44 protein-coding genes, 1 tRNA gene and 3 other RNA genes (2 of these 48 running past the window's edge) are annotated in these 57,671 nt (G+C 52.3%); 34 read left to right on the top strand and 14 right to left on the bottom strand.

The window, feature by feature from the left end; translation table 11 throughout:
* The 5 genes from GC087_RS22390 to GC087_RS22370 all read right to left on the bottom strand — a co-directional run.
* On the bottom strand, positions 1-198 hold the 5' portion of the coding sequence (locus tag GC087_RS22390; RefSeq protein ID WP_006121395.1) for a YibL family ribosome-associated protein. Its footprint begins 165 nt before the window's first position; 198 of the gene's 363 nt are visible here — the first part of the coding sequence; its start codon is at positions 196-198; its stop codon lies off the left edge, out of view.
* A 102-nt stretch (positions 199-300) separates the two neighbouring features.
* On the bottom strand, positions 301-903 hold the full coding sequence (locus GC087_RS22385; RefSeq protein ID WP_172677666.1) for an MltR family transcriptional regulator: 603 nt from the start codon (positions 901-903) through the stop codon (positions 301-303).
* A gap of 7 nt (positions 904-910) precedes the next feature.
* Positions 911-2,059 carry a mannitol-1-phosphate 5-dehydrogenase gene (gene mtlD / locus GC087_RS22380; protein ID WP_033737311.1) on the bottom strand — a complete coding sequence of 383 codons (1,149 nt, stop codon included), beginning with the start codon at positions 2,057-2,059 and terminating at the stop codon, positions 911-913.
* Positions 2,060-2,153: 94 nt separating this feature from the next.
* Positions 2,154-4,088, bottom strand: a complete 1,935-nt coding sequence (locus GC087_RS22375; RefSeq protein WP_324029383.1) for a PTS mannitol transporter subunit IICBA — start codon at positions 4,086-4,088, stop codon at positions 2,154-2,156.
* 437 nt (positions 4,089-4,525) lie between these two features.
* Entirely contained in the window at positions 4,526-5,242 is a 717-nt protein-coding gene (locus tag GC087_RS22370; RefSeq protein ID WP_324029381.1) for a DUF3053 domain-containing protein, read from the bottom strand.
* 985 nt (positions 5,243-6,227) lie between these two features.
* On the opposite strand from GC087_RS22370, the gene GC087_RS22365 reads away from it, so the two are divergent.
* On the top strand, positions 6,228-6,521 hold the full coding sequence (locus GC087_RS22365; protein WP_006121400.1) for an HTH-type transcriptional regulator: 294 nt from the start codon (positions 6,228-6,230) through the stop codon (positions 6,519-6,521).
* A gap of 97 nt (positions 6,522-6,618) precedes the next feature.
* Here the strand turns inward: GC087_RS22365 and tnaB are convergent, their stop codons facing one another.
* The 4 genes from tnaB to GC087_RS22350 form a co-directional block, all read right to left on the bottom strand.
* A complete protein-coding gene (gene tnaB / locus GC087_RS22360; RefSeq protein ID WP_006121401.1) occupies positions 6,619-7,866 on the bottom strand; it encodes a low affinity tryptophan permease TnaB in 1,248 nt (415 codons plus the stop codon).
* A gap of 113 nt (positions 7,867-7,979) precedes the next feature.
* Complete coding sequence (gene tnaA / locus GC087_RS22355; protein WP_058701526.1) at positions 7,980-9,395, bottom strand: tryptophanase; 1,416 nt, start codon at positions 9,393-9,395, stop codon at positions 7,980-7,982.
* Between the two features lie 293 nt (positions 9,396-9,688).
* On the bottom strand, positions 9,689-9,766 hold the full coding sequence (gene tnaC, locus GC087_RS25875; protein ID WP_071988795.1) for a tryptophanase leader peptide: 78 nt from the start codon (positions 9,764-9,766) through the stop codon (positions 9,689-9,691).
* 365 nt (positions 9,767-10,131) lie between these two features.
* On the bottom strand, positions 10,132-10,725 hold the full coding sequence (locus GC087_RS22350; protein WP_006121403.1) for an HD domain-containing protein: 594 nt from the start codon (positions 10,723-10,725) through the stop codon (positions 10,132-10,134).
* Positions 10,726-10,787: 62 nt separating this feature from the next.
* On the opposite strand from GC087_RS22350, the gene GC087_RS22345 reads away from it, so the two are divergent.
* The 22 genes from GC087_RS22345 to GC087_RS22240 all read left to right on the top strand — a co-directional run bounded on the left by GC087_RS22345 (position 10,788) and on the right by GC087_RS22240 (position 38,895).
* Entirely contained in the window at positions 10,788-11,252 is a 465-nt protein-coding gene (locus GC087_RS22345; protein WP_033737315.1) for a MarR family winged helix-turn-helix transcriptional regulator, read from the top strand.
* 94 nt (positions 11,253-11,346) lie between these two features.
* Positions 11,347-11,775: an organic hydroperoxide resistance protein gene (locus GC087_RS22340; protein WP_006121405.1), complete on the top strand. Its 429-nt coding sequence runs from the start codon at positions 11,347-11,349 to the stop codon at positions 11,773-11,775.
* Positions 11,776-12,029: 254 nt separating this feature from the next.
* Positions 12,030-13,721, top strand: a complete 1,692-nt coding sequence (eptB, locus tag GC087_RS22335; protein WP_324029379.1) for a kdo(2)-lipid A phosphoethanolamine 7''-transferase — start codon at positions 12,030-12,032, stop codon at positions 13,719-13,721.
* Between the two features lie 125 nt (positions 13,722-13,846).
* A tRNA-Pro gene (locus tag GC087_RS22330) sits at positions 13,847-13,923 on the top strand.
* Positions 13,924-13,956: 33 nt separating this feature from the next.
* A non-coding RNA gene (locus GC087_RS22325) (RtT sRNA) lies at positions 13,957-14,084 on the top strand.
* A 33-nt stretch (positions 14,085-14,117) separates the two neighbouring features.
* Positions 14,118-14,245: non-coding RNA, RtT sRNA (locus GC087_RS22320), on the top strand.
* 32 nt (positions 14,246-14,277) lie between these two features.
* Positions 14,278-14,405: non-coding RNA, RtT sRNA (locus tag GC087_RS22315), on the top strand.
* Positions 14,406-15,302: 897 nt separating this feature from the next.
* Positions 15,303-16,913 carry a dipeptide ABC transporter periplasmic-binding protein DppA gene (gene dppA / locus GC087_RS22310; protein WP_006121407.1) on the top strand — a complete coding sequence of 537 codons (1,611 nt, stop codon included), beginning with the start codon at positions 15,303-15,305 and terminating at the stop codon, positions 16,911-16,913.
* 205 nt (positions 16,914-17,118) lie between these two features.
* A complete protein-coding gene (gene dppB, locus GC087_RS22305) occupies positions 17,119-18,138 on the top strand; it encodes a dipeptide ABC transporter permease DppB (RefSeq protein ID WP_033737316.1) in 1,020 nt (339 codons plus the stop codon).
* A gap of 9 nt (positions 18,139-18,147) precedes the next feature.
* A complete protein-coding gene (dppC, locus tag GC087_RS22300; RefSeq protein ID WP_006121409.1) occupies positions 18,148-19,050 on the top strand; it encodes a dipeptide ABC transporter permease DppC in 903 nt (300 codons plus the stop codon).
* Positions 19,051-19,062: 12 nt separating this feature from the next.
* Positions 19,063-20,049: a dipeptide ABC transporter ATP-binding protein gene (gene dppD, locus GC087_RS22295; protein ID WP_006121410.1), complete on the top strand. Its 987-nt coding sequence runs from the start codon at positions 19,063-19,065 to the stop codon at positions 20,047-20,049.
* Entirely contained in the window at positions 20,039-21,061 is a 1,023-nt protein-coding gene (gene dppF / locus GC087_RS22290; protein ID WP_033737317.1) for a dipeptide ABC transporter ATP-binding subunit DppF, read from the top strand. The genes dppD and dppF overlap by 11 nt, the downstream gene beginning before the upstream one ends.
* 593 nt (positions 21,062-21,654) lie before the next feature.
* Entirely contained in the window at positions 21,655-22,233 is a 579-nt protein-coding gene (gene bcsO / locus GC087_RS22285; RefSeq protein WP_324029377.1) for a cellulose biosynthesis protein BcsO, read from the top strand.
* Entirely contained in the window at positions 22,224-23,027 is an 804-nt protein-coding gene (bcsQ, locus tag GC087_RS22280) for a cellulose biosynthesis protein BcsQ (protein WP_054634734.1), read from the top strand. Before bcsO ends, bcsQ begins: the two co-directional genes overlap by 10 nt.
* Positions 23,028-23,080: 53 nt before the next feature.
* Positions 23,081-25,189 (top strand): UDP-forming cellulose synthase catalytic subunit, encoded by a 2,109-nt coding sequence (bcsA, locus tag GC087_RS22275; protein WP_006121414.1) that lies wholly within the window; start codon positions 23,081-23,083, stop codon positions 25,187-25,189.
* Positions 25,186-28,158 (top strand): cellulose biosynthesis cyclic di-GMP-binding regulatory protein BcsB, encoded by a 2,973-nt coding sequence (gene bcsB, locus GC087_RS22270; RefSeq protein WP_324029374.1) that lies wholly within the window; start codon positions 25,186-25,188, stop codon positions 28,156-28,158. Before bcsA ends, bcsB begins: the two co-directional genes overlap by 4 nt.
* Before the next feature lie 11 nt (positions 28,159-28,169).
* Positions 28,170-31,976, top strand: coding sequence for a cellulose biosynthesis protein BcsC (locus tag GC087_RS22265; RefSeq protein WP_039339203.1), 3,807 nt, complete (start codon positions 28,170-28,172; stop codon positions 31,974-31,976).
* Entirely contained in the window at positions 31,976-32,422 is a 447-nt protein-coding gene (gene bcsD / locus GC087_RS22260) for a cellulose biosynthesis protein BcsD (protein ID WP_162286643.1), read from the top strand. Before GC087_RS22265 ends, bcsD begins: the two co-directional genes overlap by 1 nt.
* 9 nt (positions 32,423-32,431) lie before the next feature.
* The gene (locus GC087_RS22255) at positions 32,432-33,439 is read left to right on the top strand and encodes a family 8 glycosyl hydrolase (protein WP_033737323.1); all 1,008 of its coding nucleotides are present in this window, start codon (positions 32,432-32,434) and stop codon (positions 33,437-33,439) included.
* A gap of 186 nt (positions 33,440-33,625) precedes the next feature.
* The gene (gene hmsP / locus GC087_RS22250) at positions 33,626-35,635 is read left to right on the top strand and encodes a biofilm formation regulator HmsP (protein WP_263757234.1); all 2,010 of its coding nucleotides are present in this window, start codon (positions 33,626-33,628) and stop codon (positions 35,633-35,635) included.
* A gap of 215 nt (positions 35,636-35,850) precedes the next feature.
* On the top strand, positions 35,851-37,140 hold the full coding sequence (locus tag GC087_RS22245; protein WP_324030672.1) for a dicarboxylate/amino acid:cation symporter: 1,290 nt from the start codon (positions 35,851-35,853) through the stop codon (positions 37,138-37,140).
* Between the two features lie 246 nt (positions 37,141-37,386).
* Positions 37,387-38,895: a M16 family metallopeptidase gene (locus GC087_RS22240; protein ID WP_033737328.1), complete on the top strand. Its 1,509-nt coding sequence runs from the start codon at positions 37,387-37,389 to the stop codon at positions 38,893-38,895.
* Positions 38,896-38,899: 4 nt separating this feature from the next.
* On the opposite strand, the gene GC087_RS22235 is transcribed toward GC087_RS22240, so the two are convergent.
* Together GC087_RS22235 and GC087_RS22230 are read right to left on the bottom strand one after the other, a co-directional pair.
* On the bottom strand, positions 38,900-39,772 hold the full coding sequence (locus GC087_RS22235) for an alpha/beta hydrolase (RefSeq protein WP_006121422.1): 873 nt from the start codon (positions 39,770-39,772) through the stop codon (positions 38,900-38,902).
* A gap of 899 nt (positions 39,773-40,671) precedes the next feature.
* Positions 40,672-41,604, bottom strand: a complete 933-nt coding sequence (locus GC087_RS22230) for a 2-dehydro-3-deoxygluconokinase (protein ID WP_324029372.1) — start codon at positions 41,602-41,604, stop codon at positions 40,672-40,674.
* A gap of 268 nt (positions 41,605-41,872) precedes the next feature.
* Here GC087_RS22230 and pdeH point away from each other — a divergent pair, with 268 nt between their 5' ends.
* Together pdeH and GC087_RS22220 are read left to right on the top strand one after the other, a co-directional pair.
* Positions 41,873-42,646: a cyclic-guanylate-specific phosphodiesterase gene (pdeH, locus tag GC087_RS22225; protein ID WP_033737337.1), complete on the top strand. Its 774-nt coding sequence runs from the start codon at positions 41,873-41,875 to the stop codon at positions 42,644-42,646.
* Positions 42,647-42,709: 63 nt separating this feature from the next.
* Positions 42,710-44,770 (top strand): AsmA family protein, encoded by a 2,061-nt coding sequence (locus GC087_RS22220; protein WP_324029371.1) that lies wholly within the window; start codon positions 42,710-42,712, stop codon positions 44,768-44,770.
* On the opposite strand, the gene ppiC is transcribed toward GC087_RS22220, so the two are convergent.
* A complete protein-coding gene (gene ppiC / locus GC087_RS22215) occupies positions 44,771-45,052 on the bottom strand; it encodes a peptidylprolyl isomerase PpiC (protein WP_324029369.1) in 282 nt (93 codons plus the stop codon).
* Positions 45,053-45,193: 141 nt separating this feature from the next.
* On the opposite strand from ppiC, the gene rep reads away from it, so the two are divergent.
* Positions 45,194-47,215, top strand: coding sequence for a DNA helicase Rep (gene rep / locus GC087_RS22210; protein ID WP_033737343.1), 2,022 nt, complete (start codon positions 45,194-45,196; stop codon positions 47,213-47,215).
* 28 nt (positions 47,216-47,243) lie between these two features.
* Here the strand turns inward: rep and gppA are convergent, their stop codons facing one another.
* Entirely contained in the window at positions 47,244-48,728 is a 1,485-nt protein-coding gene (gppA, locus tag GC087_RS22205) for a guanosine-5'-triphosphate,3'-diphosphate diphosphatase (protein WP_006121428.1), read from the bottom strand.
* Between the two features lie 7 nt (positions 48,729-48,735).
* The gene (rhlB, locus tag GC087_RS22200) at positions 48,736-50,028 is read right to left on the bottom strand and encodes an ATP-dependent RNA helicase RhlB (protein WP_033737345.1); all 1,293 of its coding nucleotides are present in this window, start codon (positions 50,026-50,028) and stop codon (positions 48,736-48,738) included.
* Between the two features lie 117 nt (positions 50,029-50,145).
* Between rhlB and trxA the strand changes: the two genes are divergently transcribed.
* The 8 genes from trxA to rffA all read left to right on the top strand — a co-directional run.
* Positions 50,146-50,478 carry a thioredoxin TrxA gene (gene trxA, locus GC087_RS22195; RefSeq protein WP_006121430.1) on the top strand — a complete coding sequence of 111 codons (333 nt, stop codon included), beginning with the start codon at positions 50,146-50,148 and terminating at the stop codon, positions 50,476-50,478.
* 341 nt (positions 50,479-50,819) lie between these two features.
* Positions 50,820-52,079: a transcription termination factor Rho gene (gene rho, locus GC087_RS22190; RefSeq protein WP_006121431.1), complete on the top strand. Its 1,260-nt coding sequence runs from the start codon at positions 50,820-50,822 to the stop codon at positions 52,077-52,079.
* 278 nt (positions 52,080-52,357) lie between these two features.
* The gene (gene wecA / locus GC087_RS22185; RefSeq protein WP_033737346.1) at positions 52,358-53,443 is read left to right on the top strand and encodes a UDP-N-acetylglucosamine--undecaprenyl-phosphate N-acetylglucosaminephosphotransferase; all 1,086 of its coding nucleotides are present in this window, start codon (positions 52,358-52,360) and stop codon (positions 53,441-53,443) included.
* A gap of 26 nt (positions 53,444-53,469) precedes the next feature.
* A complete protein-coding gene (wzzE, locus tag GC087_RS22180; RefSeq protein WP_033737408.1) occupies positions 53,470-54,519 on the top strand; it encodes an ECA polysaccharide chain length modulation protein in 1,050 nt (349 codons plus the stop codon).
* 10 nt (positions 54,520-54,529) lie between these two features.
* A complete protein-coding gene (wecB, locus tag GC087_RS22175) occupies positions 54,530-55,660 on the top strand; it encodes a non-hydrolyzing UDP-N-acetylglucosamine 2-epimerase (protein ID WP_033737347.1) in 1,131 nt (376 codons plus the stop codon).
* Positions 55,657-56,916, top strand: a complete 1,260-nt coding sequence (wecC, locus tag GC087_RS22170) for a UDP-N-acetyl-D-mannosamine dehydrogenase (RefSeq protein WP_205957092.1) — start codon at positions 55,657-55,659, stop codon at positions 56,914-56,916. The genes wecB and wecC overlap by 4 nt, the downstream gene beginning before the upstream one ends.
* 35 nt (positions 56,917-56,951) lie before the next feature.
* Entirely contained in the window at positions 56,952-57,659 is a 708-nt protein-coding gene (gene rffC, locus GC087_RS22165; RefSeq protein ID WP_006121436.1) for a dTDP-4-amino-4,6-dideoxy-D-galactose acyltransferase, read from the top strand.
* A protein-coding gene (gene rffA / locus GC087_RS22160; RefSeq protein WP_205958934.1) for a dTDP-4-amino-4,6-dideoxygalactose transaminase crosses the window boundary here: on the top strand, positions 57,646-57,671 show its 5' portion. The gene runs 1,105 nt beyond the window's last position; the window shows 26 of its 1,131 coding nt (coding positions 1-26); its start codon is at positions 57,646-57,648; its stop codon lies beyond the right edge, outside the window. The genes rffC and rffA overlap by 14 nt, the downstream gene beginning before the upstream one ends.

Raw genomic sequence — 57,671 nt, 5'->3', positions numbered from 1 at the left:
TTTTTGCGCTTCCTGGCTCAATTTGGCGTCGCGCTGATTGCGCAGACGTTCAATTTCCGTCACCAGCGTTTCTTTCTCTTTTAAAAGCGCGCCCAGCTTTTCAGCATCACCCGCTTCCAGTAGCTGAGGCTCTTTACGGTTCAGCGCGTCCAGTTGATCGCTGAGGCGTTTAATTTCGTTCTTTTCTTGCTCTTTCATGACAACAACTCGTTGAGGAAAACAGGCTAAGGATACACCAAATTCACGACAGATTCTCGGGAGAAGGGTGAAAGAGGGAGCGGTTCAGGCTCCCCGCAGGATTTAGCTGGATGCCTTCTTAAACGCCTGTTTCAGGCTGATACGGGAAATGAGTTCTGTCAGAGACAGGACCATCGTGGAGCGCACCATTTGCAGGTAGCGTTGCTGCTGCATCGCCTGTAAGGCGGGATCGTCTGCCTGTAAGGTGGGAACCGGCGGCCAGGCTGAGACGCAATGCAATTCACCGAAAGGACCCAGAATTTCATCATCGGTAAAACGATAATCGCCCGCGTCGTGATTCAGCTCTTCGCGCAGGGCCAGCAGCAGTTCACAATCTTCATATTCATGACGACTAATCACCCCAAGGCCATAAATCAGCTTAAGCCTGACCGACAGCTCGCCGAGCGGGCCGTCGCCCAGCAACAGGGGCTCCACGGCGTATTTCACGGCGTAGTCATCTTTACGGAATACTTGTAACACCAGCACATTAACGGCTTCGGCCAGCAGTTCAACTGCGGCGAACAGAAAGCTCCGCACCGATCGCCCCGCGTTCAGACGTTCAAGCACACGATTTTCAAAAGCCTGCTTTTCTTCCATTATGGCCTGCGTCAATGTCGTACTGCTGTCGGAGGCGACGTCATCGCCCCCGATCTGGATTGCTAACATGGCGTTATTATGCCATGGCGTGCCAGGCGCTAACGGCTTCTTTTACAATCTCACTGTCAGCCTCCAGGCCAGATACCTGAGCCAGGGTTGCCTGTGGCCCTTTTTCCGCCAGCAGTGCAGCCAGCTCTTGCGCCTGCGGATCCTGGTCGCTGTGGTAGTGCATGGCGGCCGCAATCCCTTTCACCAAATTGGCATGCGGCAACCCGTATTCCAGTGTGCCCAGCGTTGGTTTAATCAGGCGATCGCCCGCACTTAACTTACGAAGTGGCTGCCGACCCACGCGTTCAACATCATCTTTTAAGTAAGGATTTTCAAAGCGGCCCAGGATTTTCTGGATATAGGCAGCATGTTTATCGGCGTCGAACCCATAACGTTTGATGAGCACCGCGCCACTCTCTTCCATGGCACCCTGAACGACGGCGCGAATACCCTCATCAAGAATGGCATCGCGGATGGTCTGGTGGCCAGCCCGTTGTCCCAGGTAGGCCGTAATCGCGTGGCCGGTGTTGAGTGTAAAAAGCTTACGCTCAACAAAGGCCATCAGGTTGTCAGTCAGTTCCATGCCCGGAATGGTGGGCAGATCGCCCTTAAACTGGGTCTTATCCACAATCCATTCGCTGAAGGTTTCCACGGTGACTTCCAGCGGATCCTCACTGCCGGCCTCAGAAGGCGGTACAATACGATCAACCGCAGAATCGACAAAGCCAACATGTGCCTCAAGCCAGGCGTGATACTGGGACGGTAGTGCCTGGAGCACATGCTGTTTGAGCTGACTGGTACCGCGAACCATATTTTCACAGGCGATAATATTTAGCGGCTGAACATTGCCGTTATCACTGCGTTTGGCCAGACCTTTGGCGACGCTGGTGGCGATGCGTTCCAGGATTTGCGGGCCAACCGCAGTGGTAACGAGATCAACTTCAGCGATCAGAGGGATAATATCGTCGCTGGTACTGTTAACGGCGCTGACGCCTGTAACGATGTCGACGTTGGCCTGTTCACCGACGACATGCACAGGATATTCATGACGGGCATTCAGGGCATCCAGTACCGTCTGATTCACATCTGCAAAAACCAGCTCAATACCTGCGTCTGCCAGCAGTTTACCAATAAAACCGCGACCAATATTACCCGCTCCAAAATGTAACGCTTTCATAATTTTGACCCATATCAAATGACAACGGGGCGGGCATGTCCGCCCCAACAAAGTGGGACGGGCATAACCGCCCCAGGGAAAATGTCGGACCGAATCAGGCTAACGCTGGCTTGCCTGATAACAGATCCAGCACATCTTGAACGCTGTTGGTATGAGCCAGTTTTTCAATGACCTGCTCATCGTCAAGTGCGTTGGTCAGGCTGGTGATCACCTGAATATGCTCGTTATTGCGGGCGGCGATACCAATGACCAGGCGCGCCACCTCATCGGGTTCATCACCAAACTGCACGCCAGCAGGGTACTGGCAGAAAACCACACCGGTTTTCAGCACCCGGTCTTTAGCCTCAACCGTGCCGTGCGGGACCGCGATCGATTCGCCAAGGTATGTCGGCGTCAGCTTTTCCCGCTCCAGCATCGCATCAACGTACTCGGGCTGAACATAACCCCCTTTCACCAACTGCTCACCCGCAAAGCGGATGGCCTGCTCTTTATTACTGGCATTCAGTCCCAGGAACACATTGCTCGCCCCCAGTTTAAACAGGTTGGCACTGCCGTCATCATAGCTGTCACCCAATGTTTTCTGTACGACTTCCCGGTTCGCTTCACTCCGGTTTGCCGCCGCCAGGCGCTGGGTCAGCGTGCTGTACAGAGCACTGTCCAGAAAGTTATTCAGTGAAATGTGTTGGGCATGAGGAGCCTGACGAATGGCGCGTTCGGTCAAATCGCGATGCGTAATGACTAAGTCAACATCACCCGGCAGCGCGTTAATGGCGCTGTTGGTTACCGACACATGCGTTAAGCCTGCATCCTGAACTTTCTTACGCAGTACGCCTGCCCCCATAGCGCTTGACCCCATGCCGGCATCACAAGCCACGATGATTTTACGCACATGATTCAGGTCAACGCTCATCGCATCGCTGGCAATCGCGGCACCTGACACCGCCTGCCCTTTTGACTCAGCTTTCATGTCATGCATGCGCTGCGTAGCCGCTTCGATATCATCGTCTTCTTTCACTTTGCTGGTTTTGAGCAAAATAGCAGAGACCACGAAGGAAACAGCAAAAGCAGCGAAGACTGCGGCAATATTCGCAAAATAAGCGCCTTTTGGCGTCATGGCTAATACTGCCAGAATAGAACCCGGTGAGGCAGGAGAAACCAGGCCGCCATGCAGAACCGTCAGAGTAAACACGCCGGTCATACCGCCGAGGATCACGGCCAGCAGCAGCCGTGGTGCCATCAGGACATAAGGGAAGTAGATTTCGTGAATACCGCCCAGGAAGTGGATGATAGCCGCACCGCCGGCAGACTGCTTCGCACTACCACGACCAAAGAACATATAGGCCATCAGTACGCCCATACCCGGGCCTGGGTTGGCTTCAATCAGGAAGAAGATTGACTTACCGGCTTCGCTTGCCTGTTGAATCCCCAACGGTGAGAAGATGCCGTGGTTAATAGCATTATTAAGAAACAGGATTTTCGCCGGTTCGACAAAGACAGACGTCAATGGCAGCAGGTTATTTTGCACCATCAAATTGACGCCACCGGACAGGATATGTGACAAACCTTCGACAAGGGGACCAATCGCCAGGAAGGCCAGCAACGCCAACAACATGCCGATGATCCCGGCAGAGAAGTTGTTAACCAGCATTTCGAAGCCGCTTTTGATTTTGCCGTCAACCATGCGGTCAAATGACTTGATTGCCCAGCCACCAAGCGGGCCTGCGATCATCGAGCCGAGGAACATCGGCATATCAGCACCGACAATCACGCCCATTGTCGTGATGGCACCCACTACACCGCCGCGATCGCCTCCCACCAGACGTCCACCTGTAAAGCCAATTAGCAATGGCAGCAGGTAAGTGATCATCGGGGCGACAAGTTTCGCCAGTGTTGCGTTTGGAATCCAGCCCGTTGGAATAAACAGCGCGGTGATAATACCCCAGGCGATAAACGCGCCGATGTTAGGCATCACCATATTACTCAAAAAGCGACCAAAGCTTTGAACTTTGACCTTTACTGATGAGGACATAAGCCCACCCCTTGTTGAGACGCGCTGCAACAGGAGCGCGCGTTTGTTTTTGTTTAGCCACTACGGCGATGCGCCGTCAGTATTACTGTATGCAGGCGGACTTTATCACGCGAATATTGGCCTGCGTAGTGGGTGACCTCATGAGTGATGCAGGTCACATTTATGACGGGGTTACAGGGGCGTTTTAAGTGATTTGTATCACAAAATAAGGGTCATACAGGAAAGTTATGACCAATTTTTGACCGTTTCTTTTTACTTTAAGTGATATTTATCACACTTTTATCATGCTGCTTTGTTTATAAAATGTGATTAAAGTCACAACTTAATTTAATAAAAAACGGGCCAGATCACATTTTGATCTGGCCCGTTTTTATGAAGCGCAAGCGCGTGGTGAAGTGATTATGAGATGAACAGTCGCTAATCTGTCCGTGTGAAATTTATTGTCCCGTGCCCTGAACGGCATTCTTGGCCTGAGTCAGTGCCTGGACATTCGCTGATAAACTGGTCATCAGGCTGTTGTACTGGGTAGCCTGTTCCTGAGTAGGGAACTGGACTCCGCCATTATTAAAACTGACGCGTGTCCCCTGTACCTGAAGAAATTCACCAGTTTTAACCGCATCCTGACTAAGCGTCTGGAGTTTAGGTAACAATGGGATCAACTGAGCGGCAGGCTGAGTGACGACCTTGTCATAGGCGGTATCGAAAACCTTTTTCAGATCGTCAGACTGTTTCAGACCGGCTTTGCTCTTATCCGCCTGCATTTTGGCGCTTTCGAGTTGTTGGGTGGCGACGGTCAGGGCGCTTGTGGCCTGAGCCAGAGAATCCCGGCGACTCAGGTAGTCTTGCGGCACGCGAATAGCAGAAAGCTCATCCACGACCGGGCGCATGCCCTGATCGACCGTCTTATTCACCTGTTGTGAGAAACCATACAAAATCGCGTAATCCCCAGCAAAGGGACCAAAACTCTGTTTCTGGTTTTCACTCAGACTCGGCAGATGTTCACCGCTACGCATAACGGTATTTTGCATGAAATCGATAAACGCTTTGCGTTGTTCGCCTTCTTTATCACCACACGCGGTGAGTTGCAGAACGATAAGCACGCCAGCCAGCATAATGCCGCTGCGTGCCAGGACGCGGGAAATTCCTGAAGCCATGGGTTCAACTCCTGTCAGTAAAACTGGCTGATGTCCGGGTAAGCAGTGGCCTAAAGAATAGAACAAACGTTAATGGCCACACAATGTGAAAGCGCGCTGTCAGGCCATTATGGGTAAGAAAAAAGAGGTTAAACGTAAAATCAGGGCCTCATCCGTTTACAAAGCCTTTTAAAGAGCAGTGAAAAGGCTTTTTTCCATACCCGATAAGGGGCGGCTCGTGCTGTAAAGGCAGTAAGAATAAACCCTGAGCGGGGCCTGTTCAGACGCCCTTTGTTAAGCCTGCCCGGAACCGCGCTCACTGCCTGAGCATCCCGTACCGGGTGCAGGCTGTATTAACAACTATCCTGTAAATGCCCTCTCATTGTTCAGTTGCCTTAAAGTAGTGCAACCCGTTGCTCTGGCTCGCTATGGGAAGGGCCTGTCCAGATGACAGAGCAGGATTAATCGTACTGGTGATTGCCTGATAACCGTTATGTCTTTGGGCGCTGGCGGCACGACAGCCACGGCATCGCCAGTGCGTAGCTTGATAAATTGCTGGTACTGACCGTTTTGTTGTAGAAAATCGAAAGATCTGGCGCATATTTTGCAAATTCTTTTGTTGTAAGCGTGTGCGGGGTTCTGATGATTTATTCACCGAAGAGGGTGAAGAAAAAAAGATCGGAACGCGAAGTAGATGCCGTATCAACAAAATCAATTGCATCAAACGGTTAGGGTTTTTAGCCTTTTTTCAGAATTGTAAAGTTAAAAAAAATGTTTAATTTGCACTGCAAATTGTCAGGTCTCTATCCATACTTAGTCTCCCGGCATATGTTGCATTGCGTTGTCATGTTTAAGCAGCGGTGCAGTACAGGCTGTGTCCCATAAGATTTTCATCATAAATACAAACTCTTATGGGATGCAGCTTGCTTAGTCCGGTTTCTGAACCTGATTTCAGGTTCGTGTACCTTCTTTCACGTGATTCATAGTGAGTTTTAAGGAGTTCTCTATGGAGTTAAAAGATCCTATGTTTGAATTGCTCAGCAGCCTTGAGCAGATTGTTTTGACACGTGATAACAGCCCTGTTGCGCTGCAAACTCAGCGTCAACCTGCAATGCCAGAGCCGCAACGTCTGCGCGAAATGGCGGGAATGCAGGTCGATGAGTTTGCAAAAATCATGGGTGTTAGCGTTTCTTCGGTTAAAAGTTGGGAAGCACAGCGTACGCGCCCTTCAGCAACGGCACAGAAATTGATGAAATTACTTCACGCCAATCCGTATCTTGGACGTCAGCTGCTTGATTAAGTTTTACCACCCGTTTACAGGTGAGGCCGGTCACAAGGGTGGCCGGCTGTTTAGCCTCCAGCACACAACGCCATCCGTATTTCCTGCCAGTGTCTTATCAGGCAAGCTTCGGTAACACGTCCAGTACGTTACCTACCCAGCAGACAATCACAACGACACCAAAAATGATGACCATGGCGGGAATGATTCTGCCACCCCACACGGTAAAAATTTGGTCGGGAAAGCGTCTCCGGGACTGCATTGCCAGTAGGGCAGGCACGATGACGGCCCACACTGTTGCGCATAAGCCTGCGCCGCCAATGCCATAGAGAAAGCCATTTGGAAAGATCAGGTACAAAAGGCTGGGGGGAAGAAAGGTGAGCAGCACCGTTTTGCCTCGCCCAACGGCGGTATTTTCTATGTTAAACAAGTCCGCCAGATAATCGAATAACCCCAACGTGACGCCAAAAAAAGAGCTGGCAACGGCAAGATTAGAAAAAACCAGCAGGAAAAAGGCAATAACTCTGTCGGGATGGGTGCCCATAAACGACTTCACCAGGGCGTCAACATTGCCCCCCGACGCAATAATGCCTTTAAAACTTTCGCGCGGGATATTGCCCATAGTGCAATACAACCAGAAAAGATAGACAAACAGCGCCAGTAAGGAGCCCAGAACCAGGCTTTTCACCAGCTTGTCTTTCTGCTTGCCATAACAAATTATCAGGCTGGGAATATTGCCATGAAAACCAAATGAAGCAAGGCAGACAGGGATAGCCATAAAGATACAGGCGAAGTAAGAATGCGTGTCACTGAGGCTGCTGGCATCGCTGAGAATGGCATAGTCAACGTCAAAAAATAATGAACCGAAAACAATGATAAAGGCGAGGATTTTAACGCCGAGAAAGAGGGATGTAATCCGGCTTGTTGCCAGTGAGCTTATCCACAGCACGCCAGCAACACCTGCCGCGGTGCCGATGCCAACGACGCGGGCAGGCAAAGTCAGGCCCGTGTGAGCGGACAGCGTTTCGCTGATAATCGCACCATTGGCTGAGATATAGGCGTACGTCAGAATATACAGCACAAACGCAACGGTAATGCCGCTAACTACATTCCATTTTTGACCCAGCAGATCTTTGGTTAATGTATTAAAGCTTGAGCCTGGTGGGTAATTTAAATTGGCCTCCAGCAATAACAGACCGGAATGCAGCATGGAAAACCAGGCAATCACCAGGATAAAAGTGCCCCAGAAGAACCAGGCGCCGGCCAGATCGACGGGCAGTGCAAACATGCCGCCACCGATGACCGTGCCGGCAATAACCATCACGCCCCAAAAGGCGGAATGTTTTTGATGTGGATGATCGTCCATGGTGTCCTCTCAATACGGTATCTCATGTTTATCATTTTTATTGTTGTGAGGTTAACAGAGCGATGCGGCAGAGCGGCTGTCGCTGACAGCCGCTCACTTTACAGGTATGACAGTTAAATCTCTTTAAGTTTTGCAGTGAAGTGGCGCAATACCTCAGGCTCATAGGTGAAGGTTAAGCCTTTTATGTTGGCCGCATTCCCTTTCACATGCCCGAATGCTTCAATGATGAAATCCATGTGCGTTTGCGTGTAGGTGGCCCTGGGAAGGGTCAGACGCAGCAATTCAGCCGGGCAGGGCAACTGTTTACCCGTTTTCGGATCGCGACCTAACAAAAATGATCCAATCTCTACAGCCCGAATGCCTGCCACCTTATACAGCTCACAGGCCAAGGCCTGAGCCGGAAACTGATCGGCGGGAATATGAGGTAATAATTTACCGGCGTCGACAAAAGCAGCATGCCCTCCAGCCTGCTGACAGGTCACGCCTATGGATTCCAGCCCGTCTACCAGGTACTGAATCTGGCTGATGCGATAGGCCAGCCAGTCCTGACGCATCCCGTCGTAAAGCCCTACTGACAGCCGTTCCATCGCACCGCCTTCTAAGCCGCCATAGGTGGGAAAACCTTCCTGCACGACGCACAGTGTTCGGCAATCTGTATAGACGTCAAAGACGCGGTCGTCCTTGAAGGAGAGCAAACCGCCCATTGGCACCATGGCATCTTTTTTGGCCGACATCGCCAGCATGTCGGCATATTGATAGCTTTCCCGGGTAATCGCGTCGATTGTCCAGCCCTGGTACTCTTTTTCACGTTGCTGGATAAAGTAGGCATTTTCAGCGAAACGGGCTGAATCCATGACCACAGGAATGTCATATTGCTTTGCGATTTGGTACATGGCTTTTAAGTTGGCCAGGGAGACAGGTTGTCCTCCAGCCGAGTTGCAGGTGATCGTCGCCACAATGTAAGGCACGTGACGGGCACCCACTTCCTTTATACCGTCTTCCAGACGTTGCAGGTCGAAATTGCCTTTAAAATCATGACGTACTGCGGTATCGAAAGCCTCTTTGATATAAACGTTTCGGACAGTGCAGCCGTTAATCTGGCTATGTCCTTGCGTGGTGTCGAAGAAGTAGTTAGAAAAAGCCACCATTTTGGTTCTGTCGAGGCCTTTTTCCTTTTCACGTTTTTTAATTAATACCGGGATATAAATTTGCTCTGCACCCCGGCCCTGATGAGTCGGAATGGTATATTCATACCCAAAGATGGCTTTCACGGCATCGGCTAATGCATAGTAACTGCGGCTTCCACTGTATGATTCGTCGCCCCGCATCATGGCTGCCTGCATGTTTTGTGTCACTGCGCCGGTGCCGCTGTCCGTGAGGAGATCAATAAAAACGTCTTCACTGTCCAGTAAAAAAGGATTCATACCCGCTTTTATTATCGCCGCCTCGCGATATTCGCGGGTCGTCCGTTTAACGGGTTCAATAACACGAATGCGAAAAGGTTCCGGTAAATGTTTAAAGTTATTCATTGCTCTTCCTTTTATAATGTTTAAAGTTATTCATTGCTCTTCCTTTTATTCAGGCATGCCGGTGCCGTGACTTTTGCAAATAAATAAAAATCAGGCGTGGCCATTCTTTTAAATTTAAATGTCCATGAATTTCGCTGAGACGGCAGGGTACGTAGCCTGTAAAAAGAGCGAGAAAAGCGATGCAACAGGACGACACTATTTATGCAGTCTTAATGAAATCAGGATGCGCGTGCGTGCACCCGCGACACCGGAGGTATAAGCCAGCGAGTGCTCAGAACGGTAAAAGGAAAGGATTAAGGGCGATGATTGACGATAATATTGTCAAGGTTAAACCATTTAGATAACAGGGCAGGATTGTTTAAGATAATCATAATGTTTCAACTCTCATTAAACATCATATTACCCTATTCTATTATCTTTATAAGTCCATCGTTTTTGTAGGCTATCGTGATTATTATCACAGTAATAAAAGTGTGCTCGTTAAAGGTAAATTATTACTGATTTAACCTGGATTTGGATCTCTTTCAAAAGCCTATTGCTGGCCCTGTCGTCGTTATTATTACACCGTTACGTTTCCACGGCGTCTGCCATCAGGAAAAAACAGCGGCGTACTCGCAGCACAGGGATTCGGATGACAGGCCCGGTGACGCATTTCGGGAACCGGAACAGCCAGCGCTGCGTTCAGATTCGACTATGGCTGGCGTTTACCTGCTGTGAGAAAGATACTCAGTCAGCGTCAACGTAACCCGCCGTACCGCGCTGCCTGCTTTATAAACCAGTTCTCGGGCACGCTGTACGGTGCCTGACTTAGCTGTGCAATGCCCTTTTCAATATTTGTCGAGGCCTGATGCCAGAGTACTTCACTGCCTTCTTTGAGCAGGCCAATCTGAATTTTCTTTTCAATCAGGTAAACGCGGGCGAAGTGCGGATCGAAGCGGACGATGGCCCGTGTGTTATCAATAATATCGGCCAGCTTAATAGTTTGCGCTTCAGGACTGGCCTGGGCAGTATGACGGAAATGCGCCATTTTTCTGGCAGCCCGATTTTTTGCCTGCGTGGGCGCGGTATCGGTCAGCATTTCAACCAGTCGGGCCACTTCCGGGCCGAAATGATTTTCAATATCGTTGAGTGTCGTCGCCGTATCTTCTACAGTATCGTGCAGCCAGGCAGCGGCCAGCATAACCGGGTCATCGGTTACGCTTCTGACCAACTCCACCACGGCTGTCGGATGAACAATATAGGGCTCATCGGTATATTTACGCCGCTGTCCTGATTCAGCATGGACCTGCGTGGCATAGCGTCGTGCCTGTTCTTCCAAAGAATCCTGCATGCACTACCCCCGGCTGTCATAAATTGCTTGCAATTAACTAGTGTGCTATCTATATTACTTCCATGAACAGTTATCAAGATGACAAAAAAGTGAAAGCAGCGCCACTGTTGCTCGATCAGCAACTTTGCTTCGCACTTTATTCCGCCAATCTGGCGATGCATAAAGTCTATCGCAAGTTACTTAGCCAGATGGATATTACCTATCCGCAATATCTGGTCATGCTGGTGCTGTGGCAACAGGATTCACTCACGGTGTCAGAAATAGGCGAACGGCTTTTTCTGGATTCAGCGACGCTGACGCCGCTGTTGAAACGTCTGGAAAATGCGGGCTTAATCAACCGTCAGCGTTCCCGTCAGGATGAACGTCAGGTGGTGGTCAGCTTAACGGATGCCGGGTGGGCTTTACGTCAGCAGGCTGAAAGTATTCCTGATGACATTCAGTGTGCGTCAGACTGTAGCGAGGACGAGATGTATGCGCTTAAGCTACAGCTCAACCAGTTACGTGACAAACTGATGGCTCCGCGCTAAATTTTCTAATGAGTACAGGCAGTAAATTAACCTTCACTGTTCGACTACGTTGTGATGAGTAGCGAGCGATTAAATAGTGCAATGGAGAAAAGCGATGTCTTTAGAACAAGTGGTTTACCGTGCAAAAGCTAAAGCTACCGGTGGTCGTGATGGCCGCGCAACGTCTTCTGACGGCGTGCTGGATGTCAAACTGGGTGTGCCAAAAGAGATGGGCGGCGCAGGTGGCGAAGTCACTAACCCAGAGCAGCTTTTTGCAGCGGGATACTCAGCTTGCTTCCTGGGTGCGATGAAATTTGTTGCTGGCCGCGACAAGATTGCGATGCCAAAAGATGCATGGATTGAAGGTGAAGTCGGAATTGGTCCAATCCCAAATGGTTTTGGTATCGAAGCGACGCTGAATATCCACTTGCCTGACATGGATGAAGCAGAAGCACAGAAGCTGGTTGACGCCGCGCACATCGTGTGTCCTTACTCAAATGCCACACGTAACAATATTGACGTAACACTGAACATTATTCGCTAAGCGATCAAGGGCCTGGTTCCGGGCCCTTCCTTACTTTCTCTTCTGGCCCACTTCCCGGATCGTGCTGAACAGGATTATTTTCTGGTTTATAGCGTGGCCGCGTGCTTAACTGTGCCGCTTTATATCAGGGCATGTCAAAACGCTCAGAATTCTCTTCTTATTTAACCGGCTTGCTTAATTCGCGAACTCTGCAGAAATATGGCAGTCAGATTAACGTTTGGTTAAGCGCTTAGTCCGGGGAAACTCCATTTTTCATGAATTATATAAAATCATTAACACAGCAAAAGCTGTCGCTCTTGCTGGCTTTGTATCTCGGTATACTGCTGAATTTGCCGATTTTTTATCGCCGCTTTGCGGGACTGTTGACAACTTCAACCGTGACAGCCTGGCTCACCGCGCTTACAGAGGTTGTGGCTATCGTACTGTTAACGTTTTTCCTGATGCGGCTGTTATCGCTGGGTGGAAGAGTGTTTTACCGTATTCTGGCCACGTTGATCGTGCTGATTTCTGTCGCCGCCGCCTATTACATGGCCTTTTTTAATGTGGTTATCGGCTATGGCATTGTTGCATCCGTGATGACAACCGATACCGATTTGTCTAAAGAGGTCGTGGGCTATCACTTCATTTTGTGGATGGTCCTGGCCAGTGCGCTGCCGTTGTTCTTCATCTGGCGTAACAGTCTTAGCATGACGCTCAATGAGCAGCTGCGCACACCAGGACAGCGTCTTAAGCCGACGCTTATCCTGCTGGCTTGCGTCGCCCTCGTCTGGCTGCCCATCCGCTACCTTGATAAGTTGCAAAAAAACAATGAGGAAGTGACCAATATCGATCTGCCCAGTTATGGCGGCGTAGTTGCGCACTCCTATTTACCCTCTAACTGGCTGGCCGCGCTGGGCCTGTTTACCTGGACGAAAGTCGACGAAACGCTGGAAAACCATGAACTGCTGGATCCTGCCCAAAAGTTTACCTATGTTGCGCCGCCGGGCTTAGATGATACTTACGTTGTATTTGTTATCGGCGAAACCACGCGCTGGGACCATATGGGATTGCTGGGCTACGAGCGTAATACCACGCCGAAGCTTTCTCAGGAGAAAAATCTGGTCGCATTCCGCGGTGAATCCTGTGATACCGCGACCAAGCTGTCTTTACGTTGTATGTTTGTACGTGAAGGCGGCACCATGGATAATCCTGGCCGGACGTTAAAAGAGCAAAATGTTTTCGCGGTAATGAAAGAGCTAGGCTTCACCTCAGAGCTGTTTGCGATGCAGAGTGAAGTCTGGTTCTACGATAACATCAACGCTAATAACTTCTCTTTCCGTGAGCAGATCGGTTCAGAACCACGCAATCAGGGCAAGTCAGTGGATGATATGCTGCTTGTACCTGAGCTGCAGGCATCATTGCAGCGTTATCCAAAAGGTAAGCATCTGGTTGTGTTGCATACCAAAGGTTCCCATTACCTCTATTCGCAACGGTATCCGCGCAGTTTTGCGCGTTACCAGCCTGAATGCATGGGCGTGGATGAAACCTGTAGCAAAGCGCAGTTGATTAATGCCTATGATAATTCGGTACTCTACGTCGACAGCATGCTGGACAGCGTATTGGATCAGCTGCGTGATAAGAAAGCGATTGTTTTCTATGCCTCTGATCATGGTGAATCGATTAGCGACAATATGCATTTGCACGGCACGCCGCGTGAGATGGCACCCCCAGAGCAGTTCCGCGTGCCGATGATGGTCTGGGCATCGGACAAATACCTGGCGTACTCTACGAATCGCGAAAACTTTGAACGACTGCAGGCGCAACAGCGTACGGGCAAAACCCATCGTCATGTTGAGCTGTTTGATACGATTCTGGGCTGCCTGGGTTATACCTCGCCCGATGGTGGAATTAAGCAGGCGAACAACTGGTGTCAGGCGCCAGCCAGAACGGCGACTAAAGCGCTGTAATCACACAGGGATTTTGGATTGATAACGCCGAGAAGCCGCTGACCGCCTGCTTTCCAGGCGATTGGCCTTAAAAGCGCAAAAAGCGGTTGACGCTTATCAGGGGGAGCAGTAACATGCGCCCCCATCGGCGAGTAGCGCAGCTTGGTAGCGCAACTGGTTTGGGACCAGTGGGTCGGAGGTTCGAATCCTCTCTCGCCGACCATACTTAAGAAACCTGTCTGTAAAGACAGGTTTTTTTTCGCCTGAATAAAAGAGGATGAGAACCTCCGGAGGCGGTTTGCGCCGAGCGAAGCGAGACAACGTTGCGAACGCAACGGCCCGAAGGGGGCTTACGCAGTAAGCCTAATCCTCTCTCGCCGACCCTGTTTAAGAAACCTGTCTGTAAAGACAGGTTTTTTTTCGCCTGAATAAAAGAGGATGAGAACCTCCGGAAGAGGTTTGCGCCGGGCGAAGCGAGACAACGTTGCGAACGCAACGGCCCGAAGGGGGCTTACGCAGTAAGCCTAATCCTCTCTCGCCGACCCTGTTTAAGAAACCTGTCTGCAAAGACAGGTTTTTTTTGCCTGAATAAAAGAGGATGAGAACCTCCGGAGGCGGTTTGCGCCGGGCGAAGCGAGACAACGTTGCGAACGCAACGGCCTGAAGGGGGCTTACGCAGTAAGCCTAATCCTCTCTCGCCGACCCTGTTTAAGCAAACTGTCTGCAAAGACAGGTTTTTTTGCCTGAATAAAAGCGAATGAGAACTGCCGAAGGCAGCTTGCGCCGTGCATGCGCAGGGTTTCGTTAATAAAGGGGGCCATCTTTACTCTTTCTGTTTAGTTTTTAACCCAATGATAAAACAGCTTTTTTGCTGCGGCCTGACATAGTCATCGTCACCTGTGTTTGTGACGGGGCTTATGACGTGTTGTGAAAATTACGTCATCACAGCAAGCCTTTATGGGTTTGTTATTAGAAAATCTCATGTCAGTAATTTTGTGAAAAACTAATAACACATCCTTGCAGCGCAATTTCATGACAGACCGCTATTTTGCCGTCTCAATGCGATGCAGGCCTTGTTGTCTGAGGGATGCTGGCAGGCGAAATATAAGTTTTGGTTATGCTGTAAAAAAGCAAAATGTTAAATTTTTGCGAGAAAATATCAGCATTTTCCGCTGTATGAACGTCATAACGCACAGGGAATCGTTCAGATATCCAACATTTGGCGCTAAATGATGTACGATTTTATTTAGTGGTAATGACTGCTTAACGATGACTGTCGTAGCAGAATGCGCGGAAATAAAGCCACGCCACTGTGCAATATAGGGCGTTAGCGCGCGCAGGGTTTTTTTTATCGTTGCTTGCTATTCCTCACACTCTGTGTAAATAACTAACCGTTGTATTGACGTTCTTTGCAACTGTTGACAAATTGATGCGTCAATAACGGTGCAGATACAGATTTTTCTGATGGGTACTTATCAATCAGCATTATCAAAACAAAAATATCTCACTCTTATTACCCGATCAGGGTGGACCGCCTGAACCGCATAAAAAAACCAGAGGTCGGGCAATGCACACAACAACACATCACAATGGAGCAAAAGCATGATCAACTCCCTGGCCAAATCCAGGATGCTGAAGGTCGGTCTGAGCCTCGTCGCCATGACCGTAGCCGCAGGTGTTCAGGCGAAAACCCTGGTTTATTGTTCTGAAGGTTCTCCGGAAGGGTTTAACCCGCAACTCTTTACGTCGGGTACGACGTACGATGCCAGTTCAGTTCCAATCTATAACCGTCTGGTTGAATTCAAAACCGGTACGACCGAACTGGTACCCGGACTGGCTGAAAAGTGGGACGTCAGTGCTGACGGTAAAACGTATACCTTCCATTTACGCAACGGCGTGAAATGGCAAACGACTAAAGATTTCAAACCTACGCGTGAATTTAACGCGGATGACGTCGTGTTTTCTTTTGAGCGTCAGTTAGACAAAAACAACAAATACCACAACGTCTCTGGCGGCAGCTACGAGTACTTTGAAGGTATGGATATGCCAAAGCTGATCAGCAAAATCGAAAAAGTAGACGATCATACCGTTCGCTTTGTGCTGACGCGTCCTGAAGCGCCTTTCCTGGCTGATCTGGGCATGGATTTCGCCTCCATCATGTCCAAAGAATACGCTGACAACATGCTGAAAGCCGGCACGCCTGAAAAAATTGACCTGAATCCAGTGGGCACCGGGCCGTTTGTGCTTCAGCAGTACCAGAAAGACTCACGTATCCTGTACAAAGCCAACCCGGATTACTGGGGAACCAAGCCAAAAATCGATCGTCTGGTTTTCTCGATTACCCCCGATGCGTCAGTACGTTACGCCAAGCTGCAGAAAGGCGAATGTCAGATCATGCCGTATCCGAATCCGGCTGATATCGCCAGCATGAAGAAAGACAGCAAAATTAACCTGATGGAGCAGCCAGGTCTGAACGTCGGTTACCTGTCATTCAACACCGAGAAAAAACCGCTGGATAACGTGAAAGTGCGTCAGGCACTGACCATGGCGGTAAACAAGAAAGCCATCATTGATGCGGTTTATCAGGGCGCCGGCCAGCCAGCGAAAAACCTGATTCCACCGACAATGTGGAGCTATAACAACGATGTTAAAGACTATGCCTACGATCCAGAGAAAGCCAAAGCGTTGCTGAAAGAAGCCGGTATGCCGGATGGTTTCTCTATCGATCTGTGGGCAATGCCGGTTCAGCGTCCTTATAACCCGAACGCGCGCCGTATGGCAGAGATGATTCAGGCTGACTGGGCGAAAATTGGCGTGAAAGCCAAGATTGTCACCTATGAATGGGGCGAGTACCTGAAACGTGCCAAAGCGGGTGAGCACCAGACGGTCATGATGGGCTGGACTGGCGATAATGGGGATCCCGATAACTTCTTCGCAACGCTGTTCAGCTGTGCGGCGGCGAAAGACGGCTCTAACTATTCGCGCTGGTGCTACAAGCCGTTTGAAGATTTGATTCAGCCAGCACGTGCGGAATCCGATCACAACAAACGTATTGAGTACTACAAGCAGGCTCAGGTTGTCATGCATGACCAGGCGCCTGCGCTGATCATCGCTCACTCAACCGTTTATGAGCCTGTAAGCAAGAAAGTTACTGGTTATGTCGTTGATCCATTAGGTAAACATCACTTCGATACCGTCGATATTCAGGAATAACCTTTCGGATTACTGCAGTCAGGGCCGGTTTTACCGGCCCTCAGGCGACCGTGTCAGGTCGCCTGTTATCTGCTCTTTTTTTTCCGGCTAATTACTTTTACAAAAAGAAGCGCTTCCTGCGTTGCGTTCTGCTGTCGCGGGATGCGGTTAATGAGCAATGTTATCTCTGGCCAGGGCCAGAGGAAAACGACTGAGAATTACGCCTATGCTGCAGTTCATACTCCGGCGTCTGGGGCTTGTCATCCCAACGTTCATCGGTATTACATTATTGACCTTCGCGTTTGTGCATATGATCCCGGGCGATCCGGTGCTGATCATGGCAGGTGAACGCGGTATCTCCCCCGAGCGCCATGCTGAGTTAATGGCGATGATGGGGCTCGATCAGCCGCTGTGGAAACAGTATCTGCACTATATCAACGGTGTGCTGCACGGTGATTTAGGTATTTCACTGAAGAGCCGCATTCCTGTATGGACTGAATTCGTCCCGCGCTTTAAAGCCACCCTGGAACTGGGGATCTGCGCCATGATGTTTGCCGTCGCCGTGGGGATTCCGGTTGGCGTTCTGGCCGCAGTAAAACGTGGTTCTGTATTCGATCACACCGCGGTCGGGATTTCCCTGACCGGCTACTCGATGCCGATTTTCTGGTGGGGCATCATGTTGATTATGCTGGTGTCGGTCCAGCTCAATCTCACACCGGTTTCAGGTCGCGTGGCAGATACGGTGTTTCTGGACGACAGCCATCCGTTGACCGGTTTTATGCTGATTGACACGTTCATCTGGGGAGAGCCTGGCGACTTCAAAGATGCCGTCATGCATATGATTCTGCCCGCGATTGTGCTGGGCACCATTCCGCTGGCCGTCATCGTGCGCATGACGCGCTCTTCTATGCTGGAAGTGCTGGGTGAAGACTATATCCGCACCGCCCGGGCGAAAGGCCTGACGCGTATGCGCGTTATCGTCGTTCACGCTCTGCGTAATGCGATGTTGCCGGTTGTGACGGTCATCGGTTTGCAGGTGGGTACCTTGCTGGCAGGGGCCATCCTGACCGAAACCATCTTCTCCTGGCCGGGTTTGGGGCGCTGGCTGATCGAAGCGCTGCAACGCCGTGATTATCCGGTCGTGCAGGGCGGTGTGCTGCTGACGGCTATCCTGATTATCCTGGTCAACCTGTTAGTTGATCTGCTGTATGGCGTGGTGAACCCGCGCATACGTCATAAGAAATAAGGGGGCATCATGTCTGTCGTTGATCCCGCGAGTGTGAATGTCGCACCTAAGCCGATGACCCCGATTCAGGAGTTCTGGCACTACTTTAAACGTAACAAAGGCGCGGTTATAGGGCTGGTTTACATCATTCTGATGCTGTTGATTGCCATTTTTGCCGAGGTGCTGGCACCGCACGGCCCGGCGGAGCAGTTCCGTGATGCCCTGCTGCATCCACCTGTGTGGCAGGAGGGAGGAAGCTGGAGCTATATCCTGGGCACCGACGATGTGGGGCGCGATATCCTCTCGCGTTTGATGTACGGCGCGCGCCTTTCCTTGCTGGTGGGCTGCATGGTCGTTGTGTTGTCGCTGATTTTTGGCGTGATTTTCGGCCTGCTGGCGGGCTATATCGGTGGAGCGGTTGATGCCACGATTATGCGTCTGGTCGACATTATGCTGGCGCTGCCTAGCCTGCTGTTAGCCCTTGTTCTGGTCGCCATTTTTGGTCCGTCGATCGTCAATGCTTCTATTGCTCTGACCTTTGTCGCGCTGCCGCACTATATCCGTCTGACACGCGCGGCGGTACTGGTTGAGGTCAATCGTGACTATGTGACGGCCTCAGGTGTCGCCGGTGCCGGTATGCTGCGTCAGATGTTTGTGAACATTCTGCCTAACTGCCTGGCCCCGTTAATTGTTCAGGCCTCGTTAGGGTTTTCCAACGCCATTCTTGATATGGCGGCGTTGGGCTTTCTCGGTATGGGTGCGCAACCGCCAACGCCGGAGTGGGGCACTATGCTCTCCGACGTATTGCAGTACGCGCAAAGTGCCTGGTGGGTGGTGACGTTCCCCGGATTAGTCATTCTGCTGACCGTGCTGGCATTTAACCTGATGGGCGATGGTTTGCGTGATGCACTCGACCCGAAACTCAAGCAGTAAAGAGGCACCGAGATGGCGTTATTAAATGTAGATAAGTTATCGGTGCATTTCGGCGACGATAAGGCACCGTTCCGCGCAGTAGACCGCATCAGTTATCAGGTTGAACAGGGCCAGGTGGTGGGCATTGTCGGTGAGTCGGGTTCGGGTAAATCCGTCAGTTCTCTGGCTATCATGGGGTTGATCGATTTCCCCGGTAAGGTGATGGCGGAAAAACTCGAATTCAACCAACGCGATCTAAAGCGTATCTCTGAAAAAGAGCGCCGTCAGCTGGTGGGCGCCGAAGTGGCCATGATTTTTCAGGATCCGATGACCAGCCTGAACCCCTGCTATACCGTGGGTTACCAAATCATGGAAGCCATTAAGGTCCATCAGGGCGGTAATAAAAGTACCCGCCGCCAGCGGGCGATTGATCTACTGAATCAGGTGGGGATTCCCGATCCGGCCTCGCGGCTGGATGTGTATCCGCATCAACTGTCTGGTGGGATGAGCCAGCGCGTGATGATCGCGATGGCGATTGCCTGTCGTCCAAAGCTGCTGATTGCCGATGAACCGACGACCGCGCTGGACGTGACGATTCAGGCGCAGATCATTGAACTGCTGCTGGACCTGCAAAAGCAGGAAAACATGGCGCTGATCCTGATCACGCACGACCTGGCACTGGTGGCAGAAGCGGCCCACCATATCATTGTGATGTATGCCGGCCAGGTAGTAGAGAGCGGCAAGGCGTCCGATATCTTTAAAGCCCCCCGTCATCCTTACACGCAGGCGTTATTGCGTGCGCTGCCAGAATTCGCGGCCGATAAAGCACGCCTGGCCTCATTGCCGGGGGTGGTGCCAGGCAAATACGATCGTCCAATGGGCTGTCTGCTGAATCCACGCTGCCCTTATGCTAACGATCGCTGCCGTAAAGAAGAACCTGAACTGCGGACGATTCCGGGACGTCAGTCCAAATGTCACTATCCGCTGGACGATGCCGGGAGACCAACCTATGAGTCCTGAGAAAACGAAGCACGACTATCTGCTGCAGGCTATTGACCTGAAAAAACACTATCCGGTGAAAAAAGGCTTATTTGGTCAGGAGCGGCTGGTCAAAGCGCTGGATGGTGTCTCTTTTAACCTGGAGCGCGGAAAAACACTGGCCGTGGTGGGGGAGTCAGGCTGCGGCAAATCCACGTTAGGCCGTTTACTGACTATGATTGAAACGCCGACGGAAGGGCAGCTTTACTGGCATGGTCAGGATTTATTAAAACACGATCCGCAGGCGCAAAAGCTGCGTCGACAGAAAATTCAGATCGTGTTTCAAAATCCCTATGGTTCGCTAAACCCGCGTAAAAAAGTCAGCCAGATTCTGGAAGAGCCGCTGATCATTAACACTTCGCTCACTAAAGCCGAGCGGCGTGAAAAAACGCTGGAAATGATGGCCAAAGTCGGTCTTAAAACCGAGCACTATGACCGTTATCCCCATATGTTTTCCGGAGGACAACGTCAGCGTATTGCGATTGCGCGTGGCCTGATGCTCGATCCGGATGTCTTAATCGCAGATGAACCGGTTTCGGCGTTGGACGTGTCAGTGCGTGCGCAGGTGCTTAACCTGATGATGGATCTGCAGCAAGACATGGGGCTGTCTTATGTCTTCATCTCTCACGATCTGTCGGTGGTTGAACACATTGCAGATGACGTGATGGTGATGTACCTGGGACGCTGCGTTGAAAAGGGCAGTAAAGAGGCGATTTTTGCTCATCCCCGCCATCCTTACACCCAGGCGCTTCTGTCGGCCACGCCACGTCTGAATCCTGACGATCGTCGTGAACGTATCAAGCTGACCGGTGAACTCCCCAGCCCGCTCAATCCGCCTCCGGGTTGCGCGTTCAATGCGCGCTGCCGTCGCCGTTTTGGCACCTGTGTTCAGTTGCAGCCGAAACTGAAACAGTACGGTGAGCAGCAAATAGCCTGCTTTGCGGTTGATCAGGATGAAAACCAACTGATTGCGTCAGGTGATGTGACGCGCTAGAGATGTCCTGTCATGCGGAATCCTTGTAGGTAAACGACAGGTGATTCCGCTTGACTCTAGAAGCCCGCAACGCTGTCGTTACCTTCCTGGCGTCACTCATCGCCAAAATGCACCGCTGGTTAGTGGCACGTTCTTCCTCTGCCCGTTCGCGGCATTCATAAATCCTGGGATGTGACGTGCCGCCGGATTTGAAGAATACAGGTTTTGTTGGCCACGCATTCGCGTAGTAATACTTTACCAACCATAATTCAATATTCTCACAACCCTTAAGCACCAATGTCAGAATGCTGTAAAAACGACAGTACACGAGACAGCTTTTTTTTGCTTTCCAATACAAGGAGTTGTGTTAGCCATGCTCCCCGGGTTAGTAGATACTTAGATCTTAATCATTGAGGCTGATATTTTACTTAAGGCTGTCTCAATAATTTTACGAAATATATGTGAGTTAGTGCTCATTTTTTGCTAAACACAACTAATTAGCATTAAGCTTTCTTATTGAATCTGTTGGTTTTGTAATCAGAATTATCTCACTGTGTTCAAATTATTATGATATATTCCTGGAAAAATCCTCCCTATGTTTTAGGTTGTGGTGTATGAAGAATTACGACGACTTACAGCGTTTTAAGGAAAAGACAAAAACGCTCGATATCGCCTTTCAGGATATGTCAGGCCAATCGCAGGAAGCGGCGGAGAAAAGTAAATGGTCTCTCATTCGTCAACTGGCGAGTGACGATCAGCAAATGCCGTTTAGTGGTGGCCAGCGTATTGATTTACCCCAGCCACAACCGATTCAAGGTGATGAGTTTAGTCTGGACATGGGTTCAGCGTTAACTCAGAGCGCGCAGGTGTCGACGCCTGCATCTGCCTCTTCCCGTTCCCTCATAAACAGCCTGTCAGCCAGCGAGCCGCTTCCTGACGTGACTGAGCCTGCTTCACACGCTTCCTCTTCCCTGTTCCCGACATCCTCAGCAACGCCTCAGGCCGAGGTCGCCGTACAGAAGACGCATGCGCCGGTAAAGGCACCTGACACTGCCCCCTCAATCCCGGCGCGTCCTGAAGCAGAGAACGGTCGCTTCAGCGATCTGTTCCGTGCGCGTAACAGCGCGTCAGAGAATTTACCTAAAGAAACGTTATTAAAACCGTTACTGGAGAAGATTGCCTTATGCCGTTAGTTTGTGTGTGCTCGCCCAAAGGTGGGGTGGGGAAAACTACGTTGGCAGCCAATCTGGCCTGGAGTCTGGCCCGATCGGGTAGCAAGGTATTGGCAATTGATTTTGATGTACAGAATGCATTGCGTCTTCATTTCGGCGTTCCCCTGAATGACGGACGGGGTTTCGTTGCTCGCTCAGAAGAGCAGGCTGACTGGAGCCAGTCTATTTTGACGACCGGAGGGAACATTTTTGTTCTGCCTTACGGCAATGTTACCGAAGCCCAGCGTGAGCGGTTCGAAGAGAATCTGACTAAAGACCCGCATTTTCTCAAGCGAGGCCTTGATACGTTACTGAACTATCCCGGCCTGGTGATGGTAGCGGACTTTCCTCCCGGACCCGGACCTGCGCTTAAAGCCATCAGGGCGTTAGCCGATATGCATTTGGTCGTTATGTTGGCGGATACCGCCTCCGTGTCACTGTTACCCCATATTGAAGAAAACCGCCTGATTGGGCAGCCGCTGAACAGCCGGCACGGTCACTATTTTGTCCTCAACCAGTGCGACAATCGCCGGAATATCAATCGCGATGTGACCGCTTTTCTTCAGCAACGGCTGGGCGATACGCTACTGGGGCAGATTCATCGTGATGAAAGTGTGGGTGAGGCCAACGCCTCGCAGCAATCCGTTTATGATTTCAGCCCTGCCTCTGCTGCTGCCTTTGATATCGAACTGATCACCAGGCGTGTCGCCAGTATTCTGAATATCACGGTGGGGAATGGCGAAGTTCAGGCGCAAATTAACACCGGTAACTACTAAATGTAATGACCTGCTCCGGCAGGTTAAAAAAAACAGCTCTTTCAGGGTGGGTCATGGGTAAACTTGGGTTTTACCTGCTGCTGCTGGTGCTTGCACCTGTTGCTGCGGTGATTATTATCACGCCGATGGATAGTCAAAAACAGTATATTTTTGGCTTGATTAGCATTGGTATGGTGTTTTTATTGGGGTTCAGTAAAAGCCGTAAAATAACGGTAGTGATGGTTATTCTTTCCGCCCTGATGTCATCCCGCTATATATGGTGGCGGACGACGGAAACACTGTATTTTAATTCTGAAATCGAAGCGATTCTTGGCATTGGCTTATATATTGCGGAACTGTATGTCTGGCTGATCCTTATACTCGGCTTCCTGCAAACCACATGGCCATTAAAGCGAACGATTGAACCCCTGCCGGAGGACACCAGCCTGTGGCCAACGGTTGATGTCTATATCCCCACGTATAATGAAAGTCTTGATGTCGTACGTGACACTGTTCTGGCCGCACAGTGCATTGACTATCCGCGTGACAAGATAAAGGTTTACCTGCTTGACGATGGAAAACGCCGGGAGTTTGCTGTATTCGCGGCCGACGTGGGTGTGGGCTACATCACGCGCGACGATAACAGCCATGCCAAAGCCGGTAATCTTAATCACGCAATGAAGATCACAAAAGGTGAACTGATTTGCGTGTTTGACTGCGACCACGTAGCGACCCGCACATTTTTACAGGCAACGGTGGGCCCGTTCCTGAAAGATCCTAAGCTGGCGCTGTTACAGACGCCGCACTATTTTTATTCGCCCGATCCTTTTGAACGCAATCTGCGCGCAGCGCGCAGTATTCCTAATGAGGGTGCGCTGTTCTATGGTCCGGTGCAGCAGGGTAATGACAACTGGAACGCGACTTTCTTCTGCGGTTCCTGTGCCGTCATTCGTCGTTCTGCGCTGGAAGAGATTGGCGGTTTCGCCGTCGAAACGGTGACCGAAGATGCCCATACGGCGTTGAAAATGCAGCGTCGTGGGTGGGGATCGGCCTTTCTGGCCATTCCTCTGGCTGCAGGTCTGGCGACTGAACGTCTGGGCCTGCACGTAATACAACGTACCCGCTGGGCCCGCGGAATGACGCAGATTTTCCGCGTCGATAACCCACTTTTGGGTCGTGGCTTAAAGTGGCAACAGCGGCTTTGCTATCTCAATGCCATGCTGCATTTCCAGTTTGGTCTGCCGCGCGTCATCTTCCTGACCGCGCCGCTGGCTTATCTGTTGTTCAATCTGAATATTATCCATTCGTCAGCATCGCTTATTTTTGCTTATGTCCTGCCTCATCTGGTGCTGTCGTTGTCGGTAAACTCGCGTATGAATGGCCGTTTCCGCTACACCTTCTGGGGGGAAATTTATGAAACCGTCATGTGTTTCCACCTGGTGATTCCGACGATTTTGACATTGCTGTCACCTAAGCATGGCAAATTTAACGTAACGGACAAAGGCGGTGTACTGGATCAGGGCTTCTTCGATTTCCATATTGTTCGCCCGCACGTCATCGTTGCGCTATTGCTCAGCATTGGCATCGTAGCGGGTATCGTGCGTGCGACGATGCATGACTATTTTGGTGTCGATCCTTACGTGATTGCCCTTAACGTAGGCTGGGCGATCTTCAGCTTAATTATTTTAATGGCCGCGATTGCGGTCGCGCGTGAAACCAAGCAGGTACGAAAAACGATTCGTATCGAGGTGCAGATTCCGGCCATTATTCATTACGCCAGCGGTATTTCCTCGCGCACTATGACCAGCGATCTCTCAATGGGAGGCGCGCATCTGGACGCACCGGATAACCGTCATGAGCATGACACGATTGAAGAGATCGATCTGTTGCTGAAATCCGGCACGATTACTATCCCGGCAAGCAAAATTTCCGGCGATGAAGAGAGCATTCGTCTCAGCTTTGGCGCAATGCCGCTGTCGCGTCGTCGCGAACTGGTGCGTGTGGTACTGGCGCGAGCGGATGCATGGATTCAGCCTGAATATAAGCAAGATAACCCCCTTACTTCTTTGGGTACCATTATTCGTACTGTTTTCGAACTGTTCTGGCTGACCTGGTTAGATCGCCGTGAGAAACGTAAAGGCGGAGCGCAAAACGTGGCGGTGAAAGAGGACAGTGCAGTATGAGAATGTTGATACAGTCGATGCTTGCAGGGTCGCTTTCGGCTGCATTGTGGGCTCTGCCGGCGTCGGCAGAGGCGCCCGTTGCCGGTAATAACGCCAGCCTTACTGCGGTAAATAACGGCCAGACCACGGACAGCAATGCGGTGTTAAACAACAGCGCGGCACCGGAAAGTGGCGCGGTGCCGAATAACAGCGCAGTAATCAACAACAGCCCTGCGACAGGTAGCAGTGCTGCCCCGATCATGAGGACTGCAGCGGATGGTAATACCACCCTCAACAACAGCGCCGCACCTGGCAGCAACGCAGTAATCAACAACAGCCCTGCGACAGGTAGCAGTGCTGCCCCGATCATGAGGACTGCAGCGGATGGTAATACCATCCTCAACAACAGCGCCGCACCTGGCAGCAACGCAGTGATCAACAACAGCCCTGTGCCAGATAGCAGTGCTGCCCCGATCATGAGGACTGCACCGGATAGCAATACCACACCAAACAACAGCCCAGTGCCAGACAGCAATGCCGGGCTGAATAACAGCGCAGCCCCAGCAGCCAGCACCGGGGCAGAGAACCCTGCGGTATCAACCTCAACTCATGAGGCGGCTTCCGGATCGGCGATGCCGAATGGCGGGACAGCCGCTGCGCCGTCTGCCAGCAGCCCTGCTACCGTCACCCATGACAGCAGCGCGCTGTCGAGCGTACCGCCACCGGCGGGGCTTGATAACGCAGAACCGGCCCTGGAAGCGGCGGCGGGTGCAACCCCTTATGCACCGGGTCAGGCTACGGCGACCGCGATGGCCAGCAGCATGCTCAATCAGCCCGTCAGCAGCACGCTGAGCGTGGCGCAAATGGGGCAGCGGCAGGGGATTACGCTGACCGGTGGTCAACTGCAATCGGGTATCCTGTTTACGTTGCCAGGCGATGAGGTAGTGACCAACGCACGCCTTAACCTGTCGCTGCGCGTTTCCCAGGCGCTGGCGGCACGTAATACTTCTCTGCAGTTAATGTTAAACGGCCAACCGCTCGGTACGCTGCCGTTAGGTTCGGGCGACAGTGATGAAAGCGATTACCAGCTGGACATTCCGGCGGCCATGATCGTGTCCAACAACAACCTGAGTTTTAAAATTAACGACGCCGATAAGCTGTTGTGCGAAAAAGACAGTGCGGAACAGTATCAGGTGACTATTCTGCCCAAAACGATGTTGAGCCTTGAAGGCCAGCAGTTAAATATTGGTACCAGCCTGCGTAACTTCCCGCGGCCATTTATTGACCCGCAACGTATGACCGCAGCGGATGTCACGTTTGCCTTTACCAACAGCGTTTCACCCGACACGGTCACTGCGGCAGTGCTGGTGGCATCCTGGTTGGGCATTCAAAGTGATTACCGCGGCATCAGCTTCCCGGTCGTCCGCGGTACGCTGCCGGAAAAAAACGGCATCTTGTTTGGTCATCCCGGTGACAAGATTGGCACACTGACCTTTCCTGCCGGTTCAGGGCCCACCCTGCAAATGGTCGATAATCCAGGCAATCCGGTGTATAAGCTGTTGCTGGTGAGTGGCGCAGACGAAAATCAGTTGCGCCAGGCCGCGAATCGTCTGACAACCCAGCCCCTGACTACCGATGGCAGCATGTTACAGGTTAAGCCGCAATCCATTGCCAGTCGCAGTCCTTACGATGCGCCTCGCTGGATCAATACGCTCCATCCTGTCCGTCTGGGTCAGCTGTTGCGCAAAGATCAAAGCCTTACCGCAACCGGTATCTGGCACGATGCGATGCGGGTTAATTTCCGCGCAGCGCCCGATCTGTTTTTGTGGGATGGGGATACGGTTCCGCTCCATTTGCATTACCGCTTTCCGTCAGAGACCTGGATTGATGAGAAAAACTCACTGCTTAATGTCACCCTGAACGGAACCTTCCTGCGTAATCTGACCGTCAATAAAGAGGGGCTTCTGGAAAGCGTCTGGCACCGCCTGGGTGGCGATGCGCGTCAGGAGCATTACCAGATTAACCTCGATCCCTATCTGATTTATGGCGATAACCAGCTGGCGCTCTATTTTAATATTAAGCCCAAGGCGGATGCGCCCTGCGGCGTGTTACTCAACAACAATATTAAGAGCCGAATTGAAGAGGACTCCTGGATCGATCTGAGTCACACGCGGCACTTTAGCATGTTGCCTAACCTGTCCTATTTTGTGGGCGCTTCGTTTCCGTTTTCCCGTCTGGCGGACTTTTCACAAACCACACTACTGCTGCCCGGGCAGCCCAGCGATGCGGAAATTTCCACGCTGTTAAATCTGTCCGCTCGCGCGGGAAATGCGACGGGTGTTGTCCTGGCACAGAATCAGGTGTTGTTTGGTCTGCCAAACGGCGGCAATAACCTGGCACGGGTTCAGCAAACGGATTTACTGGCCGTGAGCACGACCGGAAACAGCGCATTCAATCAGGCAATGCTCGAAAACTCGCCTTATGACGCTAACGGCAGCGCGCTGGGTGTGAAAGAACCGACCACGCTTGAAAAACTGCGCAGCTGGCTGATGGGTGACTGGTATCGTCAACCACTGGATGCCGATCGCTATTTCTCTTCGAATGAGTCCTGGCGTGGTTTTCTGAGTTACCGCTCGACATGGAACCCGGATCGTCTGGTCGTGATGGCGGTTGCTACCAGTGACGACCAGTTGCTGAGATTACATGGTGACCTCAGCTCTGCCCGCATTAATGCGGCGGTAAGAGGCGATACTGCCATTATTACCGATGAGAATGGCATCCGAAGCTTCCGGGTTGGGCCGCAGTTTCCCAGTGGGGAAATGCCGTGGTACATGATGGTGGTATGGTATGCCAACCAGCACTCGGTATTAATGGCGCTGGCTGCGCTGCTGTTTTCCGCCGTGGTGGGCAGTGCCGCGTGGGCCATGTTGAAACGACATGCCTCGCGTCGACTGCAGGCAAATGATAATCGCGATGCCGGTAAGAAGTAAGGGCCATAATAATGAATAAAAACCAAATCAGTGCCGGGATCTGTCGCGCGTTAGTGCTGGGCGGGACAATCGCCTTATCTCTGCCGCTTCAGGCAGCGGAGAGCAGCAATCCTGCGCTGCAGGCGTTATTTGATCAGGCAACCTACTGGCATCAAAAAGCGCACGATGATCTGGCGAAGGCGTCCCTGCAGAAAGTGTTAATGGTGGAGCCTGATAACACCCAGGCACTTTACCTGCTGGCGCTCTATTCTCAGCAAAGTGGCGATAATGCGGGCGCGATGCAGTACCGTGCGCGCCTCAGCCAGGTTTCGCCCAACGATCCGCACCTGGCTGAACTGGATAACGCTCGCCAGCTGCAAAGCATTCCTCAGGCACAGCTCTCCCTGGCTCGCCAGCAGGCGCGGAGTGGCAATATCGCGGCGGCCTTGCAAACCTGGCGCAATACCTTTAGCGGCAATGAGCCGCCCCCCAGCGTTGCTGCGGAATATTACCTGACCATGGCGGGTGACCGTGCCCTGCTGCCGCAGGCGATTGAAGCATTGCGCCAGTTTTCGGCTCAGCATCCGCAGGATATGGGGGCCAGACTGGCGCTGGGAAAAGCACTGACATATCAGGATTCAACCCGACGTGAAGGGATTGAGCTGCTCAGTACACTGGCCAGCGGCAATCAGGATGCCGATCGCTCTCTTCGCCAGGCACTTTTATGGCTGGGGCCCCAGGCTTCAGATGCGCCGCTTTACCAAACCTGGCAGCAGCGTCATCCCCAGGATACTGCGGTGATGGACTATTACCGTAAAAATGTCGGCGGCGCGGAGAAGGGGGCAGGTTTTAGCGCGCTGAACAGCGGTGATGTGAACAGCGCAGAAACCAGTTTTGGCAAAGTGCTGCAGGCGAACCCCCAGGATGCGGATGCGCTGGCTGGCATGGGTTATGTGGCTCAACGAGAAGGCCGTTATCAGGAGGCGGCGGACTACTTGCAGCGCGCGGCACAACTGGGCGGCGATCAGAGCGCCGATCGGCAGAAGCAGGCTGCTGATGCGCGTTTTTATGCCCAGTTAGCCAACGCCCAACAGGCATTTAAAAACGGTGACAGTGCGCAGGCACTGGCACTCAGCGCCCCCCTTACTCAGGCGGAAGGCGAAAAAGGCGTGGCAGCAGGCTTATTCCGCGCTGATGTGTTACGTCGAAGCAATCAACCTGAGCAGGCTGAGCAGGCTTATCGCACGATCTTAAAAAACGATCCGGATAACCGCAATGCGCGCGAAGGGCTGTTCTATGTGTTACGCCAGCAGAATCGCACTGCGGAGGCCAATACATTACTGGCTTCGCTGCCAGAAAGCGTCAGACAAAGTGTGGCGCCGCGTGGCAGCAGCGTCGATCCTGTTCGCCAGTTGGCGAAGCGGCAGGTGGCAGCGGGCAACATCAGTGCGGCTATCGCCACCTTGCAGCAGGGCATTCAGCGCTATCCGCAGGATGGCTGGTTACGCCTTGATCTGGCGCGACTTTATCGGCAGCAAGGTGATTCAATCCAGGCGGCGAGCGTGATGCAGCCAGTGATGCGCGACGGCGCCAGCACGGCTGAGCTTTATGCTGGTGCGTTAAACGCCAGCGAAAGTGGTGCCTGGCAGCAGGCAAGCGCATTGCTGGCCCGTATTCCCGCCAGTGCACAAACGCGTGATATGCGAGAACTGGCACAGCGGGTAAATTTTAATCTGCAAATGGCCACGGCCGATCAGTATCTGGCTCAAGGATCTGATGCGGCAGCGGCGAATACGTTAAAAGCCCTTGCCGTCAACCCGCCGGATAATCCGGTTGATGCGGGAAATCTGGCACAGAAACTGGCAAAAGCCGGCGATCTTGCCGGTGCCGTAGCGGTCGTGCGTGGCAATATGCAACGGGGTGTTCAGGGCAATGCCGGTGACTATGCTGCACAGGTGGCCGTGCTGAACCAGGCCGGACTTGAGAGTGAAGCACAACGTTTTCTGAGCACGCCTGCGCTGCAGGCACGCAGTACGCCTAAGCAACTGGCCGACTTGCGTGAAGGCTATTTGATTAACGAGGTGGATCGTCTGCGTCAGCAGAAACAGTACGCCGCCGCGTACGATAAGTTAATTGGCGCGCTGCAGCGCGATCCACAAAACCGCGATTTAATGTTTGCCATGGCCCGTCTCTATCAGGACGGCAAAATGAATAAAGACGCGGGCGTCGTCTATGACTACTTAATGACGCAGGATACGCCGTCGCAGGACGCGCGCGTTGGCGCGATCAATGTTGCCCTGGCGCAAAACGATGTGCAGCGTGCCAATGAACTGGCCCGTGGCCTGACGCCCGACCCGACGCCGCAACGTCAGTTGCTCCTCGCGCAGGTGGCAGAAGCCAATGGCGACCATAGCCAGGCCATGCGTTATCTGCGAACGGCGCGGGGACAAATTATCGGTCTGCAAGGTGCGCAGCCCGGCACCACGCCAACCATCGGCGGACTGGCACTCGCCGACAACCCATTTGTGAACCGCAGCACCTCGCCTGTTGGGCGCACGCCGTCGACGTATGGCACGGTATTGCCCTGGCAGGTTGCGCCGGCCTCATCAGGCACATCGCCGGATGCCACCGTGGCCAGTACGACGAATGTCCCCTCTCAGCAGGCTCAGACGTTACATGATATTGATGCCATGATGGAAACCCTCCAGGAAAAAACGGGCACCTGGGCACAGGGCACGGTACAGGTACGCGGACGTGACGGTGAGTCGGGCCTGAGTCAGCTGACGGAAGCGAAAGCTCCACTCACTTTCTCAACTGTGCCGTTCGGCGACGCACGGTTCGACTTTACCATGACGCCAGTGTCACTGACGGCGGGCAGCGCTGCGGGCGATGCATGGCGGCGTTTCGGCACCAACGCGCTGGAACAAGGCAAAGTGGTGGCGGCCAATGGCGCAAAAGTGGACGATGTGCCGACGGCCTCGACCAATTCGCAAACGGCCTCTGGGGTTGAGCTAAGCCTGGCGCTTAAGGGCGACAGCTACAAAGTGGATTTAGGCAGTACGCCGCTGGGCCAGGACCTGAATACGCTGGTCGGTGGTGTGCAGTGGTCGCCCAAAATCACGGACTTCCTGACGCTTATCCTGACCGGGGAACGGCGTGCGATTACTGACAGTCTGCTGTCCTATGTCGGGACTGAAGATAAATCCAGCGGCAAGCGTTGGGGGAACGTCACCAAAAACGGCGGTAATGCCTTACTGAGCTACGATAATGGCGACGCCGGCATGTATGTCGGAGCTGGCGCATACAGCTATGTAGGTGAAAACGTAGCCAGTAACAACAACCTGCAAGCCAACGCGGGCGTCTATGTTCGTCCATTCCATGCTGACGATCGTGAACTTAAAGTCGGTATGAGTTTATCGTGGATGGATTTCTCAAAAAATCTCAGCTACTTCAGCTACGGACAGGGTGGCTATTTTAGCCCGCAGGATTATGCGTCCATCTCCTTCCCGATCGACTTCACGCGCACCTTCGATGACCTGAAGGTGAATATTGGCGGCGCGTTGGGTTACCAGAGTTACAGCCAGGATAAGAGTGCGTACTTCCCGAACGATCCGTCCCGTCAGGCACAGCTGGAAGCGCTGGCCGCCAACGGGCATGTCAAAAGCGCCTTCTACGAGGGCAACAGTAAAAACGGTGTAGGTTACAACCTGCATGCAGGTGCCGATTATAAAATCGATAAAGATGTCACGATTGGCGGGCAACTGGGTTATGACACCTTTGGTGATTATAACGAAAGCAGCGCGCAGCTCTATTTCCGCTACCTGTTCGGAGACAACTAATGAGTGAAGCTTTGAGTGGGCCGAGCCACCCACATCAGCCTGGCTGGTTTGATCTGGTCAGCGTTCTGGTCGAAGGCATGATTGCCAACGCGGGCCAGGAGCAGGCCACGGCTTTTTTATATAACATGGGTGAATCACTTGCGGCACGTTATGCGTTGCCCGCAGCCCGTACCGTGCAGGATCTGGAGCGTGAATGTAACCTGCAACTGGCCCGCTTCAACTGGGGGTTTGTTCAGTTACAGCCGCAGGATAGTGCCATTTTAATTAAGCACCACGCTGCACCCGCAGGCGACAGTTATCAGCCTGCCGCCGACTGGCAGACGGCATTTGCTGCCATTCTCGCGGGGCTTTTCTCCGGCTGGCTTCAGGGACAGGGCGGCAATAAAGCCGTACCGGTGACGCTGGAGCTTAATGACGGCAATACGTTGCATTTCCGATATCAATAAGGTGCTCTGATGAGACTTAAGTCAGTGTGGTCAGGAATTCTGGTCTGTTTTATGGTGATGTTTTTTAGTGCTCAGGCGATGGCCAACGGGTGGGATACCTACAAAAGCCGCTTCCTGCAGTCAGACGGGCGCATTATTGATACGGGAAATAATAATGTCAGCCATACCGAAGGGCAGGGTTACGGCATGTTGCTGGCGGTCGCCTACGATGACCGCGCGGCTTTTGACCGGCTCTGGAAATGGACGCGCACCACGTTGCGAAATCCGCAAAACGATCTGTTCTACTGGCGCTATATTCCCGGAGCACAGGATCCGGTAGCGGATAAAAACAATGCTTCTGATGGCGATGTGTTAATTGCCTGGGCGTTACAGCGTGCGGCGCAAAAGTGGAACGTCGCAGATTACCAACAGGAATCAGACCGCATTCAGCGTGCCATTGTAAAACTGGATGTGGCGAATTTCGGCGGTTACACCGTGTTGATGCCCGGTGCGCAGGGTTTCAACAAAAACAGCTATGTGGTGCTGAACCCGTCTTATTTTCTGTTTGTTGCCTGGCAGGAGTTTGGCCAGCGCAGCCATCTACAGGTATGGAATAAGCTGATTGACGGTGGAATGGCCTTGCTGGGCAAAATGCATTTCGGCAACAGCGACCTGCCGCTGGACTGGGTAGCGCTGAATGCGGATGGTTCCGTTGCGCCAGCGGTGGGCTATTCAAACCGATTCAGTTATGACGCGATTCGCGTCCCGCTCAACATCTGGTGGTACGATCCGCAAAGCCTGGCGCTGGGCCCCTTTCAGCGCCTCTGGCAAGGTTATAGTCGCACGAATACGCCAGCCTGGTTTGATGTTCTGGCCAATACGGCGGCCCCTTATAATATGGACGGCGGCTTACTAGCGGTACGGGATTTGGTGCTGAACCAAACCGGCTACCTGAGCGACAAGCTGTCGCCCGGGCAGAACTACTTTTCTGCCAGCCTCCAGTTGCTGACCTGGACAGCCTGGCAGGAGAAGCACTAAGCGCCTGATGCCCGCTCTGCGGCATGCTGTTCCGGCATGCCGCTTTTCTTGTGGTCACTGACGTGACCGCAATTCCGATTCGTCTGCTTCCGCCCCCTTAAGCCACAAATACATCTTGCGATAGGATATACTTGACGCGCTTTTCTTTTCTGATGTCTACGCTCGTCACGAGCCGGGAGTGAATTTTTGCGCGTAAGCCGATCGCTGACGATAAAACAGATGGCGACAGTCTCGCTGATTGCGACAGTGACCATCAGCATTTTTATCGTTATCCAACTGTTTCATTTTGTGCAACAGCGCAGAATCGACTACGCCCAGCAGATGGAGAATATCGCGCATACCGTGCGTCAGCCGCTGTCTGAAGCGGTGCTGAAAGCGGACATCCCTCAGGCTGAACGCATTCTTAATTCGTTAAAACCCGCCGGGATTTTGTCGCGTGCTGATGTGGTGCTGCCGAATGCGTTCCAGGCGCTGCATGCGAACTTCGAAAACGAAAAACCCGTTCCCAGACTGATCGCCAGGATCTTTGAACTGCCGGTGCAAATCACCTTACCGCTCTACTCTGTTGAGCATACCGGTTTACCGAAGCCGCTGGCTTATCTGGTACTGCAGGCGAATTCATTTCGTGTTTACCAGTTTATTCTGAGCACGTTCTCCACGATGATCATCACCTATTTGCTGCTAGCACTCATCCTGTCCGTTTCAATTAGCTGGTGTATAAACCGGTTGGTGGTGCATCCGCTGCGCCGTATCTCCCGTGAAATACAGGAACTGCCACCGCAGGCGATTCTGACCCACAAACTGTCTGTGCCAGCCGATCACCGTGACGATGAAATCGGTATGTTGATTCGCAGCTATAACCGCAACCAGCAGGTGCTTGAGTCCATTCATGATCAGATGAGTCGGTTAACAACGCATTTCGACGTCACCGATCTGCCGAATCGGGCGCTGTTTTTAGCTTTACTGGAACAGTTTATCCGCGCTCGTCGCCATGCTTTTAGTGTGATGGTGATACGCATCGAAACCCTGCAGGAAGCGAATGGTGTACTCAGTGATGAACAGCGCGATACGTTGATGCTGACGCTGGCCGAGAAAATTCGCAGCACCATTGATGATCAGACATTGCTGGCACAGACTGCTACCAGTGATTTTGTCTTACTGATGAAATCAGCCAGCAACCCCTTTCGCGCGATGCGGCTGGCCCGCAATCTGATGATTCGCCTTAATCAGCCTGTCACTCTGCATCAGCTACAACTGCGACCCAATGCCAGTATCGGTCTGGCGTTAAGCGAAGAAGATGAAACGACGGGGGCTAATGAGATGCTGGATCGTGCGACCTCCGCAATGATGTCAGCCCGTCGTCAGGGCAAAAATCAGATCCTGTTTTTTGATGCCGCCCTCACCGAACGGGCGCAAAAGCGCTTAACTCAGGAACACGATATCTTACAGGGCTTGCACGACGAGCAGTTTGCCCTCTATTTGCAACCCCAGATTGATATGCGCACCGGCAGGCTGGCGGGTGCGGAGGCACTACTGCGTATGCGTCAGGCGGACGGCCGGTACGGATTACCCGAAGAGTTCATCGCCAGCGCGGAAGAAATCGGGGTGATTTCAGCGATTGGCCGCTGGGTATTTGAAGAAGCATGCCGCATTCTGGCTGGCTGGCAGCGCCATGGGGTGAGGGTCCCGCTGAGTATCAATATTTCTGCCGTTCAGTTACGCGATGTCAGCATTGTGAATCATCTGCAATCCTTGCTGGTGCGCCATTCAATTGCGCCAGGCACATTAGTGCTGGAGATTACCGAAACCGCGCAAATGGGCGATGCTGAGCAGGCTATTTCCCTGCTGCGGATGTTGCAAAAAACCGGCGTTGCCGTTGCACTGGATGACTTTGGGATGGGCTATTCCAATCTTAACTACCTGCATCAGTTTAAAGCCTTACCGGTTAACAAACTGAAAATGGATCGCAGCTTTGTTGCCGCGTTGCCTGAGGACGACACGATGGTGCGTATCGTGGCGGCCATTGCTGACATTATTGACCTGGATGTCATTGCTGAAGGGGTAGAAACCAGTGAACAGCGTGACTGGCTGCTGGCCCGCGGTATCACGATTGGTCAGGGCTATCTTTATTCTGAAGCCGTGCCGCTGGCGCAATTTACTCATCAATGGCTGGATAATGCCCTGGAGGAGGAATAACGACCTGATTCCTTGATTTTGCGAGAAATTTAGTTACAAAACCCCTTGCTGAAGCGTTTCAGTTCAGAATTACGCGCCTATCATTTCCCCTGACTTTGCAGCCCTGTATTAATCACGTAAACAGAGTGTTATTTTCTGTCCACTGCCTGACCTGCCAGCCCTGTCAGACAGTCACAATAAAAAATCCGACAACATTACCTCTCGTTAGTGGATACCTGTTTATGAAACTATTTAAAAGCCTTTATTTCCAGGTTCTGGTCGCCATCGCCATCGGCGTGCTTCTGGGCCATTTCTATCCTGATTTAGGGACGCAGATGAAGCCGCTAGGGGATGGCTTTGTTAAACTGATCAAGATGATCATCGCCCCCGTGATTTTCTGCACAGTCGTTACCGGTATTGCCGGAATGGAAAGCATGAAAGCCGTGGGTCGCACCGGTGCGGTTGCGCTGCTTTACTTTGAAATCGTCAGTACCCTTGCGCTGATTATCGGCCTGATCGTCGTTAACGTTGTGCAACCTGGCGCGGGAATGAACGTTGATCCTGCGACGCTGGATGCCAAAGCGGTTGCCATCTATGCGCAACAGGCTGAGCAGCAAGGCATTGTGGCCTTTTTACTGGATGTGATTCCGGGTAGCGTGATTGGCGCCTTCGCCAGTGGCAATATCCTGCAGGTATTACTGTTTGCCGTGCTGTTTGGCTTCGCATTGCATCGTCTGGGCAACACGGGCACATTGATTTTCAATGTGATCGAGAGCTTCTCAAAGGTCATTTTCGGCATTATCAATATGATTATGCGCCTGGCGCCTATCGGGGCCTTTGGTGCCATGGCCTTTACCATTGGTAAATATGGCGTAGGTTCACTGGTGCAGCTTGGCCAGCTCATTATCTGTTTCTATATTACCTGTGTGCTGTTTGTAGTCGTTGTGCTGGGGCTGATTGCCCGCCTCTTCGGTGGCTTTAGCATCTTCAAATTCATTGCCTACATTAAAGAAGAACTGCTGATTGTTCTGGGGACGTCCTCATCCGAATCGGCGCTGCCGCGTATGCTGGATAAGATGGAGCGGCTGGGTTGTAAGAAATCCGTGGTGGGACTGGTCATTCCCACAGGTTACTCCTTTAACCTGGACGGTACCTCTATCTACCTGACGATGGCGGCCGTTTTCATTGCTCAGGCAACAAATGCGCATATGGATATCTTCCATCAGGTTACCCTGCTGGTGGTATTACTGCTCTCTTCTAAAGGGGCGGCGGGCGTTACAGGCAGCGGCTTTATTGTTCTGGCTGCAACACTGTCGGCAGTGGGACATTTACCCGTCGCCGGCCTGGCGCTGATTTTGGGTATCGACCGCTTTATGTCAGAAGCCCGTGCGCTGACGAACCTGGTAGGTAATGGCGTAGCAACCGTTGTGGTCGCGAAATGGGTTGATCAACTGGATAAAAAACAGTTGGGTGAGACATTAGCGGGCAAAAATGGCGCAAAAGACCCGTCTGAAACCACGATTTAATCCTTGAATGTGATTTAATCCTCTCAAATGCCCGCTGTCACTTGCCCTGACAGCGGGCATTTGGATAATAACCCCACTTGTTTTTTTTCAACGTTTTTCACTTCGTTGCGTGACATCCCGGTCTTCCTGTGGTCAAACCTGTTGTTAATGATCGGCAGCGCGAATCGGCAATGACCGGTTCGCTTATAAACGCGGCTAAACGTGCCAGTGATAACGATTTTTTGAATTGTTTGAGTAGGGGTTCACATGCAGGGCACCAGAATTCGGCTTTTGGTTGGTGGACTAGTGCTGGCAGCGACCAGTTACGGTGCATCCGCTGAAACGCTGCAACCTGATCCAGCCTGGCAACAGGGAAAACTGGACAACGGATTTAGCTGGCAACTGTTGGCAACACCGCAACGGCCAAGCGACCGCATTGAATTGCGTATGGTGGTTAACACAGGCTCACTGGTAGAAAGTGCGCAGCAAACCGGTTTTAGCCACCTTTTGTCACGTCTGGCGCTGGTTCATAACACCGCACTGGATACAAATCAGCAGCGTGCTTTATGGCAGCAGGGCATCGATCCACAGCGCCCGTTACCGCCCGTCATCACATCGTATGATTACACGCAGTATAACTTAAGCTTACCCAATAACCGTCCAGACCTGTTAAAGGAAGCCCTGAACTGGCTGGCTGCGACGGCTGGCGATATGGCGATCACTAATCAGGTGGTGGACACCGCGTTATCTGCTTCCGATCCGGTTAAAACCTGGCCAACGGATACGCAGGATGTCTGGTGGCGCTACAGACTGAAAGGGTCCGCGCTATTAGCACACGATCCGGCAGAGAAACCGCGCGCGCCGGTGGATATCGCACAGCTAAAAAGCTTTTATCAGCAGTGGTACACGCCGGATGCCATCACTCTGTATGTGGTCGGCAATGTCGACAGCCGTAGTTTTTCTGAGCAGATCAATAAAGCGTTCTCCTCGCTGGAAGGCAAGCGCAGTTCGGCTGCGCCGGTGCCGACCTTGTCCCCGTTACCGCATGATCCAGTGAATCTGGTAAGCGGCAGTGGTGCGCAGGACCGCCTTTCTCTGGTGTGGGATACACCCTGGCAGCCTATCCGTGATTCACAAAACCTCCAGCGTTACTGGCGGGGCGACCTGGCGCGTGAGGCGCTGTTCTGGCACGTTCAACGTGCGTTGAGCAACAGCAAAGCGCAGGGCGTTCAGGTTGGCTTTGATTGCCGGGTGCTTTATCAACGCGCCCAGTGTTCCATTAATATGGACACGCGCAACGACAGCCTGGAACAGAATATGAATCTGGTGGCACGTGAGCTGGCCGCCGTACGCGATAACGGTTTGCCTCAGGAAGAGTTTGACGCGCTGATGGCTCAGAAGCTGCTGGAACTGAATAAGCTGTTTACCACCTATGCTCGCACTGATACGGACGTGCTGATCAGTCAGCGCCTGCGCTCGCAACGTAATTCTGTGGTGGATATCGCGCCGGAACAGTATCAAAAGTTGCGGCAGGATTTCCTGGCAGGTCTGACACGTGATCAGATGAATCAGGAATTACGGCAGCAGCTCAGTCAGGAACTCATGATGGTGCTGATTCAGCCGGAAGGCGAAACAGAAACCAATGTGAAAAGCCTTAAAGCTGACTGGGACAAACTGATGGGGGAACCTGCTCCGTCGGCAGCGCAGTCAGGCGGCACTGACGTCAGCCAGCCGGAGAGCAGCCCCGCAGGTGACGCTGCCCCACCGGCCTCCTGATTAATCAGGTTTTTGCCCTGAGCCATTCGGTCACCAGCATCGGCCAGCTGGCAAGGGGCAAATCCGCTACACCACGAATGCCGAAGCCGTGCCCGCCTTTCTGATAAAAATGCACTTCCACGGGGACGTTATGTTCCCGTAACGCGCTAAAAAATACCATGCTGTTATTCACTGGCACGTCATCATCATCGGCGGCATGAATCAGCAACGTAGGCGGCACCTGACTGTGAACCCGGGTCTCGAGTGAATAAGCATCAATAGTTTTTTGATCGGGCCAGGCACCTAATAAGCGTGTGCGTGATCCTTCATGGGCCAGACCATCGCGCATACTGATGACCGGATAAACCAGAACCATTGCATCCGGCCGAGGCGACAGGTTTTCTGCACTGTCCTGAACGGGATAAAGTTTTTCGCCGAAACGCGTACCCAGGCTCGCGGTGACGTGGCCGCCAGCAGAAAAGCCCATCATCACAATATATTTTCCGTTTAGCCCGCGCTGTGCCCGTTCACGTAGTACGCGCACGGCGCGCTGTGCGTCGGCCAGCGGTGCATCTGGTCCTTCGTGATGTCCATCATAGGGCAGGCGATAAGTCATTACCGCCAGGGTATAACCCATCGAAGTAAAGAACGTTGCCAGCGCACTGCCTTCACGATCAATCATGATGCGCTGGTAGCCGCCCCCTGGCGCAACCAGCAAGGTGATGCCATTGGATTCAACAGGATGCCAGATAGCCATTTCCGGGCAGCGTACACCGGTTGCTACGCGGTCGTAGGGTTCATACTCTTTTGCGGTATCCACAATCTGGGGCTGAGCACGAGAATCGCTGGCGCCTGGCGCATCACCATTTGGCCAGATATTAATAATTTCTGTATTCATAGCAGTGTCCTGATGCGAGAGATGTTGTCGTTGTTTTGTTCGCGGCCGTGAGAACAGCATCCTGCTGTCGCTGTTTAAAAGATGGCCTGTTTTAATGTAATCGTCCAACCTAAAAGCGGTTTATACATGAGATTCGGACTATGCCTGGCGTTGAAGCTGCCTGGCTAACTTGATAATTTAAAAGGAATAAAAACGCATTAAGATTAGAAACTGTTAACAGATGAGGACCAGAGGCGACGGCGTTAAAACGGCTGAGCTGACTTAAGCTAAATGAGCGGTTTTTCATGTTGCCCTGACGGAAATAGCAGGAATTTATTCCCCTGTGATGTTTCAGGAAACATAATGTCTGGATGCCGGACGGTACGATGCCATTGCGGCTCAATATATCGTCCCGCTTCATGGGGGCTTATTAATCGTCAGTGTATCCTGACCGTCAACTCTCCAGAAGGCGTTCAGGTGGCGTTTCAGTAACAGCCCTCCGGATCACGGAACTATCCCCTTGATTTACCTTCGTGAACAGTTTTGGCGGCTTTACTACGGTGTCCCACGGTTTTCTGCCAACGCTGTTAGCGTATCGACGTCATTCTGCGCCTTTGCGTTGATGGCAAAAGCTATGCCATCGAAGCTCTCTTCAGCGAGCGCAGGCGGTACCGTATCGTTGAATATCCTTTGCCTGCGGATAACGTCTGGGCTTCGTACCGCGGTTTTTGAAAAACAGGATGGGGGGATTTGGCTCAATAATCTGCGTCTTACACCCACTCGCTTTGTAAAAGCCTGACGCTTTTTCCCTGTCGCGTATACCAGACAGACCAGATTAATGCGCTTCGTATCCACCCCCGTTTTCCTTCAGGCACAGACATGCTGCCTGTACCGGTGTCCCCGTTATGAGCGACTGGCAATCATTCCGGCATTGCCGAACGCGGAATGATCGCACCGCGGTACTGAATCACTGTGCTTGCGGTGAGATGACCGCGCCGTGCCGCTTCTTCTGTCGTCGCGCCGACAAGTCGCCTGGCCAGGTAGCCCGCACTGAATGAATCCCCGGCGGCCGTGGTATCGACAATCTTTTCTTTTGGCAGCGCGACGGAAGGTACCTCGGCCAATGGCTGGTCTTCAAACGCAATCAGGCACGATTCTGCCCCGCGTTTGATGACGACTTCCTTTACGCCCGCATCACGTGCGCGGGCAATGACGTCCTCAACAGACTGTTCGCCCCATAACTGGTGCTCGTCATCCAGCGTCAGGAACGCCATATCCGTGTTTTCGAGCATTGTCCGGTAAGCCTGGCGAGTAGTGACCTTATCTTTCCACAAGCGCGGGCGGTAATTATTATCAAATATCACTTTCCCCCCGTTTGCCCGACAGTCTGCGAGCAGTTGCATGAGCCGGGCGCGACTGTCGTCAGGCAGGATAGCCAGGCTGATTCCGCTCAGATAAAGATAGTCGTAATGTTTAAGCTGTTGGCAAATGTCGTCGGCACCCGGGCCATCAAGCCAGTAACGGGCTGCCGCATCACTGCGCCAGTACCAAAAGGAGCGTTCGCCCTGATCGTCGGTTTGGATCATGTACAAACCCGGCATTTTGTTTTCAAGGCGCTGGATCAGTGCAGTATTGACGTTTTCCGCCTGCCAGCGAGTCATCATCTCTCCGCTAAAGGGATCAATGCCCAGTGCGGTGACATAATCAACCCGTACATCCTGTTGACTGACCTGCCGGGCCAGATAAACCGCAGTATTCAGCGTGTCACCGCCAAAGCCGCGTTTGAGGTTCTCACCCTTCTCGGACAACTCAATCATGCACTCACCAATAATAGCGATCTTTATCTGCGTCATGGTTTCAGGCCTGTAGTAAAAGTTCGCTTCAGTCTCGCGTTTGTAAGGCCTGTCGTCAACTTTTTAAAACAGTGTTTTAATTTAATTTAGGGCGCTAAAACATGATAATTAACCCGATAACGCGCCCTGTTTCGGCGATTGTCGTGTCAAAACTCGCGTAGACTCGTGGCTCCTATGTGGCCAGATTTTCACTATGTATCGAAATACAAACGATAATTACCGCTAAGCCGCCCAAATGAAGGCGCTTACTATCAACCAGGAAAAGACCATGGTTATGGAGAATATTAGTCAATGGCTACCTTCTTCAGTTGACATCACTCCCCAGCAGAAAAAGCGCCTCTTCTGGCGACAGTGTCAACGCCAGTATACCTTTCAGCCTATCTACAAAGTCTCTGGGCGGCTGTTGGCGATTGAGTTGCTGACGGCGGTCATGCATCCGTCTGAACCTGAAAAAAAACTCTCCCCGGAAGCGTATTTTGCTGAGCTGGAGATAGCAGAGCGCCTTGACGTTGTGCAGGAGCAGTTAACGTTGCTCAGCCAGTGGGAAGCTTTCTTTGCCGATAATGAGGTCATGGCATCAGTCAATATTGACGGCCCCTCTCTGTCATTAATACAACATCATCTGCCGATTCGCAGCCTTATCACCCGATTGCCCTGGGTGCGCTTTGAACTGACCGAGCACCACGTTTTGCCTCAGGAAGAGATGGTGGCGCAAATGCCGGAGTTGGGGCCGCTCTGGCTGGATGATTTCGGCTCAGGGATGGCAAATTTTTCTGCCCTGACGGAGCTGAAATACGACTACATCAAGTTGTCGCGCGAATTGTTTATTTTGTTGTGTGCATCGGGGGAAGGGCGAACACTCTTTCCTATGCTGTTGTCGCTGATTAACCGCTACTGTAACGGCGTTATTGTTGAAGGCGTGGAAACGCAGGATGAATGGGAGCAGGTAAAAGCCTCTCCGGCCATTGCGGCGCAGGGATATTTTTTCTCACGCCCCGCCCCTTTTTCGGAACTGGCGTACCTGCCTGTCCAGCTTGATTGATCCCTTCCGGCTCGCTCTCGACTATCTTTAACGGAGACCGTGAAAGAGCAGGGAGGATGCCTAATGTCACGCGCTGGAAAAATAGTCAGTTGGATAGCGGGAATTTTAGTCCTGGTGATCGTCGTCGTGGTCATTGTCATTGCCACATTCGACTGGAATCGCCTGAAGCCGACCATCAACAAAAAAGTCTCAGCAGAACTGAACCGACCTTTTGCCATTCGTGGTGATTTGGGTATCGCGTGGAAACGACAACGCGACGAACCGGGATGGCGCAGTTTTATCCCCTGGCCGCATCTGCATGCCGAAGACATCATGCTGGGCAATCCGCCTGATATTCCCGATGTCACTATGATTCATCTCCAGCGCGTCGACGCAACGCTTGCGCCGCTGGCACTGCTGCACAAACAAGTCTTTATCCCCTGGATAAAGCTACAGCAGCCGGATGCCCGGTTGATTCAAACCGCCGACAAGAAAAACAACTGGACGTTTACGCTCGCTGAGAGTGACAGCAAAGACGACAATGCGCCGCCTTCCGCCTGGTCATTTCGGCTGGACAATATTCTGTTCGATCAGGGAACCCTGCTTTATCGCGATGCGGTTAACAAGGCTGATGTCACTGTGAAACTCAATTCGCTTGGCAAACCTGTGCCTTTCGCGCAAATCGCGGGTGGAGACGACAGCCAAAAAGGGGCGGGCGACTTTGTTTTCGGCTGGCAGGCCGAAGGGCGCTATAACAATGAAAAACTCACGGGCCAGGGTAAGCTCGGCGGCATGTTATCACTGCGAAGCCAGACGACACCGTTCCCGGTGCAGGCGGATGTCCGTAACGGTACTACACGGGTACAGCTTTCCGGCGGTGTGCAGGATCCGTTAAATCTGGGCGGACTGGATGTGCGTTTGCGTTTTTCTGGCGACACACTGGCGAATCTGTATGGCCTGACGGGCGTGTTATTACCGGATACGCCGCCCTATGAAACAGATGGTCGCCTTATTGCTAAATTCACTGGTAAAGACGGGTCTGTTTTCCGCTATCAGGCATTCAATGGGCACATTGGCGATAGCGATATTCATGGCTCCCTGACCTACAGCCAGGGCAAACCTCGCCCTAAACTGGTAGGGGAACTGCGATCTGACCAATTGCGTATGGCAGATTTGGGGCCGCTTATTGGCGTTGACTCCGGCAAAGGCAGTGAGAAAACGCAACAGGCTAAGGCAAAGCGCGGCGAAAAATCGACACAGCCTGCCGATCGTGTTTTGCCTCATGATCAATTCGATACGAAAAACTGGTCGGTGATGGATGCTGACGTGAAGTTCAGTGGTAAACGTATCGAACACAGTAATTCCTTGCCGTTAAGCGATCTTTACACGCATTTGCAGCTTGATAACGGTAATCTACTGCTCGATCCGCTGCGTTTTGGTATGGCCGGGGGCAACCTGAACAGCACTATTCGTTTAGAAGGCGATCGCTCTCCCATGCGAGGCCGCGCGGATATTCATGCGCGCAAACTTCGCCTGCGCCAGTTGTTTCCCAATGTACAGGCAATGCAAAACAGTCTGGGGCAGCTTAACGGTGATGCCAGCTTGACGGGCACGGGCAATTCTGTGGCTGACCTGCTCGCAACCAGTAACGGCCAACTCAAGCTGCTAATGAACGACGGGCTGATTAGCCGCAATCTGATGGAGATTGCCGGATTAAATGTCGGTAACTATCTGGTTGGTAAGCTATTCGGTGATGATGAGGTGCGCATCAACTGTGCGGCAACGGATCTGAAATTGCAAAACGGTCTGGCCACGCCAAACCTGTTTGTGTTCGATACGGAAAATGCGGTCATCAACGTGACGGGAAATGCGAATTTCGCCACAGAACGTCTGGACCTGTCTGTGAATCCAGAGAGTAAAGGCATTCGTATCGTGACCCTGCGCTCACCGCTGTACGTCCGCGGTACGTTTAAAAATCCGGATGCCGGTGTGAAGACCGGGCCACTACTGGCGCGTGGTGCGGCAGCCGTTGCCCTGGGTGCCGTGGTAGCACCGGCGGCGGCCTTACTGGCACTGATTTCCCCCAGCGATAATGATGAAAATCAGTGCAGCCGGGTATTGCAGCAGATGAAAAGCAAAAAATAATCAGGTGCGATAGAGCACTTTGATGATGTGGTAACCAAACGCGGTTTTCACCGGCCCAAAGGGTTGTAACAGTGGGCAGGTGAAGGCCGCTTTATCAAATGCAGCTACCATCTTTCCCCGCCGGAATTCACCCAGATCGCCGCCGTTTCGGCCTGAAGGGCAGATGGAGTGTTTTTTAGCAAGCTGCTGGAAATTCTCCCCTTTTTTCAACTTCTCCAGCAAGACTCTCGCCTCTGCCTCCTGTTTCACCAGAATATGTAAAGCCGCGGCAGTTTTCGCCATGATGGTGTCTCTGTTGTGTATAATTGCCCTCCATTATAAACCCGTCTTTTCAAATCGCAGAGACGTTAACGGCACCGCGTTCATGCCGTTGGCACGCGTGTGAGGCGAAGCGGGTATCTTATTTCAACAGAGCGATTCCCTATGCGTTTAAACTCCAGCCAACAACGTGCCGTCGAATTTGTCACCGGTCCCTGTCTGGTGCTGGCGGGGGCTGGCTCGGGTAAAACCCGCGTTATCACCAATAAGATCGCACATCTGATTCGGGAGTGCGGTTACCAGGCGCGCCACATTGCGGCCGTGACGTTCACGAATAAAGCCTCACGTGAAATGAAAGAGCGCGTCGCGCAAACGCTGGGGCGTAAGGAGGCGCGCGGCCTGATGATCTCGACATTCCATACCCTGGGACTGGAGATTATTAAGCGCGAATATGCGGCGCTGGGAATGAAGTCTAACTTTTCCCTGTTCGACGACCAGGATCAACTGGCCCTGCTTAAAGACCTGACCAGCCAGTGGCTGGAAGAGGACAAGACCTTACTGCAGCAGTTGATTTCCACCCTTTCCAACTGGAAAAATGATTTGGTTGATCCGCCCAAGGCGGCGGCATTAGCCCGTTCGGAGCGCGATAACGTTTTCGCGCACTGCTATGCCTTGTATGATCAGCACCTTAAAGCCTGTAATGTGCTGGATTTTGACGACCTGATCTTGTTGCCGACCCTTCTGCTACAGCGTAATCAGGAAGTGCGCGAGCGCTGGCAGCAACGTATTCGCTATCTGCTGGTCGATGAATATCAGGATACCAATACCAGCCAGTACGAACTGGTTAAATTGCTGGTGGGTGCCAGAGCGCGTTTTACTGTCGTTGGCGATGACGATCAGTCGATTTATTCCTGGCGCGGAGCGCGGCCGCAAAATCTGGTCCTGCTGAATGAGGATTTCCCGACGCTGGAAGTGGTGAAGCTTGAGCAGAATTACCGATCTTCACAGCGTATCCTTAAAGCTGCCAATATCCTGATTGCCAACAATCCGCACGTGTTCGAGAAGCGCCTGTTTTCTGAACTGGGTATCGGTAGTGAACTGAAAGTGCTGAGCGCAAACAGTGAAGAACACGAAGCCGAGCGGGTAACGGGTGAACTGATTGCTCATCACTTTATCAATAAAACGCAATATAAAGATTACGCCATTCTGTACCGGGGGAATCACCAGTCCCGGGTATTCGAAAAATTCTTGATGCAGAACCGTATCCCTTACCGGATTTCAGGTGGCACCTCCTTTTTCTCACGGCCAGAAATAAAAGATCTGTTAGCGTATTTACGCGTACTCACTAACCCCGATGATGACAGCGCCTTTTTACGGATTGTGAATACTCCCCGGCGTGAAATTGGCCCGGCGACGCTGCAAAAACTGGGTGAATGGGCCACTATCCGCAGTAAAAGTCTTTTTAACGCCAGCTTCGATGTGGGACTGGGGCAGACCCTGACCGGCCGCGGTCTTGAGCATCTGCAGCGCTTCACTCACTGGCTCAATGAGATTATCCAGCTCAGTGAGCGGGAACCCGTCAACGCTGTCCGTGATTTGATTCGCGGCATCGATTATGAAAGCTGGCTGTTTGAAACCTCCGGTAGCCCTAAAGCCGCTGAAATGCGCATGAAAAACGTCAATACGCTGTTTCAATGGATGACGGAAATGCTGGAAGGGAGCGATCTGGATGAGCCGATGACGCTGGCCCAGGTCGTCACGCGGTTTACGTTGCGCGACATGATGGAGCGCGGGGAAAGTGACGACGAGTCAGACCAGGTGCAGCTGATGACGTTGCATGCGTCTAAAGGGCTGGAATTTCCCTATGTTTTCCTGGTTGGCATGGAAGAAGGATTGCTCCCGCATCAGAGCAGTATTGATGAAAATAACGTTGAAGAAGAGCGCCGTCTGGCCTATGTCGGTATCACCCGTGCGCAGAAAGAGCTGACGTTCACCTTATGCCGTGAGCGCCGTCAGTATGGTGAACTGGTTCGCCCCGAGCCCAGCCGCTTTTTGCTGGAGCTGCCGCAGGATGATGTGGTGTGGGAAACCGAGCGTAAGGTGGTCAGTGCTGAAGAGCGAATGAAAACCGGCCAGAGTCGGGTGGCCGGATTACGGGCGATGCTGGAAAAGGCGAAAAAAGGTTAATGCGCCGATCGGGCGTAACCGCAAACACTCAGGTCAGCGATAACTGCCAGTGTACATAGGACTGGTAATGGCTTTCCTGTTCAAGCAGTTCCGCCCGAAGCGGATGTACATCCAGCCAGCCCGCCGGCAATGTGACATTCAGCGCTTCATCATCGGCCTGCATACGTACGGCAGGTAGGGTGTCATCGCGACGGCGACTGGAAAAGATAATCGACAGGCGCAGCAGGCGACACAGGCGCTCTGCCAGACGCGGCGGTACGGCATTTTGTTGGGTCAGTAACGCAAGATCGATGCTGCCGCTTTGGTTTTGCAGTAAGCAGGCGATCAGCTTTTTTTGCGCGGGCGTAAAACCCGGCAGATCAAGATGGCGAACCAGGTAGGCAGCATGCTGAGGTGCCTGACGGAAATCGACGCTCAGCCCGATTTCGTGGATAGCACAGGCGCTCAGCAGTAATTCCCGACAGCGCTGATCCAGTTTCCAGACCACGCTGACCTGGCGAAAGAAACTTTCAGCCAGCTGACGTACCCGATCGGCCTGGCACACATCAATGTTGAACCTGCGCTGAACATTTTGCAGGGTACGGCTGCGAATATCACGATCAACAGGTAAGTGCAGCATTCCGTACACCAGCCCTTCGCGCAGTGCACCACCGGCCAGCGTCATGCTGTCGATATTGAGTTCCTGAAAAATGGCGATCAGGATTGAGAGCCCACTGGGAAACACAAGCGCACGTTCCAGCGTCAGTCCTTCGATTTCAAGCTCTTCCAGCTTGCCACATTGAATAGCGCGCTGCTTTAACTGCTGGAGTTTGCTCAGGGTGATGCGCTCATCCATGCCCTGCGCCACCATGATTTCCTGTAACGCCTGCACGGTGCCGGATGCACCGACGCAAACCTGCCAGCTCTGTTTGCGCAGTTCTGCCGAAATGGGTTGCAGCATGGCTTTGGCGGCCTGTTCTGCCTGGTCAAAATTTTCCTGCGCCAGATGACGATCGCCAAAGAAGCGTTCCAGCCATGTGACACAGCCCATCTGCAAACTAAACAGCACGCTGGCATGGGAGCCGTCACCGGTGGCTAACTCGGTACTGCCGCCGCCGATATCGACAACCAGACGTTGATCGGAGCCGCCGGTGGTGTGCGCCACACCTTGATAAATCAGACGGGCTTCTTCTTCACCGCTAATCACATTGACGGCACAGCCCAGAATCTGTTGAGCCTTGTCCAGAAAGACCTGCGCATTTGCTGCAATACGCAGCGTAGCCGTCGCCACCACCCGAATCTGGTCAGGCGGAATATCCTGAAGTTGTTCCGAGAAAAGCCGCAGACATTGCCAGCCCCGCGCCATCGCTTCAGCTGACAAATGATTGGCGCTGTCCAGGCCAGCAGCCAGGCGCACCTTGCGTTTGATTTTGGCGATAGTCTGAATACTGCCAGACACTTCGCTGACTACCAGCATGTGGAAGCTGTTAGATCCTAAATCAATCGCAGCATAGAGTGTCGATGCGCTTAGCATGGTGAACTTAACCCGAACGTTTACGGTTGTTATGACGTGGAGCACCGCGACGACTGGCGTTATTTCCGCCACGACGCTGACCGTTGCCTGTACGATTACGCGTCAGACGTTTCGGCGGCGGGAGTTCACTTAACAGCGCATCGCTGTTGTATTTGCTCACCGGAATACTGTGACCAATGTACTCTTCAATACCCGGCAGATTTAACGCGTACTCTTCGCATGCCAGGCTGATTGAGTGGCCGCTTGCCCCTGCGCGTCCTGTACGGCCAATGCGATGAACGTAGTCCTCGCGGTCATCAGGCAGATCGTAGTTAAAGACATGTGTCACTGCGGGAATGTGCAGGCCACGTGCCGCAACATCGGTCGCCACCAGGATATCGATGTCACCTTTGGTAAAGTCATCCAGAATGCGTAAACGCTTCTTCTGAGCCACATCGCCGGTCAGCAAGCCGACACGGTGACCGTCCGCAGCCAGATGGCCCCAGATATCTTCACAGCGATGTTTTGTATTGGCGAAAATAATCGCGCGATCGGGCCATTCTTCTTCCACCAGCGTTTGCAGCAAACGCATTTTCTCTTCGTTGGAAGGATAGAAAAGCTCTTCTTTAATGCGGTGGCCCGTTTTTTGTTCCGGCTCGACTTCAACGTATTCGGCGCTGTTCATGTGCTCAAAGGCCAGTTCACGCACGCGATAAGAGAGCGTGGCCGAAAACAGCATGCTCAGGCGTTGAGTTGCGGGTGGCATGCGGCGGAACAACCAGCGAATATCTTTAATAAAGCCGAGATCGAACATGCGATCGGCTTCGTCCAGCACCATGACCTGTATGGCGCTGAGGTTGACGTGATTCTGCTTCGCATAATCAATTAAGCGACCCGTGGTGCCGACCAGAATATCGACACCGTTTTCCAGAACTTTTAACTGCTTGTCATAGCCGTCTCCACCGTAAGCCAGGCCTAGTTTCAGGCCGGTCGATGCCGCCAGCGGTTCTGCATCCGCATGAATTTGCACGGCAAGTTCACGCGTAGGTGCCAGAATTAACGCGCGAGGTTGGTTAACCTGGCGTCCCTCTGGTGCAGGATGAGAAAGAAGATGATGAAACGTTGACGTTAAAAACGCCATCGTTTTGCCGGTACCGGTTTGCGCCTGACCTGCGACATCACGCCCTGAAAGCGTAAATGGCAGTGCTAACGCCTGAATAGGCGTGCAGTTATGAAACCCTTTTTTATCAAGGGCTTCCACTACCTGTGGGTGCAGGGCGAAGTCGGAAAACTTCTGTTCAGTTAAGTGTGTTTTGCTCATAGTGTGGTAGAATATCAGCTTACTATCGCTTTACGAAAGCGTATCCGATGAAATAAAGTCAACCAACATTGGTTTATATTACGCCAATTCGCCAGGCATAATCTTGTGGAGTAAAACATGAGCAGCGATAAAATCGTTCATCTGACCGATGACAGTTTCGACACCGACGTGCTGAAAGCCGACGGCGTTATACTGGTAGATTTCTGGGCTGAATGGTGTGGTCCTTGTAAAATGATCGCCCCAATCCTTGATGAAGTTGCAGAAGAGTATGATGGCAAGCTGACCATCGCTAAGCTGAATATTGACGATAACCCAGGTACCGCACCGAAATACGGCATTCGTGGCATCCCGACGCTGCTGCTGTTTAAAAACGGTGAAGTCGCTGCAACGAAAGTGGGCGCATTGTCCAAAGGTCAATTAAAAGAGTTCCTGAACGCCAACCTGGCGTAAGCGGGCTGAACGTTCGGCAGTGGTTAAATTTTTTCCTCCTGCTGGACGTTCGCTTTTAAGCGTGCTAACTTATTTTCACTGCACTATGATCATACCTTGTAGTTAGCATTCAAAGTTTTCCCTTGTTAAACCCTGTCGCACTGTACCTACCAGCGGTTTAGCAATCTAACGACTAGCTCTACTCTGACTTAAATCGACCGACTCCTCGCTTCCAGTCATCATTCAAGACAACGATCGTTGAGAAGAGTTGAAAAGTCATTAACAGAACAGGCATGGATTAACTGCCATACCATTCACGACAAACATTTCGAGTATTACCCCGAGTTTAAGAACCCATCACTATGAATCTTACCGAATTAAAAAATACGCCGGTTTCTGAGCTGATTACCCTCGGCGAGAATATGGGGCTGGAAAACCAGGCTCGTATGCGCAAGCAGGACATTATTTTCTCAATCCTGAAGCAGCACGCGAAAAGCGGCGAGGACATCTTCGGTGATGGTGTGCTGGAGATATTGCAGGATGGATTTGGATTCCTCCGCTCTGGAGACAGCTCCTACCTCGCCGGTCCTGATGACATCTACGTTTCTCCCAGCCAAATTCGCCGCTTTAACCTCCGCACTGGTGACACCATCGCCGGCAAAATTCGCCCACCAAAAGAAGGTGAACGCTATTTTGCGCTGCTGAAAGTTAATGAAGTCAACTACGACAAGCCTGAAAACTCGCGCAACAAAATTCTGTTTGAAAACCTTACGCCGCTGCACGCTAACAGCCGTCTGCGTATGGAGCGCGGTAATGGATCAACCGAAGACTTAACGGCGCGCGTACTGGACCTGGCGTCGCCCATTGGCCGCGGTCAGCGTGGCCTGATTGTTGCTCCGCCAAAAGCCGGTAAAACCATGCTGCTGCAGAACATCGCACAGAGCATTGCCTATAACCATCCTGACTGCGTGCTGATGGTGTTGCTGATCGATGAGCGTCCGGAAGAAGTGACAGAGATGCAACGCCTGGTCAAAGGCGAAGTGATTGCCTCAACCTTCGATGAGCCGGCTTCGCGTCACGTTCAGGTCGCAGAGATGGTGATCGAAAAAGCTAAGCGCCTGGTTGAGCATAAAAAAGACGTCATCATTCTTCTCGACTCCATTACGCGTCTGGCCCGTGCCTATAACACCGTGGTGCCGGCCTCCGGTAAAGTGCTGACAGGTGGTGTGGATGCTAACGCCCTGCATCGTCCTAAGCGTTTCTTTGGTGCGGCGCGTAACGTGGAAGAGGGCGGCAGCCTGACCATTATCGCGACTGCGCTGGTGGATACCGGTTCGAAAATGGACGAAGTGATTTACGAAGAGTTTAAAGGCACCGGTAACATGGAGCTTCATCTCTCACGTAAGATTGCGGAAAAACGCGTCTTCCCGGCCATTGATTACAACCGTTCCGGTACACGTAAAGAAGAGCTGTTAACCTCTCAGGAAGAACTGCAGAAAATGTGGATCCTGCGTAAAATTATTCACCCAATGGGCGAAATCGACGCGATGGAGTTCCTGATCAACAAGTTGGCCATGACCAAAACCAACGATGAATTCTTCGACATGATGAAGCGCTCTTGATCCTTTTAAGCGCCATCTGAGCAGGATGGCGTTTTTTACTTTAAAAGATCGTAAAATAGCTCTGACGCCACGTTCTGACGTGGCGTTTTTCATTTACGGGCTATAGGATTGTGGTCTGGCAGACGTAATAATAATGACGGTGAAAGTGGTGGACGGTTGACCGTTCGTACACCGCTTAATGCCGAATTCGGAATCTGGGACGGTAATATGCGCCTTCTTTCGCGTATTGTGTGTATCCAGGATGATAGCTGAGAGCGTTTAACGTGAATTTACTCACTATGAGTACTGAGCTTGGTTTAGTTTTTGTCTTTTCCCTGGCGTTTCTTTTCCTTGCTCGTAAAGCAGCCGAGAAAATTGGACTGGTTGACAAGCCCAATATGCGTAAGCGCCACCAGGGGGTAGTACCGCTGGTGGGGGGCATATCCGTTTATGCAGGTATCTGTTTCGCCTTTTACATTACTAATTATTACCTGCCGCACGCCATGCTTTACCTGGCCTGCGCGGGCGTACTGGTATTTGTCGGGGCGCTGGATGACAGGTTCGACATCAGCGTAAAAATTCGCGCGACAGTACAAGGTATTGTGGCTGTAGTGATGATGTTTTTTGGCAAGCTCTATTTGCTGAGCCTCGGATTTATCATAGGCCCGGTTGAATTGATTGTCGGGCCGTTTGGTTACGTCCTCACTCTTTTTGCTGTCTGGGCAGCAATTAATGCTTTCAATATGGTCGATGGCATCGATGGCCTTTTAGGGGGGCTTTCCATTGTGACCTTTGCGGCAATGGGAATTATTCTCTACCTTGATGGCCAACACAGCCTCGCAATGTGGTGCTTCGCGATGATCGCCGCCACATTACCCTATGTTTTTCTTAATCTCGGTTTTCTGGGCCGGCGCTACAAAGTCTTTATGGGGGATGCGGGCAGCACTATGATTGGTTTCACCATCATATGGATTTTGCTCGAAACGACTCAGGGCCTGAGTCATCCTATTACACCTGTTACGGCATTGTGGCTAATCGCCATTCCTTTAATGGATATGGTAGCCATCATGTATCGTCGTTTAAGCAAGGGAATGAGCCCCTTTTCTGCCGATCGTCAGCATATTCACCATTTAATTATGCGGGCCGGTTTTACTTCCCGTCAGGCTTTCGTCCTGATTACTTCCGCTGCGGCACTTCTTGCAGGTATTGGCGTACTGGGAGAATACCTTGCCTTTATACCTGAATGGGTGATGTTAATTCTGTTTCTGATTGCTTTCATGGGTTACGGCTATTGTTTGAAGCACGCATGGCGCGTGGCAAGAAAAATCAGACGCTTTAAACGCCGCCTGAATAATTTTAGAAATGCCAGGAAAAATGAACCCTGATGAGTCTTAAAAAGGATGACGCTGTGATGCCTGCAAACGTTGTGGAGAACGAACTGGATATTCGCGGCCTGTGCTGCCGCTTGTGGCGCGGAAAGCACTGGATAGTCGGTTGCGCAGTGCTGTTTGCAGTGGCAGCCTGGCTGGCGACGCTGCTGATGAAACAGGTATGGAGCACAACGGCGATTACAGGGCGTCCAACGGTGAATATGCTGGGCTCGTACTATTCACAGCAGCAGTTTCTCAATAACCTGGATGTACGCAATGACGCCGTGACGTTAACCAGCGCGTCTCCCAACGTGATGGATGAGGTTTATCATGAGTTTCTGGTGCAGCTTTCCTCCTGGGATACTCGTCGCGAGTTCTGGCTGCAAACCGACTATTACAAAAGCCGGAAAAGCGGCAATGCGCACAATGATGCGGTCCTGTTAGATGAGCTAATTGATAACATCCAGTTTACGCCAGCGGATACCGCGCGTAACACGTTCGACAGCGTCAAACTGAAAGCGGAAACGGCGAGCGATGCCAACAACCTGTTGCGTCAGTACATTGCTTATGCCAGTGAGCGCGCAGCACGTCATCTCAACGCGGAGCTAAAAGGTGCGTGGCAGGCACGAGATGCGCAACTTCAGGCACAGGTCAGGCGTCAGGAAGCTGTGGCGAATGCCGTCTTCCAGCGTCGCATTCATCGTCTGGAACAGGCGCTGAAGGTGGCCAGCCAAAAAGGAATTACTGAAAAACAGACGAATGAAGTCAGTGAGAGTCTTGCTGACAGCGACCTGTTTTTAATCGGTCAGCCGCTATTGCAGGGGCAACTCGACACCCTGCGTGCGACGGGACCGAGCTTTGATATAAGCTACGATCAAAATAAAGCGATGCTGACGACACTGGATGCAGGACCTGCGTTAACCAACAAATTTCAGACCTACCGTTATTTACGTACACCGGAAGAGCCGGTGTCACGTGACAGCCCACGCCGGGTATTTATGATGGTGATGTGGGGCGCGGTAGGGGCACTGGTTGGCGCCGGTGTGGCACTGGCACGTCGTCGGCGACCCATGTCAGATACACAAGATTGAGAGAAACAGTGTGAAAGTTCTGACAGTTTTTGGCACCCGACCTGAAGCCATTAAGATGGCACCACTCGTTCAGGCCCTGGCACAGGATCCGGCTTTTGAATCACGGCTGTGCGTAACCGCACAGCACCGTGAAATGCTCGATCAGGTGCTGAGCTTATTTCAGCTTCAACCTGACTACGACCTCAATATTATGCGGCCTGAACAAGGATTAACGGAAATAACCTGCCGTATCCTGCAAGGCATGCACACCGTCCTTCTCGATTTCAAACCCGACATTGTTCTGGTTCACGGTGACACCACAACCACGCTGGCGGCCAGTCTGGCTGCGTTCTATCAACAAATACCTGTCGGCCATGTTGAAGCGGGTTTAAGGACAGGCGATCTGGCATCGCCGTGGCCTGAAGAGGGCAATCGTAAACTGACAGGCCATCTGGCACGGCTGCATTTCACGCCAACCTCCCGTTCCCGACAGAACCTGCTGGATGAAAATCTGCCCGATGACAGCATTGTGATTACCGGCAATACGGTGATTGATGCCCTGCTGTGGGTGCGCGATCGGGTACTGGATGATAACGCCATTAATGCGCAACTGGCTGCACGTTATCCGTTTCTGGATGAAAACAAAAAGCTGGTACTGGTAACGGGCCATCGGCGGGAAAGTTTTGGCGGGGGGTTTGAGCGTATTTGTAGCGCTTTAGCCGAAATTGCGCGTCAGCACCCTGAGGCGCAAATCGTTTATCCTGTACATCTCAACCCGAATGTCCATGAGCCCGTTAACCGCATTCTGCGTGACATCAAGAACATTGTACTGATTGAACCGCAGGAATATCTGCCGTTTGTCTGGCTCATGAATCGTGCCTGGCTCATTCTCACCGATTCTGGCGGAATTCAGGAAGAAGCGCCTTCACTGGGTAAACCCGTTTTGGTGATGCGTGAAACCACGGAACGGCCAGAGGCGGTTGACGCGGGAACGGTAAAACTGGTGGGAACGGATACGGCGAAGATTGTTGCCGAAGTCAGCGCATTACTGAATGACGACGAGGCCTGGCAGACCATGAGCCGCGCCCATAATCCCTATGGGGATGGCAATGCCTGCGGGCGAATCTTACAAGCCTTAAAAGATAACAGAGCCAACTTATGAGTTTTGAAACCATTTCCGTCATTGGACTGGGTTACATTGGGCTGCCTACCGCAGCCGTTTTTGCCTCAAAGGGAAAAAAAGTGGTGGGCGTTGATATCAATGCCCGGGCTGTTGACACCATCAACCGCGGTGCCATTCATATTGTCGAACCCGATCTGGAACAGGTGGTGCAGGCAGCCGTTGCGCGTGGCGATTTACGTGCCACCACGCAACCGGAAGCGGCGGATGCCTTTTTGATTGCCGTCCCTACGCCCTTCCAGGCCGATCGCCAGCCCGACTTACGTTTTGTGCAGGCGGCCGCAATATCCATCGCACCGGTTTTGAAAAAAGGCGATCTGGTGATTCTGGAGTCGACGTCTCCGGTAGGCAGTACCGAGCAGATGGCGGAGTGGCTGGCTGCCGCGCGGCCTGATTTACGTTTCCCCCAGCAGGGCGATGAACCGGACGTTTTTATTGCCTACTGCCCTGAGCGTGTTTTGCCCGGACAGATCATGGTCGAGCTGATTAAAAACGATCGTGTTATTGGCGGCATGACGCCAGCCTGTTCTGCCCGTGCCAGCGCGTTATATCGTCTTTTTCTCCAAGGCGAGTGCGTGGAAACTCATGCCCGTACCGCCGAAATGTGCAAGCTGACCGAAAACAGCTTCCGGGACGTAAACATTGCGTTTGCCAATGAGCTGTCCCTGATCTGTGCTGAGCAGCAGATTAATGTCTGGGAGCTTATTGCGCTGGCGAACCGTCATCCTCGTGTGAATATTCTGCAACCCGGTCCCGGCGTAGGCGGACACTGCATTGCTGTCGACCCCTGGTTTATCGTGGCGCAGAACCCTGACTTAGCGCGACTGATCCGTACCGCCCGCGAAGTGAATGATGCCAAGCCACACTGGGTACTGGAGCAGGTAAAAAAAGCACTGGCAGACTGTCTGACGCAAACCGATAAGCGCGCCAGCGATCTGACGATTGCCTGTTTTGGCCTGGCGTTTAAGCCAAATATTGATGACCTGCGTGAAAGCCCGGCGATGGAAGTCGCCCATTTGATTGCAGACTGGCATCAGGGCCGTACCTGGGTGACTGAACCGCATATTGAGCAGATTCCCGAACGTCTGGAAGCGCAGGCCACGCTGGTGTCAACAGAGCAGGCGCTGCAACAGGCCGATATTCTGGTGATGCTGGTCGATCATCAGGCGTTCCGCGCCATTGATGCGGCGCACGTGACCCAGCAATGGGTCGTTGATACGAAAGGTGTCTGGCGCTGAAAACAGACGCTGATTAACAAAGCTCTGAGGAACACATGTCCGTTCACGTTAAGGTCAATCCCCTCGACTGGGAGAGCCAGTTTTTCGGCATCCAGTCTGTCAGACTGGAAACGGGTGGAACATTGCCGCTGGAAAGCGCGCTTCAGCATCCTTGTGCGTTGTTTCAAATTAAAGTGCCCGCTGATCAGACCGCCACTATTGACGCCCTGAATCAACATCAGTTCCAGTTGGTGGAGGGAGAGGCGGAGTTGTCCCTCACGATTAAACGAACCGAGCGGCAAACGGGGGTTCGTATTGCCCGTCAAGGCCAGATCCCCGCACTGCGTGAGGCGGCTTCTCAGGCCTTCCGTCAGAGTCGGTTTCGTTCGCCGTGGTTTGCGCCAGAAGAGAGCGGACGTTTTTACGCGCAGTGGATTGAAAATGCGGTACTTGGCACCTTTGATCATCAGTGTCTGGTGGCCTGCGATGACAGCGGTGCGCTGCAGGGATTCGTGTCTTTGCGTGAGGTAGATGGCGATGCCCGCATTGGCTTACTGGCTGTCGTGCCTGCGGCGCAGGGGCAAAGCATTGGTCAGCGCCTGATGCTGGCGGCAGCTGACTGGGGACGTGTACGCCAGCTCGATCGGCTGCGCGTCGCAACACAAATCAGCAATCTCACGGCGATGCGTCTTTATTTACGCAGTGGTGCACGACTGGAAAGCACGGCGTACTGGTTTTACAGGAGAGGTCATGATTCCCTTTAATGCGCCCCCGGT

The sequence above is a fragment of the Pantoea sp. JZ2 genome (assembly GCF_035191405.1).
Classification (GTDB): domain Bacteria; phylum Pseudomonadota; class Gammaproteobacteria; order Enterobacterales; family Enterobacteriaceae; genus Pantoea; species Pantoea stewartii.
Note: the sequence above shows the minus strand (reverse complement) of the source record. Positions and strands in the feature narration are given on the sequence as shown.

Excerpts from the sequence above, each read along its gene's own strand:
- GC087_RS22385 (WP_172677666.1), bottom strand. The coding sequence starts at position 903 with ATGTTAGCAATCCAGATCGGGGGCGATGACGTCGCCTCCGACAGCAGT.
- mtlD (WP_033737311.1), bottom strand. The coding sequence starts at position 2,059 with ATGAAAGCGTTACATTTTGGAGCGGGTAATATTGGTCGCGGTTTTATT.
- GC087_RS22375 (WP_324029383.1), bottom strand. The coding sequence starts at position 4,088 with ATGTCCTCATCAGTAAAGGTCAAAGTTCAAAGCTTTGGTCGCTTTTTG.
- GC087_RS22370 (WP_324029381.1), bottom strand. The coding sequence starts at position 5,242 with ATGGCTTCAGGAATTTCCCGCGTCCTGGCACGCAGCGGCATTATGCTG.
- GC087_RS22365 (WP_006121400.1), top strand. The coding sequence starts at position 6,228 with ATGGAGTTAAAAGATCCTATGTTTGAATTGCTCAGCAGCCTTGAGCAG.
- tnaB (WP_006121401.1), bottom strand. The coding sequence starts at position 7,866 with ATGGACGATCATCCACATCAAAAACATTCCGCCTTTTGGGGCGTGATG.
- tnaA (WP_058701526.1), bottom strand. The coding sequence starts at position 9,395 with ATGAATAACTTTAAACATTTACCGGAACCTTTTCGCATTCGTGTTATT.
- tnaC (WP_071988795.1), bottom strand. The coding sequence starts at position 9,766 with ATGATTATCTTAAACAATCCTGCCCTGTTATCTAAATGGTTTAACCTT.
- GC087_RS22350 (WP_006121403.1), bottom strand. The coding sequence starts at position 10,725 with ATGCAGGATTCTTTGGAAGAACAGGCACGACGCTATGCCACGCAGGTC.
- GC087_RS22345 (WP_033737315.1), top strand. The coding sequence starts at position 10,788 with ATGAACAGTTATCAAGATGACAAAAAAGTGAAAGCAGCGCCACTGTTG.
- GC087_RS22340 (WP_006121405.1), top strand. The coding sequence starts at position 11,347 with ATGTCTTTAGAACAAGTGGTTTACCGTGCAAAAGCTAAAGCTACCGGT.
- eptB (WP_324029379.1), top strand. The coding sequence starts at position 12,030 with ATGAATTATATAAAATCATTAACACAGCAAAAGCTGTCGCTCTTGCTG.
- dppA (WP_006121407.1), top strand. The coding sequence starts at position 15,303 with ATGATCAACTCCCTGGCCAAATCCAGGATGCTGAAGGTCGGTCTGAGC.
- dppB (WP_033737316.1), top strand. The coding sequence starts at position 17,119 with ATGCTGCAGTTCATACTCCGGCGTCTGGGGCTTGTCATCCCAACGTTC.
- dppC (WP_006121409.1), top strand. The coding sequence starts at position 18,148 with ATGTCTGTCGTTGATCCCGCGAGTGTGAATGTCGCACCTAAGCCGATG.
- dppD (WP_006121410.1), top strand. The coding sequence starts at position 19,063 with ATGGCGTTATTAAATGTAGATAAGTTATCGGTGCATTTCGGCGACGAT.
- dppF (WP_033737317.1), top strand. The coding sequence starts at position 20,039 with ATGAGTCCTGAGAAAACGAAGCACGACTATCTGCTGCAGGCTATTGAC.
- bcsO (WP_324029377.1), top strand. The coding sequence starts at position 21,655 with ATGAAGAATTACGACGACTTACAGCGTTTTAAGGAAAAGACAAAAACG.
- bcsQ (WP_054634734.1), top strand. The coding sequence starts at position 22,224 with ATGCCGTTAGTTTGTGTGTGCTCGCCCAAAGGTGGGGTGGGGAAAACT.
- bcsA (WP_006121414.1), top strand. The coding sequence starts at position 23,081 with ATGGGTAAACTTGGGTTTTACCTGCTGCTGCTGGTGCTTGCACCTGTT.
- bcsB (WP_324029374.1), top strand. The coding sequence starts at position 25,186 with ATGAGAATGTTGATACAGTCGATGCTTGCAGGGTCGCTTTCGGCTGCA.
- GC087_RS22265 (WP_039339203.1), top strand. The coding sequence starts at position 28,170 with ATGAATAAAAACCAAATCAGTGCCGGGATCTGTCGCGCGTTAGTGCTG.
- bcsD (WP_162286643.1), top strand. The coding sequence starts at position 31,976 with ATGAGTGAAGCTTTGAGTGGGCCGAGCCACCCACATCAGCCTGGCTGG.
- GC087_RS22255 (WP_033737323.1), top strand. The coding sequence starts at position 32,432 with ATGAGACTTAAGTCAGTGTGGTCAGGAATTCTGGTCTGTTTTATGGTG.
- GC087_RS22240 (WP_033737328.1), top strand. The coding sequence starts at position 37,387 with ATGCAGGGCACCAGAATTCGGCTTTTGGTTGGTGGACTAGTGCTGGCA.
- GC087_RS22235 (WP_006121422.1), bottom strand. The coding sequence starts at position 39,772 with ATGAATACAGAAATTATTAATATCTGGCCAAATGGTGATGCGCCAGGC.
- GC087_RS22230 (WP_324029372.1), bottom strand. The coding sequence starts at position 41,604 with ATGACGCAGATAAAGATCGCTATTATTGGTGAGTGCATGATTGAGTTG.
- pdeH (WP_033737337.1), top strand. The coding sequence starts at position 41,873 with ATGGTTATGGAGAATATTAGTCAATGGCTACCTTCTTCAGTTGACATC.
- GC087_RS22220 (WP_324029371.1), top strand. The coding sequence starts at position 42,710 with ATGTCACGCGCTGGAAAAATAGTCAGTTGGATAGCGGGAATTTTAGTC.
- ppiC (WP_324029369.1), bottom strand. The coding sequence starts at position 45,052 with ATGGCGAAAACTGCCGCGGCTTTACATATTCTGGTGAAACAGGAGGCA.
- rep (WP_033737343.1), top strand. The coding sequence starts at position 45,194 with ATGCGTTTAAACTCCAGCCAACAACGTGCCGTCGAATTTGTCACCGGT.
- gppA (WP_006121428.1), bottom strand. The coding sequence starts at position 48,728 with ATGCTAAGCGCATCGACACTCTATGCTGCGATTGATTTAGGATCTAAC.
- rhlB (WP_033737345.1), bottom strand. The coding sequence starts at position 50,028 with ATGAGCAAAACACACTTAACTGAACAGAAGTTTTCCGACTTCGCCCTG.
- trxA (WP_006121430.1), top strand. The coding sequence starts at position 50,146 with ATGAGCAGCGATAAAATCGTTCATCTGACCGATGACAGTTTCGACACC.
- rho (WP_006121431.1), top strand. The coding sequence starts at position 50,820 with ATGAATCTTACCGAATTAAAAAATACGCCGGTTTCTGAGCTGATTACC.
- wecA (WP_033737346.1), top strand. The coding sequence starts at position 52,358 with ATGAGTACTGAGCTTGGTTTAGTTTTTGTCTTTTCCCTGGCGTTTCTT.
- wzzE (WP_033737408.1), top strand. The coding sequence starts at position 53,470 with ATGCCTGCAAACGTTGTGGAGAACGAACTGGATATTCGCGGCCTGTGC.
- wecC (WP_205957092.1), top strand. The coding sequence starts at position 55,657 with ATGAGTTTTGAAACCATTTCCGTCATTGGACTGGGTTACATTGGGCTG.
- rffC (WP_006121436.1), top strand. The coding sequence starts at position 56,952 with ATGTCCGTTCACGTTAAGGTCAATCCCCTCGACTGGGAGAGCCAGTTT.